Below are 57671 nucleotides of genomic sequence, written 5' to 3'. Positions count from 1 at the left end.
AAGGCGCCGCCCTCGCCTTCAGCAAGTACATGGTGCTGCTGGTGGAGGAGGGGGTGGACGACATCGGTGGGCTGCACGGCGACTGGCAACGGCACCAGTTCACCGCGCCGACGTTCACCACGGCGGCCCGCGCCGCCGTCCAGCAGTTGCGCAACCGCAGCGGTCGGTCGGACTGAGCCGGCCCGCGACGATTTCACACGCCGGTGACCGAGGTGGCCGTTCGGTCGGATAATGCAGTCTGATGGCCAGTGTTAGTGGGTCTTTATGTCTGCTAGTTCTGCCGGAAGAGGTGCTGTGCTTACAGATCGCGAAAGTACTCGACGGTAATAAAGCCATTGTTCTACGTCATTGCCCTACCATCAGGTCGACGGTAGCTCTGACTTCGTCGGAGGACGTTGTGACAGAGACGATCGGCGAGGCGGGCACGGGTGCCAACCTACGAGCGCAATCAGGTCCGACGGGTGACGCGACTCGCTGCCGGTCACCACACTTCGAGTGTGAGCGGCACCGCCGCGCCGCGCTGGCGGCCATCCACGCCGGCCGGCTGCCCCTCAAGTTCGCGTACGCCGGGAGCGCCGCACACACCCACGACGCCTACGCCCGCACCGACGACTACCTGAGCATGCTCGCCTCCGCCCGCCACGAAGCCGAAGCGCTGCTGGCCGCGCAGACGCTGACGGCCGGCGCGCTGGCCGTCGCCGAGATCGGCCCGGGCAACGGCAAGCGCAGCAGCGCCTTCCTCAACCGGCTGACAAGTCTCGGCCACCCCTGCCGGCGCTACCTCGCGTTGGACTTCAGCGCCACCCTGCTCGCCATCGCCTGTCACCGGTTGGCCCACTTCGCGGGTGGCCAGATGAGCGTTGACTCCCACGTGTGGGACATCGAGTCCGGCGCCTCCCAGGGTGTCGAGCGGTGGCGGCCGGGGCCTGAGCCGGTGGTCGCCTGCCTGCTCGGGCACACCCTCGGCAACCTGGAATGCCCCACCACGGCCCTGGCCAACATCCGTGCCTCCCTGCGCCCCCGCGACGTGCTGGTGCTGAGCGTGGTGGTGGGCCGGCCGGACGAGCCGGCGGAGACGGTGCTGGCGCCGTACCGCTGCCCGGAGTTCCGCAGCGCGGCCCTGGAGCCGCTGCTCGCCGCCGGCCTGCCCGAGGTCGACCTGGATTTCGTGCTGCGCTGGCGGGACGGGGCGGTGACCGGCGAGGCGGTGCTGCGACGGCCGGGTGTCCTGGACGGCACACGGCTGCCGGCGGGTCACCGCATCCGCTGCTTCCAGTCCCGCAGGTTCAGCTATCCCGACGTCATTGCCGCCGTTCGGGACGCAGGTTGGCGCATCCGGCACGCCGCGTTGGCGTCGGGGAGCCACCATTTGGTGATCACGGCGTCGCGAGGGTGAGGGAGTGGCGGACATGACCGAGCGAAAGGGGGCGCCTGACCGGGTTTCGCCCGTCGACCTGATCGACCGGGCGCGTCGGGCCAGCCTCTTCTATCGGGCCTCCTACGAGGGGACCGACCCGAACTGTGTCCGGCTGCCCGACGCGGCGATGGACGAGTTGGTGCAGGGGCTGGTCGCCGGGGTGCACGACGAGCTGTGTCAGATCGTCCCGTACACCACTGCTGGTCGTCCCGCCGATCCGTTCTCCCGGGCGCTGTTCCGTCAGTTGGCGCGGCGCGTGACGGTGCGCCGCATGTACCTCGTGCCGGGGGAGGACGTGGGCACGGGGGAGATCGACGAACAGTTGGCCGAGGACCGTGAGCACGATCTGGACGCGGTGATGGTGCCCATCTTCATCGCCGGCGACCTCCCGTTGGTGCCGATGACCGACATGTGGCTGATCGATGGCCAGGTGGTGGTCCGGCAGGAGGTGGGCGGGGACGGTCTGGCGTCCTGGGTGGTCAGTGGCCACTCCGAGGAGGTGACCCGGGCCCGCCTGCTCTGGGATCGTCTGATGAGCCGGTCCTGCCTCCCCGACCGGGGCCGGCCGCGCGAGCCCGGCCCCGAGCTCACCCGCTGGCTGCTCCAGTCGGCGAACATGGTGTACGCGATGGCGCCGATGTCCTGCGGGCCGTCCCACCTGGACAAGAGCAACTGCTCCTGGTACCACCAGTCGTGGCAGTACCTGCGCCTGTTCGACATGGTCAGCAGCCCGCAGTGGCACGCGGAGTTCTACGCCCGTCAACTGGCCGAGGCGGTCCGCCGGGGCGCGCGCCGGGTGCTGATCAGCGGCACCGCCGACTACACGATCCTCGCCTTCCTCCTGGAGGCGGTGCGGTCGGCGATCGGGGGCATTCCCCCCGACCTGGACGTGCACGTGCTCGACATGTGTCAGACACCGCTACTGGCCTGCGGCTGGTACGCCAAGCAGATCGGCGCCCGGGTCGAGGTGCACCAGGCCGACGTGACCTGCCCCGACGCGGTAGCCCGGATCGTCGAGGGCGGCCGGTTCGACCTGGTGTTGGCCGACGCGTTCCTGACCCGGTTCAACCGCGCCTCCGCGGACGCGGTGATCGGCAGTTGGTCCGCGTTGCTGAATCCGGGCGGCTCGGTGATCACCACCGTCCGGCTGCACCCGGGCAACGAGTGGCCGAAGGATGACGAGGAGCAGGACGGTCGCCACCGGGTGTCGGATCTCGTCGACGACTTCGAGCTGCGGTTCCGCGAGCGGGCCGCCGGTTGGCGTGGGCTGCTCTCCGTGGAGCTCGACGAGCTCGCCGGCGCCGCCCGCCGGTACGCGACGCGGATGGCCAGCCACGACCTCGGTGACGCCGACGAGGTGCGGGCCGCGTTCGACCGCGGCGGTTTCCGAGTGTCCGCTTCGGACGTAAAATCCGTCAACGGGGAGTTGGTCCGGACCCAGTACCTCCAACTGCGCGTGGACCTGCCCTGCGACAGCGGGAGGACTGGCGGTTAGCATCAACATGTCGTGGTGTCCTGGTTGACCCACGGTGATCGCCGAAGGGGGGGTCGGTGCCCGACTATTCGCCCTGGTTGGCCGTCAACGCTCTCGGTTCCGACCCGGGCGCGTACGAGTTGCTCACCGCGGCCCACAAGGACCTCACCACCCAGACGGCCCTGCTCGACGAGCGGCCCGCCGCGTTGCGGGTGCTCAGCGCGACGACGGAGTTCCGTGACGGCGTGGGGCACGAGCTTGTCGTGCGGGTGGAGGCGATGGGCCAACCCACCGAGGTGCGGATCGCCGAGAAGATCGTCCGGGCCACGACCACCGGCGACGGCGCGCACGGTGTCACGCCGTTGGTGCTTGTGGCGTACGCCCTGCAGAAGGATCCGTTCGGCTCCGGCTGGCGGCCCCGGCGGGTCGGGCACGCCGAGCCGCCCTCGGTCGAGGCGATGGAATACTACGCCCGACTGGACCGGCTGACCGACAGCTCCACACAGGTGGAACGGCAGCTCGAGGCCGGTCGGGACGTGGTGGTAATCGGCGAGCACGGCTGCGGCAAGTCCGCATTGGTGGCCAACATCGCCGACAAGCGGCGCGCCGACGACGGCGTCGTGTGGCTCAACCTCGCCGACCCGGCGGACGGTCCGGAGTCGATCGTGCTGGCCCTGCTGGAGCAGGAGCGTAGTCGTACCGGCCGTTACCTTGTCGTCCTGGAAAACCTGCACGCGAACCCGCTGGTGCTCAACGAGCTGTTCGACTGTGTGACCCGGCTGCGCTCGGACTTCGGGCTCGAGGTGCAGGTGCTCGCGACGAGCTACAAGGTGGCGGGCCCCAACCTCGCCGGTGGCGAACCCACCCGCGAGCTGCGTCAGGTCCTCGCCGAGGGCCGGCCGTTGGTCGGCCAACTGCTCGTCGACAGTGGCATCGACGAGGCGCACTGGCCGACGATCCGGCGCCTGGCGCAGGACGACGTGCACCTCGCGTTGACAGCCATCGACCTCTACGGACAGCGCGGCGCGGTGCCCACCGAGGCGGACCTGGAGGCGTACTACACCCGGCAGGTGACAAGCGACGACCAGCGCGAGGTGCTCTACCGCGTGGCCTGCCTGGGCGTGCTGGAGTTGCAGATGGCCGCCCGGGAGGCGGGCCCGTTGCGGCAGGCGCTCGAGCGGTTGCGCGACGACGGTCTCATCTACCAGGTCGACGGCGCCTACCTGATCGGCTCCCGCCGCCGGGCGCAACTGGTGATGAACCATGCCCGCCGGCACTGGAACGCCGACAGCCGGTGGAAGAGCCCCCAGCACAACGTGTGGCTGCACCTGCAGCGCGGCGGGGAGCGCCTGATGAAGGCGACGCTGAGCCGGCTCGACCAGTTGGTCTCACCGGACGCGGCGCGGACCGACACGCTGCACCTGCTGAGCACCTGGGAAACGCTGATCCGGCTCGGCCGTACGATGCGCAAACGCAGCACCGTGGACCCGTCCTGGGGCGACAACTCCGGCGCCGCCGTCTTCGCGGCGAGCGCGCTCAACCAGCTCAACCACGTCGACTCCTGGTGGACGATCGCCGGTGTGGTGCGGGCCCGCTGGAGCTACGACGCGCCTGACCACGGGTTGCCCGAGCCCACAGGCGACGTCACCGCCGACTACCAGGACTTCGTGAAGATCCAGCAGTCGATGGCGAAGGAGGACGCGATCCTCGGCGCGGCGCCGCACCTGGCCGGCATGCGCGCCGACGACCTGGACACCGGGCTGATGTACCGCAACTGGGTGCTCGGTCTCCTGCTGGGTTTCGAGGGCTCCGCTCCGGCCGTCCACCAGGATCAGGAACGCATCGACCGCCTGATCGAGGTGGCCCGCGAGGCCCAGGACGAGGACGGCTACTTCTACCCGGCACGGGTGCCGTGGGTGACCGCGCGGGTGATCCTCGGTCTGTGTCAGGCGAACCTGCGCATGGACCACCCGGTGGTCCGGGATGCCTGTAACTGGCTCCTGCGGCAGGTGTCCGAGGGCGGGTCGTTCGACAACTGGTGGCGCAGCGGCACCGGCACGTGGAACCGCGACGAGGCCACCACCGCCATGTGCCTCAGCGCCCTGCTGCGCGCCGGGGTGCCGATGCGACCGGAGATGGAGACCGCGCACGCCTGGCTGATGGGGCGGGAGGGGGAGTGGACCACCCGGGGGCGGGAGATCGACATGGCGCAGGCGTTGGAGTCGACACTGCTCTGCACCGGAGCCGCCAACGGCACCCGGGAACACCTCAAGACGCTCTTCCAGCGGATCGTCACCGAGCAGCGGAGCCCGACGCTGCTGTCCACCGCGCCCGAGGAGCGGTTGCGCATCCCGTTCGTGGCAGCCCAACTCGCCGACATCGTGTGGCGGATCGTGCAGTTGGAGAGCCTGAAACTGTTCGGCGACGTCATCAACCAGGGTCGGCTGGAGCCGTCCGAGCCAACGGAGGTTCCCGTGGTGCCGCACACTGTCGCGTCGTCCTCCGCCGGGGCGACGCTGTCCGGGCCTCAACTGCGTGCGTGGCAGCGCGGGTGCGAGCAGATCGAGGGGACCATCCGCGAACGGCTCGCCAAGCGCGACGGGCCGATGCGGACGCCGGCGGTGGAGAAGGTGCTCACGGAGCAGCGGGCCTACCGGGCTCAGGTCAATGAGCTGACCAGCCGGCTCGACGAGCACGCCGACCGAGAGCTGTTGGAGCAGATCGACGCGCTCGGTCGCCTGGTCTGCGGCGTCGCCTGGCCGGACCTGCCGTGGCCGGACGCGGGATCGGACCCGACCTCGTGAGCATCGCGGTGCCCGCGCCGTCCACGCTGAACTTCCTGGCCGGGCTCTTCGCCGGAGCCGGGATCAACATGCTCACGTCCGTCTCCACCGGCCCCGCGGGCACGGACGTCTCCACCGGCAAGATCGCGCTGGATTCGGCGCTCTGGGTGGTCGCCGCCGGCTTCCTGACCTGGGCGGCGCACCTGTTCCAGGCGGCCGAACGCGACGCCGACCTCTACATCGACCGTGACTTCAGCGAGCCCGAGAAGCAGGAGATCCGGCAGGAGTACCTGCGGCGGGCGTTGCGGCGGGCACGGCTGCCGTTGGCGATGACGGTTCTGGCGCTTGTGTGCGCCGTGCTCCTGTTGCCCGGTTTCATCCGCTGGAGCGGCGTACTGGGTGGTTGACGGTCGGGTCGCCGCCGCAGTTGTCGGTGAATTGCCTGACAATTGCCGCCCAGGCTGGCCGATTTCCGAATGTCGTGGCAATCCTGGGGAGCATGGCCGCCTCCCGCTCGCCGCTGTCGCGGCTGTTCACCGTGCTGCTCGCCGGCGTGTTGGCAGGGCTTGCCCTGGCCGTCGCCGCGCTCCCGGGCAACCTGCTGCTCGGGCTCGGCGCCCGCTCCGCGCTCGGCTCGTACGCCGCGTTGCCGGCCTCGCTGAAGACCCCGGCCACCCCGCAGCGCTCGTACCTGTACGCCAACGACGGTAAGACGCTGATCACCACGTTCTACGACGTGAACCGCACCGACGTCCCGTTGTCGGAGATCGCCCCGGTGATGCGGCAGGCGATCGTGGCGGCCGAGGACCGGCGTTTCTACGACCACGGTGGGGCGGACCTGCGTGGCCTCGCCCGCGCGCTCGTCGCGAACGTCAAGGGCGGCGGCACCGAGCAGGGCGGCTCGACGCTGACCATGCAGTACGTCCGCAACGTCCTGAAGACCGACCCCACCCGCACCGCCGAGGAGCGGGCCGCCGCCACCGACCCGACCGTCGGGCGCAAGATCCAGGAGATCCGGTACGCGAGCGCGCTGGACAAGAGCCTCGGCAAGGACGAGATCCTCGACCGGTACCTGAACATCGCCTACTTCGGCTCCGGCGCGTACGGAGTCGCGGCGGCCAGCCAGCGGTACTTCGGCAAGCCACCGGCGCAGCTGACCCTCGCCGAGTCGGCCCTGCTCGCCGGCCTGGTGCAGTCCCCGGACGCGTACAGCCCGATCAGCGGAGACAAGGACGAGGCGCTGACCCGCCGGTCGTACGTGCTGGACTCGATGGTCGCCACCAACGCGATCACCGCCGCGCAGGCCGCCCAGGCCAAGGCCGAGCCGCTGGCCCTGCACGCCACCGCCCAGCCCAACGGCTGCACCGCCGTGTCCCAGGGGCACGACGACTGGGGCTTCTTCTGCGACTACCTGCGCCAGTGGTGGCTGACCCAGCCGGCGTTCGGGGCAGGAGTCGCGGAGCGCGAGCAGGCCCTGCGCTCCGGGGGCTACACCGTGGTCACCTCGCTGGACCCGAAGATCCAGGCCACCGCGCAGAAGCAGGCCACAAAGGTCTACTCGTACGACAACAAGCGCGCACTGCCGATCGCGGCGGTCCAGCCGGGCACCGGGCAGGTGTTGGCGATGGCGGTCAACAGGCACTACAGCCTGGCCGACAACCCGGCCGGTCGGGCGAACTACCCGAACACCGTCAACCCGCTGATCTCCGGCGGGGCCAGCGTCGACGGGTACCAGGCGGGTTCGACGTTCAAGCTCTTCACCATGCTCGCTGCGCTGGAGTCGGGCCGTACCCTCTCCACCGGCTTCGACGCGCCCGCCAAGCTACCCACCCGGTACGCCGCCGAGGGGCCGGGTAGCTGCGACGGCCACTGGTGCCCGGCGAACGCCAACCCGGACTGGATGGACGGGTACCGGATGATGTGGGACGGCTTCGGCCGCTCGGTGAACACCTACTTCGTCTGGTTGGCCGAGCAGGTCGGCCAGGCCAAGGTGGTCGAGATGGCGCAGCGGCTCGGCATCACGTTCCGCGCCGACTCGGACGCCGCCTTCGCGAAGAGCAACGCCGCGAACTGGGGTTCGTTCACCCTCGGCGTGGCCGCCACCACCCCGCTTGACCTGGCCAACGCGTACGCCACGGTGGCCGCCGAGGGCACCTACTGCACGCCGGTGCCGGTGGTCTCGGTGACCGCGGCGAACGGCGAGAAGGTGCCGGTCGGGCAGCCGTCCTGCAAGCGCGTCCTCGACCCCGACGTCGCCCGTGCCGCGACCGACGCGGCTCGCTGTCCGGTGGGCCAGCAGTCGGCGTTCGGGCAGTGCAACGGCGGCACCGCCACCGGGGTGAACGACATCCTCGACGGCCGGCCGGTGGCCGGTAAGACGGGCAGCTCGGAGGAGAACTCCACGGAGACGTTCGTCGGTTTCACCCCGCAGGTCGCGGTGGCCGGCATCGCCGCCAACCCGGACGACCCGGCCGACTCGGTGGGCTCGGCCGTGCAGGGCAAGGTGATCGACGCGGTGGCCCGGGTCATCGCCACGGCCGTGCAGGGACAGCCGGAGAAGGCGTTCGTGGCGCCCAGCCACGAGCTGGCCGGTGACGCGCACCGCCCGGTGCAGCGCCCCGCGGTCCCGGACCGTCCACAGCCGCCCGCCACCGAGGAGCCCCGCTCGCCCCTGCAACGCTGGCTCGACCGCCGGGGCTGACCCCGCCCGCCCCCGCGATCTTGCACTTTCGGTTGCCGAATAGCGCACTAGTGCGGCATTTGTCGCAGCAGAAAGTGCAAGATCGCGGGAGGGGGCGCGGGCGCGGGGGCGGGGCGCGGGAGGGGGCGGGGGGCGGTTAGTGGTCTCGGCGGCGGGGGCGGTAGCTCGCGAGCGTCGACGGGATGCCGCGGCGAATGATGCCGGCCCAGTCGGTGTCGCCGCGCAGCACCGCCGCCGCGGTCTTGCGGGCCTGCTCGACGGTGAAGTGCGGCGGCAGCATCAGCTCGGCCGGGTCGACCAGGGCGTTGATGACCACCGGCCGGTCGGCGGCGAGTGCCCGCTCCCAGACCGCGGGCACCTGCTCCGGTGAGTCGACAAGCTCACCGTGCAGCCCGAGCACCTCTGCCCACTTGTGGTAGGCGATGTCCGGCAACTGCTGGCTGTCCGGGAACATCGGTGTCCCCTCCGTGGAACGCTGCTCCCAGCTCACGAACGCGAGGTCCCGGTTGTTGAGCACCAGCACCACGAATCGTGGGTCGGCCCAACCGCGCCAGTACTTCGCCACGGTGATCAGCTCGTTGACGCCGTTCATCTGCATGGCGCCGTCACCGATGAGCGCGACGAGCGGCCGGTCCGGGTGGGCGAACTTGGCGCTCAGCGCGTACGGCATGGCGCCGCCCATGGACAGCAGGGTGCCGGACAGGCTGGCCAGCATCCCGGGGCGGACCTGGAGGTGGCGGGCGTACCAGGCGGTGGTGGTGCCGCAGTCGACGGCGAGCAGCACGTCGTCGGGCAGCCGCTCGTTGAGGGTGTGGAAGAGCAGTTGCGGGTTGACCGGGTCGGCGCTCTGCTCGGCCAGGTCGCTCTGCACGCGACGCCACGCCGAGGTGGCCTCGGCGATCTCCGCCCGCCAGGCGGTCGGCCCGGGTCCGGGGCCCAGCTCGTCGAGCAGCGCCCGCAACGTGGGGCGGGCGTCACCGGTCAGGTTCACCTCGGTCGGGTACCGCAGCCCGAGTTGGGTGCCGTCCAGGTCGATCTGCACCGCGCGGGCCTGTCCGGGTGGCGGGTAGAACTCCGAGTACGGCATGTTGCTGCCCACGATCAGCAGCCGGTCGCAGCCGGTCATCAACTGCCAGCTCGGTCGGGTGCCGAGCAACCCGATCGCCCCGGTGACCCACGGCTCGCGGTGGTCGACGACTGTGAAACCGAGCAGGGCGGTGGCCACCCCGGCGCCGAGTCGATGGGCGATCTCGCGGACCTCCTCCTGCGCGCCCAGGGCGCCCTGCCCGACCAGCATGGCCACCCGCTGCCCGCCGGCGAGCACCTCGGCGGCCCGGCGCAGGTCGGCCTTCGGTGGCACGGTGGGAGTGCTGCTCGGCACGTTGCTGGTCTGGTAGTAGCCGTGCGCGTGGGGTGGGTCCGGGATGGCCGGCTCGTCCTGGATGTCCAGGGGGAGGATCAGGGCGGTGACGGTACGCCTGGCCAACGCGGTGCGGCACGCCCGGTCGACCAGGTGGCGTACCTGCGCCGGGTGGTCGAGTTGGGCGAGGAACGCCGCCGCCACGTCCTTGTAGAGGGCGAGCAGGTCGACCTCCTGGTAGTAGCCGCCGCCCTCGGCGGTGGTCGCGGTGTGCCCGACCAGGGCCACCACCGGTTGGTGGTCGAGCTTGGCGTCGTACAGGCCGTTGAGCAGGTGGATGGCACCCGGCCCGCTCGTCACCAGGGCGCAGCCCAGCGGCCCGCCGCCGTACTTGACGTGTGCCGACGCGGCGAAGCCCGCGGTCTCCTCGTGGCGGACCTGGATGAACTGGGTGCGACCCTGGGTGCGTTGCAGCGCGGACGTGAGGCCGTTGATGCCGTCGCCGGGGTAGCCGAAATAGCGGTGTACGCCCCAGCTCAACAGTCGCGACACGATGTGGTCCGCGACGGTGGGGTGCCGGGGCAGAGCGCCGGCTTCGCCCGGTCCGGTGTGCTCTGTGCTCACCTGGCTGGTCCTTCCCGTCGGGTCCGCTACTTCCCCGGTCGTTCCCCTTCTCCACCGGACAAAACACCCCACGGGTGGGCATCGGTGGGGGAGGTGTGCCGTCCGGCAGAATCGTCGGGTGCCCGTCCACCAGATCACCGACCCTGACGACGACCGCATCGCCGACTACCGTGCGCTCACCGACGTCGAACTGCGCACCCGCTGGGAGCCGCCGCACGGCCTGTTCATCGCCGAGGGGGAGCTGGTGCTGCGGCGGGCGTTGCGGGCCGGCTACCCGGCCCGGTCGTACCTGGTCGACGCCAAGCGCATCGACCAGCTCGCCGACCTGGACACCGGCGACGCGCCGGTCTACGCCGCGACGCCTGACGTGCTGGAACGGGCCACCGGTTTCCACGTACACCGGGGGGTGCTGGCGTCGTTCCACCGCCGGCCGCTGCCGACGGCGGCCGAGGTGCTCGCCACCGCACGCCGGGTGGTCATCCTGGAGGACATCAACAACCACACGAACCTGGGAGCGATCTTCCGGGGCGCCGCCGCGCTCGGCATCGACGGGGTGCTGTTGTCGCCGACCTGCGCCGATCCGCTCTACCGGCGCAGCGTCCGGGTCAGCATGGGCGAGGTCTTCGCGGTGCCGTACGCGAAGATCGAGCGCTGGCCCGACGGCCTGGACCAGGTGCGGGAGGCGGGCTTCTCGGTTCTCGCCATGACGTTGGCCCCGGACGCCGTACCCATCCAGCTGTTGGCGCAGGCGCAGCGCGAGCGGCCGGCGCTGCTGCTCGGCGCCGAGGGGCCCGGCCTCACCGCGGCGGCCCAGGCCGCCAGCGACGTCCGGGTGGTCGTTCCGATGCGCCGGGGCGTCGATTCGCTGAATGTCGCCGCGGCGGCGGCTGTCGCCTTCTGGGAGTTGAGCCGAGAGGACCCTGTCTGACGGCCCCTTCAACTTGCATGGCCATGCGTTCTATTGCATAATTTTCCCCGTGTCCAAGGTTCTCACCTCCCTGCCCTCCGGCGAACGTGTCGGCATCGCCTTCTCCGGCGGCCTCGACACCTCTGTCGCGGTCGCGTGGATGCGCGACAAGGGCGCCGTCCCCTGCGCCTACACCGCCGACATCGGCCAGTACGACGAGCCCGACATCGACTCGGTGCCCGGCCGCGCCCTCAGCTACGGCGCCGAGGTCGCCCGGCTCGTCGACTGCCGCGCAGCCCTCGTCGAGGAGGGCCTGGCGGCGTTGACCTGCGGGGCCTTCCACATCCGCTCGGGCGGACGGGCGTACTTCAACACCACCCCGCTCGGCCGGGCCGTGACCGGGACCCTGCTGGTGCGGGCGATGATCTCCGACGACGTCCAGATCTGGGGCGACGGCTCGACGTTCAAGGGCAACGACATCGAGCGCTTCTACAGGTACGGCCTGCTGGCCAACCCGATGCTGCGCATCTACAAGCCGTGGCTCGACACCGCCTTCGTCACCGAGCTGGGTGGGCGTAAGGAGATGTCCGAGTGGCTGCTCGAACGCGGCCTGCCCTACCGGGACAGCACCGAGAAGGCGTACTCGACCGACGCCAACATCTGGGGCGCCACGCACGAGGCGAAGACCCTGGAGCACCTCGACACCGGCATCGAGACGGTCAACCCGATCATGGGCGTCCGGTTCTGGGACCCGTCGGTGGAGATCCCGACCGAGGACGTCACCATCGGCTTCGACCAGGGCCGCCCGGTGACGATCAACGGCAAGGAGTTCGGCAACGCCGTCGACCTGGTGCTGGAGGCCAACGCCATCGGCGGCCGGCACGGCCTCGGCATGTCCGACCAGATCGAGAACCGGATCATCGAGGCCAAGAGCCGGGGCATCTACGAGGCGCCCGGCATGGCGCTGCTGCACGCCGCGTACGAGCGGCTGGTCAACGCCATCCACAACGAGGACACCCTGGCGAACTACCACAGCGAGGGTCGCCGCCTGGGCCGGCTGATGTACGAGGGCCGCTGGCTGGACCCGCAGGCGCTGATGCTGCGCGAGTCGCTGCAGCGTTGGGTGGGCACGGCCGTCACCGGCGAGGTGACGCTGCGGCTGCGCCGGGGCGAGGACTACTCGATCCTCGACACGACCGGCCCGGCCTTCAGTTACCACCCGGACAAGCTGTCGATGGAGCGTACCGAGGACTCGGCGTTCGGCCCGTCGGACCGGATCGGCCAGCTCACCATGCGCAACCTGGACATCGCCGACTCGCGGGCGAAGCTGGAGCAGTACGCGAACCTCGGCATGGTCGGCGGGGGGACCCCGCAGCGGATGGTCGGCGCCGCCCAGGCGGCCTCGACCGGGCTGATCGGCGCGATGCCGGAGGGCGGCGCGGAAGCCATCGCCTCCCGGGGTGTCGCCTCCGCCGCCGACGAGGCACTCGACCGGGCCGCCATGGAGTTCGGCGTCGACTGACCGAACCCGCGCCGCCCCTCCGTGACGCCGCCCGGCGAATGTCGAGATCCGGCGTCACGGAGGGTAGCGTGTCGGCCGTGTTCCCTACCGTGCGTGAGGTCCTCGCCCTGGACCCGGTCCGCCACGGCGCGCCGCGCATGGTCGCCGGGGACGTCGGGCTGGACCGGCCGGTCCGCTGGGTGCACGTCGCCGAGGTGCCCGACATCGCCACCCTGCTCGGCGGCGGCGAGTTGGTGCTCACCACCGGCATCGGCCTGCCCGGGGACGACGCCGGGCTCCGCGCGTTCATCGGGGACCTGGCCGACGTCGGCGTCTCCGGCCTTGTCGTCGAGTTGGGGCGCCGCTACGTCAGCGGGGTGCCCCGGGTGATGGTCGCCGCCGCCGAACGGCGCGGGCTGCCCCTGGTGGAGCTGCGCCGGGCCACCCCGTTCGTGCGGATCACCGAGGCCGTGCACGCGCTGATCGTCGACGCGCAGCTCACCGAGCTGCGCGCCACCGAGGAGATCCACCAGCGCTTCAACGACCTGTCCGTCGAGGGCGCCGACACCGCCGAGGTGATCCGGCAGGCCGCCGAGCTGTCCGGTTGCCCCGTGGTGTTGGAGAACCTGTCCCGTCAGGTGCTCGGGTACGACCCGGCCGGGGAGAGCGCCGAGCTGCTGCTGGACGGCTGGGAGCAGCACTCCCGGCGGATCCGACCGGCCGGCCGGACCGCGTACGACCCGGACAGCGGCTGGTTGGTGACAGTCGTCGGCGCCCGCGGGCAGGACTGGGGACGGCTGTTGCTGCGCTGGCCGGCCAGCGGTGACGTGCCCAGCGCCCAGTCCAGCGAGCCGACCGCCGGCCCGCCCACCCGGTTGACAATCCTGATCGAGCGGGCCGCGTCCACCCTCGCGCTGGGCCGGTTGATCCGCCGCGACGCCGAAGGGCTGGAACGGCAGATCCACCGCACCCTGCTCACCGCGCTCCTCGACCACTCCCGACCGGTGGACGAGGTCGCGCTGCGGGCCAAGGCGCTCGGCGTGGCGCTCGACCGCCGGCACCTGGTGGGCGTGATGGTCCGACACCGGGCCGAGGACCCGGCCGGGGAGAGCGGACCCGAGGCCGCCCAGGCCCGGCTGCGGGACCTGTCCGAGGCGGTCGGCCAGGCACTGCGCGAGGCGAAAATGACCGCGCTCACCAGCGCGGTCGACGACAATTCGGTGGGCGTGCTGGTGGCCCTGACCGACCCGGCCGCCGAGGACCGCGCGCTGTCCGCGTTCGCCGGCGCACTGCGTCGAGTACGCCACGACGCCGGCGCCGGTCGCGCATCCTCCGGCGGCGAAGCCCCCCGATCAACGGCCGGCATCGACACGTCCCCGGTGCCGTCAGGTGTCGATGGAGCCCGAGGCGCTGGTCCGGGTGCCGTCATCGTGGCCGCCGGATCGGGGGTGAGCACCCTGCGGGAGGCCCGCCGGTCGCTCGTCGAGGCGCGGCAGATCGCCGAGGCGGCCACCCGGGACCGGCGTGACCTGGCGGTCTTCCGACTGCCGCACGTCGGCCTCGCGGGGCTGCTGCACCTGCTGCGCGACGAGCCACGGTTGCAGACCTTCGTGGAGCGCGAACTCGGCGCGCTGCTCGAGTACGACGCCCGCCACCCCCGGGAACGGCTGCTCGACACCCTTCGCACGTATCTGGAACAGGGCCGCAACAAGTCCGCCGCCGCCGCCGCCGCCCACCTGTCCCGACCGGCCTTCTACGAACGCCTGGCCCGCATCGCCCGCATCCTCGACGTGGACCTCGACTCGGTAGAGGCCAGCCTCTCCCTACACGTAGCCCTACTAGCCCTACAAGCAGTCCGAACCCCCTAACCCCCAGCCCGACCTCCGCCCGGCGCTGCGCCCCCGCCCCCACCGCGGGGGTGTGCGGGGGGCGGGGGGTGGGAGGGTGGGGTGGGTGGGGGTTAGGTGAGGGCGTTGAGGGCTTTGGCGTAGGTGGGGGGGATGTGGTTGGGGCCGCCCGGGGTGAAGACGTCCGAGTGGGCCACCGCGGACCAGGCTGTTGCCGGGACGGCGTCGACCAGGGCTCGGATCACCGGGGCGTCGCGCCACTGGTCCTGTTCGGCGAGCAGGCCGAGGGCCACCACCGACTCCTCGACCTCGCCCACGCACTCGAACGGCTTGTGCCCGTCCACGCCCAGCAGCTCGCGGTAGCCGGGGATCTGCGACTCGTCGGCGAGCAGGTCCCCGCCGAAGATGTGGGTGATCCGCTCACGCGGCATGAAGGGCGCCATGGCCAGGAAGACGAACCGGCACTTGGGGCAGTCGCGACACCAGCGCTCACTCGCGTCGCGCAGTTTGAACGCGGCGTTGCAACTGGTCACCACGTCGTCGTAGCGGGTGAACTCGGCGAACAGTCGCGCGATGTGCAGCTCGGACAGCGAGCGCAGCAGCGAGAAGTACGGTTCGGTCAGGCCGGCGTGCTCGGCCAGCGACGCCCGCAGCAGCCCCTCCGCCTCGACACCCTTGGACCACTGGTGGTTGATCTCGTGACCGTCCCAGACCAGGTTCGGGTCGGACGCCGAGCGCTCGTTGGACATCACCACCGGGCCCAGCCCGTGCAGCACCGCGGTCGCCACCGCGATCAGCGAGTTGATCGCGGTCACCGGGATGTGCCCGTTCAGCGCGCCGGCCGCGTTCAGGTCGAACAGCACCGGGTCGATCCGCCGACGGGCGGCAAGCGGGACCAGCCCGGACGCCTCGTTCACCGAGACGATCACGTGGTTCGGGTTGACCGAGAAGGGCACCGGGTCCAACTCGGCCCGGCGCAGCGCCTCCAGGCTGACGATCGAGTCCTTGCCGCCACCGACCGCCGAGAGCGGACGACGATCGGAGTCGTCGTAGACGCGCGGCGCGTCCGGCGAGCCGGCCGGCACCTCCGGGCGCAGGTGGAGCACGTGCGGCAGTTGGTTGCGGTACGCGTACTCGGCGAGGCCCTTGGTGTAGACGGCCGTGACGTAGTCGACGGTGGCCGCGCCCAGCGGCGTCGGCAGCACCAGCCGGGGCGGCGCGGCGGTCTTGTAGTAGCTGACCCCGGCGACCAGGTGCAGCACCTCCAGCACCCGGCCGAGGGTCGCCACCGTCTCGTCCGACGGCGGCTCCGCCGGCAGCGGAAGGGTGATCACCTCGGTGAACCGCTGCTCACCTGTCGGACCGGTGAGGGCGTAGTCGAACAACACCTCGCCGGTGGCGAAGTCGATCGAGTAGGACGGAAAGGTGAAGGCGTCCATCCGCCGGAGCTGCTCGTTGGGCACACGCCATACTAGGCCCTGGTTCGTCCGGCCGTGTCCGGACCGGGCCCGCCCCGCTGCCGCCGCGACCCCCGAGGAGAGCCCAGTGCGCCTGTCTGACCTGCGCGGACGTACCGTCGCCGTCTGGGGCACCGGCCGGGAGGGGCGGGCCGCTGTGACCGCCATCGCCGCGCACGGCCCGGCCGGGCTGGTCGCCGTCGACGACAGCGCCAACTTCCTGTCGCTGCCCTGGGACGGCCCGCTGGCCGAGGCGGCGCCGCTTGTCACAGGTGAGGCGGGCTTCGAGCGGCTGGCCGCCGCCGACGTGGTGGTCCGGTCCCCGGGCGTGCCGCAGACCCACCCGTGGCTCGTCGAGCTGCGCCGACGGGGGGTCCCGGTCACCCAGGGCACCGCGCTGTGGATGGCCGACCACGCCGCGCGCACCGTCGGGGTCACCGGCAGCAAGGGCAAGAGCACCACCTCCAGCCTGATCAGCCACCTGCTCACCGCGACGGGCCGGCCGAACGTCTTCGGCGGCAACATCGGAGTGCCGACCCTGGACCTGCCCGAGGCGGAGCTGTACGTGCTGGAGCTGTCCAGCTACCAGTGCAGCGACCTCACCGACTCGCCCCGGGTGGCGGTCGTCACCGCGCTCTTCCCCGAGCACCTGGACGCGCACGGCGGGGAGCGGGAGTACTACCGGGACAAGCTCAACCTGCTCGCCCACGACCCGCAGACGATCGTGGTCAACGGCGGCGACCCCCGGCTCGCCGCCGAGCTGGGGGAGCTGCCGGCGGTCCGGGCGGGTCGCCCCGACACCACCCACGTGGCACCCGGCATCGACGGTACGCCGTGGTTCCACCTCGGTGACCAGCCGCTCTTCCCGCGCGCCGTACTGCCGCTCGTCGGCCGGCACAACGAGGGCAACCTGTGCGTCGCGCTCGCCGTGCTCGACGCGCTCGGCATCGACGTGGTGGCCGGCAAGGACCACCTCGCCGTCGCGGTCGCCGAGTTCCAGGGGCTGGCCCACCGGCTCACCGAGATCACCGACCCGTCCGGGTTGACCTTCGTCGACGACACCCTGGCCACCAGCCCGTACGCGGCCATGCACGCCATCGACGCGTACGACGGGAGGCCGTTGACGGTGATCGTCGGGGGCAACGACCGGGGTCTGGACTACACCCCGTTGGCCGAGCACCTGGCCGAGCGGGAGTTGACGGTCATCGGGATCCCGGACAGCGGGCCCCGCATCGTCGAGGTGCTCGCCGGCCTGCCGAAGGTGCGTACCGAACTTGTCGACGACCTGGTGGACGCGGTGCGACTGTCCCGGGAGGTGACCCCGGCCGGCGGGGTGGTGCTCCTGTCGCCGGCCGCGCCCAGCTACGGCCGGTTCCGCAACTTCGAGCACCGCTCCGAGGTCTTCGCCCAGGCCGTCGCCGACACCGTCGGCTGAGTCCGGCTCAGGGGACGCCGGCTGGCTGAGCCTGTCCCAGCGGACGCCGCTGGCTGTCAGGGTGCGGGCAGGCGGGCGTGCAGGGCGCGCATCGAGCGGATCGCCGAGCGGATCTCCTGGAGGTAGCGCCCCGGCGTGAGGGTCTGCTCGGGGAGGACCGCCAGGTCGCCCAGCGCCGGGTCCACGCCGACGGTGTCGATGCCGCACCCGTACGGCAGGGCCAGGGTGCGCAGCGCGTCGCAGTGCTGGAACGGCACGTAGATCGGCGCGGTGACCATCAGTATCTGGTCGCCCGGGGCGACCCGCGCGTGCCCGGCCCAGAAGCGCTGCGTGTCGGCGGTGTGAGCGCGCCGCCGCTGCGGTTCGCTGGACGGCGCGGCCAGCACCCGTACCGGTGGCAGGCCCGCCGGCCGGTAGGTCCGCGACGACCAGGAGTGGTGCGGGTGGCCCGCGTCGACGCCGGCCCGCTCGCTGGGGGCAGCCACCCCGAACAGCCGCCGGACCGCCGTGTCCAGCACGTCCACCTCGGTGTCGTCGGCGGGCAGGCCGGCATCGGCGAGCGTGCGCCGTTCCCAGTCCGACAGCGGCCGGAAACTACCCAGTACGGCGACCTCGCCGGTCACCCGCAGGCCGGCACGCAGCAGGTGCGCGGCGTAGGCGACCCGGCGCACACACGCGTGCGCCAGACCGCCGAGGACAACCAGGTGGGCGTACGTCTCTCGGGTGGGCGGCACCGGCCGGACCAGGCCGAGCCCCGCCGCCGCGGCGAGCACCAGCTCGGCGGTCTCGGGGTCGAGGTCCGGCTCCCGGGCCTCGGGCCGTTCCCGGCCACCCCGGAAGTCCCAGTGCGTCGCCGAGAACTCGTCGAGAAACCGCAGCACCTCGGCCAGGTCACCGTCGGGCCAGGTGCCGCCGAAACGGGCGACCAGGGCCCGGACCGGGTCCGCGCCCACCCAGCGGGCGACGCCGGCGGCCGGGTCGCCCGGCGCACCGACAGGCAGCGGTACGGGCAGCTCGGGCACCGCAGGATCGTACCGGGGCGGCGTTGTCGTCCCGTCGTACGCTGACCTCAGTCGGCGCCCGGGAGGTACCTCGATGTCCGATCTGCTGCGCCGCCCCCGTGCCGGCCGGATCGCCTCGGCGGGTGGATTCGTTCGACTGCTGGCACACACCGATCCGGTCGCGTTGGTCGGCATCCTGCTGTCCCTCTCGCTCTCCGTGACGCTGGACCTGACCAACGCGGCAACCGGGGTGGAGTCGCTGCTGGCGGGACTGATGGGCACCACCATCTCGCTGCTCGTCGACTCGCTGGCCCGCGCCGAACGCCGGTTCCACCTGCGGACCCTCCTGGAAGGGCCGCACTGGCTGGTCCACGCGGTGCCGGAGGTGGTCACCGGCAGCCGGGAGACCGTCGAGCGGTACCCGGGCACCCGGGTGGCCGACGAGGCCCGACGTCGCTTCGAGCGGTTGCGGGCCGAGACCGAACAGCTACGCGTCGGCCGGATCATCCGGCCCGGCGGCGACTGCCAGGACCTGCTCGGCGGCACCCGCGAGTGCGTACGGCGGTTGGACGCGGTGACGAACGTGATGCCGAGAGCCAGCGGCGAACTGAGCTGGTGGCGCGGCGAGATCGGTCGGCACTACTGGGCGGCGAACACCGAGGCGCTGGCCCGGGGCGTACGGATCACGCGCGTGTTCCTGCACGCCGGCCTCAGCGACGAGCTGACCGAGCTGGTGCGGGCCCAACGCCGGGCCGGGGTGCGGGTGGGTCTGTTGCCGTGGGGCGTGGTCGACGCCTCCCGGCACGTCAACCTGACCCTGTGGGACGGCACCGCGTGCTGGGAGGGGCGGATGAGCGCGCACGGCGAGATCACCGAGAACCAGTTCTCCCTGAACGCCGGGGACCTGGCCCGGCTGACCGACGTCTTCGAGGCCTGCGTCGAGGCGGCGACCTTCCTCGACTGATCGCGACGTCGGTTGACTGCTGATCGCGGCGCCGGCTGACCGCTGATCGCTGATTGCGACGTTGGCTGACGACGACGTTGGCTGACCGCGACGTCGCCTGTGACGACGACCGGAGGGTGGGCCGCCGATGACCGTCCAAGCCGTACTGCTGGTGACCGCGGTCGTCTGGGCGGTCAGTCTGATCCGGTCGGTGCGGATGCGCGCGCTGGTCTACAGTCTCCCGCTGCCGATGACGCTGGCCCTGGTCAGCACCGGGCACCAGGTGCAGGGCGCGCAACTGCTCGGGGTGCTCGGCCTCAACCTGTTCTTCGTCGTCGTGGCGGTCACGCACCACCGGCTGCGCTGGCCGATTCTGATCGCTGACGCGGCCGGGATCATCGGGTACGTGGCGCTCAGCGCGGGCCTGCTCGCCGTACCGGTGCCGTTCTGGCCAGCGCTGGCCGGCACGGTGGCGCTCTGGGTGGTGACGATGCTGTTGCTGCGCCGACAACACCCTGCGACGACAACGCCGCAGACGATCGTGCCGCCGCCGCCGCCGATCGTGCCGCCGCCGACCGTGCCGCCGCCGACCGTGCAGCCGCCGACCGTGCCGCCGCCGATCGTGCCGCCGCCGACCGTCCCCCAAGCGGGGGCTGTCGCATCGTCGGCCGTGCCGTGGATGGGGGCCGTGCCGCAGGTGGGGGCTGTGCCGCCGGTGGGGGCTGTGCTGCCGGCGGGGGCTGTGCCGTCGGCGGGGGCTGTGCTGCCGGCGAGGGCTGTGCCGTCGATGGGAGCTGGGGCCACGGTGGTGGCAGGCACGCGAACCCGGCTGCCGGCGGCGGTCAAGCTGCTGGTGATCCTGGTGGGTGCGACGCTCACCGGGCTGCTCGGCGAGCTGCTGCGCGCGATGGTGGTGACCTTTCCGTACTCCGGGGTGCTGGTGGCCATCGAAGGCCGCCGCGACCTGGTGGCGTTCACCCGGCACTTCGCCCGCAACAGCCTGGCGCTCGTCGGCTTCCTGGCGGCGTACCACGTCTGGCAGGACACCTCGACGGCCGCCGCGCTGGCGGCCGGCTGGGTGGCGTTCGCGGCGCTGGCGGTGGCGCTGCACGCTGTCGGTCGTGGGAGACGTTGGGGTTGAACCGGGGTGCCGAGGGCGGGCAGAACCTACTCGTCGTGCGGGAGGACGCCCGATGGAGGTGGTCGACGCCGGCACCCACTTCCAGCTCTTCCTCCGGGTAGCGCGTCCGAATTCGATCAGTGCCGCGATCGTGCTGCCGCGATTGCGGCGACTCCCGACGACTCCCGCCCACCCCGCCCGTGCGTCGCACGCACCCGCGAGCGTCCAAGATCCGCGCAACTACGGTGAAACTGCTGCCTCGCGCGGTGCTGAGGCAGCAGTTTCACCGAAAGTGCGCGGATCTTGCGCCTCGGTCGAGGGGTGGCCGAGGGGCGTGGAGCGGCGGGTGTGGGGCTTTGGGTGGGCGCGGGGCGACCGCAGGGGCCTTGATCGTGCTCGATCCAGGATGTTGTGGCCTCCTGGCGCGAGGTGGGGACTGTAACCATGATCGAGCGTGATCATGGGCGTGCGTCGCGGAGCGTGGCGCGGCGCGCGGTCGGGGCTTCAGGTGGTGGGGAACAGGCGGGCGTGCAGGGCTGCCGGGTCGGTGACCTCGGGCAGGTCGCGGGCGGCGAGCCAGGCCGCGGCGGCGGCACCGTCGCCGGCGGTACGCAGTGGCGCGTTCGGCCAGTGCCGGGCGACCTCGGTTCGGACGGCGGCGGCCAACGGGGTGTCCGCGGTGAGTAGTCCGCCGCCGAGCACGACGGGTGTCGTCGCGTCGGCGGGGCGGATTCGGCTCACGCTTTCGGCCAGGTGGGCTGCGGCCTCGGCGATCAGTGCGACGGCTACGGGTTCGCCGTGGCCGGCGGCGGTGACGACAAGTGGGGCGAGTTGGGCCAGTTCGATGGGGGCTCGGCGGGTGACGGTCTGGATGACGGCGTCCACGGTGGCCCGGGGGCGGGCGGCGATCTCGGCGCTGCCCAGCAGTTCGGTGAGCACCGCCGTGGCGAGCGGCCCGGGTGTGCGGCCGACGTCGAGGTCGGCGAGCAGCCGGCGTACCGACTCGCGGCCGAGCCAGTAGCCCGAGCCGGTGTCGCCGAGGAGCCAGCCGTGACCGTCGGCGATGCGGTCGAGCCGCAGGTCGTGGACCTGTGCGGTGATCGCGCCGGTGCCGGCGATGAGCACGGTTCCGTCGGGTGCGGCGCTGCCGGAGGCGTAGGCGACAAGTGCGTCGCTGTGCACCGCGTACGGGCAGCGTAGGCCGGCGTCGTGCCAGGCCTGGTCGAAGGCCGCCCGGCCGGCGGGGTCGGCGAGCAGCCGGCCCGCCCCGGCCAGCCCGATGGTGCCGGCGACCACACGTGTCGGATCGAGGTCGGCGAGCGCCCCGCGGAGCGCGGTCAACAGCTCGGCGGCGGCCCGTTCGGCGCCGTGACTTGTGGGGTTGCCACCGCCGGCGCGACCGGTGCCGACACGGTCCCCGGTGAGGGTCAGGGCGGTCGCCCGGGTGGACGTGCCGCCGACATCGAGACCGATCACGAGGGTGTCGGGCATCGGCACGGAGCCTCCTTGGTTGGTACGGCGACTGGGCCTGTTCATGCTGGTCGGCGACGTGTTGCGGGGCAAGTTTCGACGGGCGCAGCGGGCTGTGCGCCAGGTAACAGTTTGAAAACTTCGCCCACAGTCTTGACACGGAGGGGCGTTCAGTAAGAACTTTTACCACTAACAGTTAACAGTCTTTTCGGAAAGCTGAGGCGACTCATGGTTGATCACGAGGTGGACACCGCCGCGGGGACCGCGGTGGTCGACGCCGACGCGATCGATCGTAGGAACTCGCCCTCCGACGGAGTGTTGGCGCGGGTTCGCAACGGGCTCGCCGAGTTGACCGGCGCGCTGCGGCGCGTCGCCGAGCATGTGCTGAGCGACCCGGAGGCCGCCGCCCGATCCACTATCGTCGAGTTGGCCGAGCGCAGCGGCACCTCACCGGCCACCATCACCCGCTTCTGCCGGGCGATGGGCTTCGAGGGGTACGCCGACCTGCGGCTGGGCATCGCCTCCGAGACTGGTCGGGCCCGCTCCGCCGGCTGGACCGTCGACATCGGACGGGAGATCCAGCCGAGCGACCCGCTCGCCCGGGTGCTCGACCAGATCATGGCCGCCGACACCCGGGCCATGCACGACACCGCCACCCTGCTCGACCTGAGCGAGGTGGAACGGGCCGCCGTGGCGATCGCCGGGGCCAGCAGGGTGAACATCTTCGGCGCGAGCGGCAGCGCGCTCGTCGGCGAGGAGATGCAGTTCAGCCTGCACCGCATCGGCGTGGCCGCGTGGGCATGGAACGACATACACGAGGGGCTGGCCAGCGCCGCGTTGCTGCGCAGCGGGGACGTGGCGCTGGGCATCTCGCACACCGGGCAGACCCGGGAGACGATCGAGATGCTCGCCGAGGCGGGCAGCCGGGGCGCCACCACGCTCGCGCTCACCGGCTTTCCGCGCTCACCGTTGGCCGAACTGGCCGACATCGTGCTGCTCACGGCCAGCCAGGCCACCACCTTCCGGCCGGACGCCCTCTCCGCCCGGCACCCCCAACTGGTGGTGCTGGACCTGCTCTACATCGCCGTCGCCCAACGTACGCACGACCGCGCCCACGCGGCCTTCCGGCGGACCGCGCAGGCCGTCGACGGCCACAAGGCAGCGAAGGGAACCCTGTCATGATCAGCGCCCAGGGGTACGCGGACGCCGTCCGCCCGGTGCTCGACCGCCTGCTCGACTCGGAGGCGGACGGGATCAGCAGAGCAGCCGACCTCATCGCCGACAGCCTGCGCGACGGCGGGGTGCTCCAGGCGTTCGGCGCCGGGCACTCCGAGGCGTTCGCCGCCGAGCTGGTGGCCCGGGCCGGAGGGCTGGTCCCCACCAACCGGCTCTCGCTGCGGGACCTGGTGCTGCACGGTGACGCCCCGCGTGACGTGCTCGCCGACCCGAAGCTGGAACGCGACCCCTCGATCGCCCACCAGATCTACGCGCTCGCGGCGCCGCAGCCGCGTGACGTGTTCGTGGTGGCGTCCCAATCCGGCATCAACGGCTCGGTGGTAGAGCTGGCGGCGCTGGTCACCGAGCGCGGTCATCCGTTGATCGCGGTCACCTCGGTCGAGCACACGGCACGGGTCGCTCCACGGCATCCGTCCGGTCAGCGGCTCGCCGACCTCGCCGACGTCGTGCTGGACAACGGCGCGCCGTACGGCGATGCACTGCTGCCGCTCGAGGGCGGCGGCGCGGTCTGTGCGGTCTCCTCGGTCACCACGGCGCTGCTGGCGCAGCTGCTGACCGCGGAGGTCGTACGACGGTTCCACCAGGCCGGAGAGGTGCCCCCTATCTACCTCTCCGCCAACGTCCCCGGAGGGGACGAGCACAACATCGCCCTCGAGTCGCGGTACGCCGGGCGACTCCGGCGTACCGCCTGACCCGAATTCCACAAGGAGAGACGACGATGTCGATTACCCCCGAACACCCGGCCGCGCTCGACCGTCGCACGGTGCTGCGTCGCGCCGCCGCCGTGGGCATGCTCGCCACTCCGGCCATCGGCCTGCTCAGCGCCTGCGCGACGAGCAGCGGCGACAAGGAGACCGAGCAGGTCGGCGGTGGCACCAAGAGCGAGAAGAACCCGCTCGGCGTCAAGGAGGACGCCGCGATCGAGGTGATCATCTTCAACGGCGGTTACGGCGAGAAGTACGCCACCGACGTGCACGAGCCGCTCTACAAGACGGCGTTCCCCAAGGCGGAGGTGAAGCACCAGGCCACCCAGGCGGTGTCCACGGTGCTCCAGCCGCGGTTCGCGTCCGGCAACCCGCCGGAGTTCGTGAACAACTCGGGCGAGAAGCTGATGGACTTCGGCGCGCTGGTCAACGACGGCCAGCTCCAGGACCTCACCGAGCTGTGGGACGCCCCGTCGGTGGACGACCCGAGCAAGAAGGTCCGCGACACAGTGGTGCCGGGCACCGTCGAGGCGGGTTCGTTCAACGGCAAGCCGTTCGTCCTGTACTACGTCTCCACCGTCTTCGGCATCTGGTACTCGGGCAAGCTGTTCAAGGACAACGGCTGGGCGCCCGCGAAGACCTGGGACGACTTCATCGCCCTGCTCACCAAGATCAAGGCCAAGGGCATCACCCCGTACGGCTACGCCGGGTCGAACGCGGCCTACTACCAGTGGAACGTCATCCTCACCCAGGCTGCCAAGATCGGCGGCACCGATGTGCTGAAGAACATCGACAACCTGGAGGACGGCGCCTGGAAGCAGGACGCGATCAAGCAGGCCGCCACGGCGTGGGCCGAGGTCGGGGCGAAGTTCAGCGACAAGAGCTTCGAGGGTCTCAAGCACACCGACGTGCAGCTGCGGCAGAACCAGTACAAGGTCGCCCTGTACCCCAGCGGTGACTGGCTGGAGGGTGAGCAGAAGCAGGACACCCCGGCCGGCTTCGACTACCAGCTCATGCCGGTGCCGAGCCTGACCGCGTCGGACAAGCTGCCGGCCACGGCACTGCGGGCCACCGCGGGTGAGGGCTACTTCGTCTCGGCGAAGAGCAAGAACCCCAAGGGCGGCCTGGAGTACATGCGTCAGATGCTGTCCAAGGCGGGCGCGAAGGGCTTCACCGAGGTGGTCAAGGCCCCTACCGTGGTCACCGCCGGCTCGGACGGCTTCGCCTTCCCGCCCGGTGTGGCCAGCTCGCAGGCCGCGCTCAAGGCGGCCGGCCAGGACGTGTTCAACCTGTACTTCGACGGCTGGTACAAGGAGCTCGACACGGAGGCGCGGACCGCCACCAACGAGCTGATGTTCGGCCGGATCAACGCGGACGCCTTCGTGGAGCGGATCCAGAAGCGCGCCGACGCGATCAAGAAGGACACCTCGGTCGCCAAGTTCAAGCGCTGATCGATCGGAGCTAGGGTCATGCGGCACGGCAAATACCCATTCGTGATCGGGTTCCTGTTCGCCCCGGTCGCGCTGTACGTGACCTTCGTGATCTGGCCGTACGCGCAGGCGTTCCAGATCTCGATGACCAACTGGCGGGGGCTGTCGGCCCCGCGGTACGTGGGCTTCGACAACTTCCGGAGGTTGTTCGACGACGGCGCCTTCTGGAAGGCGGTCCAGCACCACGGCGTACTGCTCCTTGCCCTGCCGCTGATCACCATCGCCATCGCGTTGTTCTTCGCCTTCCTGCTCAACGTGGGCGGCAAGAGCAGCGGCGGTCAACGCCAGGGGGTCTGGGGGTCGAAGTTCTACCGGGTGGTGTTCTTCTTCCCCCAGGTCCTGGCGGTGGCCATCATCGCGGTGCTGTTCCAGACCGTGTACCGACCCAACGAGTCCGGCCTGATCAACGGCGTACTGATGAAGCTCGGGCTGGATCCGGTCCTGTTCCTCATCAAGCCGAACCTGGCGCTCTGGTCGATCATCGCGGTGCTGGTCTGGCAGGCCGTCGGCTTCTACGTGGTGCTCTTCTCGGCCGGAATGGCCTCCATCCCGGGTGAGATCTACGAGGCCGCGGAGATGGACGGGGCGAGCAAGGTGACCCTGTTCTTCCGGGTCACCCTGCCGCTGCTCTGGGACACCCTCCAGGTGGCCTGGGTCTACCTCGGCATCGCGGCGTTCGACTGCTTCGCCATCGTCTCGGTGCTCTCGATCGATGCCGGTGGACCGGACGGCGCGACGACCGTGCTGGCCGTGGAGATCTACCGCAACGCCTTCACGTACCAGAAGTACGGCTACGCCTCGGCCATGGGTGTGGCGCTGTTCTTCCTCACCATCACGTTCGCGGCGTTGACGCTGCGGCTCACCAAGCGGGAAAGCGTGGAGTACTGATGAACCCGCAGTCGACGCTGCCGCCGACACCGGCGGCGCTACCGCCGAAGACCGGCGACCCGAAGGCCTCCGGCGGACGGGGAGGCCGGAGCCCCCGCTCCGAGGTACGGCTCTTCGCCGGCCTGGGGCACATCGCGCTCGCCGTGTGGGCGGTGATCGTGATCGTGCCGATCCTCTGGACCTTCCTCGCCGCGTTCAAGAACACCAGCGAGATCTTCAGCAGCCCGTGGACGCTTCCGGCGGAGCTGCGCTGGGAGAACTTCGGACGGGCCTGGACCAAGGCGAGGGTCGGCCGGTACTTCCTGAACAGCGTGATCGTGGTCGGGGGCAGCACGGTCCTCACCATGCTGCTCGGCTCGATGGCGGCGTACGTGCTGGCCCGCTACCGGTTCTGGGGCAACCGGGCGATCTACTACCTGTTCGTCTCCGGCTTGGCGTTCCCGGTCTTCCTGGCGCTGGTGCCGCTCTTCTTCGTGGTGAAGCAGCTCCACCTGTTGGACACCCACCTCGGCGTGGTGCTTGTCTACTCCGCGTACTCGTTGCCGTTCACGGTGTTCTTCCTGGCCGCGTTCTTCAAGACGCTGCCGTCGTCGGTGGCCGAGGCGGGGTTGATCGACGGCTGCGGGCACACCCGGCTGTTCTTCCAGGTGATGATGCCGATGGCGAAGCCGGGCCTGATCAGCGTGGCGATCTTCAACATCATCGGTCAGTGGGCGCAGTACCAGCTCCCGCTGGTGCTGCTCTCCAGCGAGGACAAGTGGGTGCTCACCCAGGGCATCGCACAGATCTCGGTGAACGCCGGCTACGAGGCGGACTGGTCCGGGTTGTTCGCCGCGCTGACCCTCGCCATCCTCCCCATGATCGTCGTGTACGCGGTCTTCCAACGCCAAATCCAGGCCGGCCTCACCGCGGGCGCCGTCAAGTAGCAGGTCACCTCGGGCGCTCGTCGGCCCGACTGTGCCAGGAGCGCCAGAGTGCCGAGTACGCCCCACCGGCAGCCACGAGGTCGTCGTGGCTGCCGATCTCGGTGATCCGACCGTCGGCCAGTACGGCGACCCGGTCGGCGTCGTGCGCGGTGTTGAGCCGGTGCGCGATCGCGATGACGGTCCGCCCGACCAGCACGGCGGCCAGCGCCCGTTCGGTACGGCGGGCGGTGCTCGGGTCGAGCGCGGCGGTCGCCTCGTCGAGGATCAGCGTGTGCGGGTCGGCGAGCACCAACCGGGCCAGCGCGAGCTGCTGCGCCTCGGCGGCGCCGAGCTGCCGGGCTCCGTCGCCGAGCTGGGTGTCCAGGCCGTCGGGCAGCGCGGCACACCAGTCGGCGCCCACCGTGCCGAGCGCGGCGCGCATCTGCTCGTCCGACGCGTCCGGCGCGGCGAAGGCGAGGTTGTCGCGTACCGAGCCGATGAACACGTGGTGCTCCTGCGTGACCAGGGCGATTCGCCGTCGACGCTCGGCGGGGTCGAGGTCGGTGACCGGGCAACCGCCGATGCTGACCACGCCGTGGCGGGGCGCGTCGATCCCGGCCAGCAGCCGGGCCAGGGTGGACTTGCCGGCGCCCGACGGACCGACGACGGCCAGCCGCTCACCCGGCTGCACCTCCAGGTCGATGCCGTGCAGCACGTCCGGCCCACCGGAGTAGGAGAACCGCGCCCCCTGGACGACGACCCGTTCGCCACGTGACGTCGCCGCCCGACCGGGTGGCTCCGGCGGGACCATGCCGACGCCGAGCACCCGGGCGTACGACGCGAAACCCCGCTGCGCCTGCTCGGTCCACTGCAACATCCGGTCCATCGGGTCGATCGCCTGTTGCAGGTAGAGCGCGGCGGCGACCACCGCGCCGAGGGTGACCTGGCCCCGGGAGAGCAGGTAGCCGCCGACGAGCAGGACCAGGGCGATCGGCAGCGGGTAGCTGGCCTCGACGACGGAGAAGAACACCGTACGCAGCCGCAGGGTCGCCCGTCGGGCCTGCCACAACCGGGTGATCCGGTCGGTGCCGTGCCGGATCCGGTCGTCGGTCAGCCGCAGCGCCTCCACGGTGCGCGCGCCCGCGGCGGTGGTGGTCAGCGTCTCGGTCAACTCGGCCGCCGCCGCGCCCTCGGTGAGGTAGGCGGGACTGGCGCGGTGCAGGTACCAGCGGAGGGCCGCCACGATCGACGGGAGCCCGGCCAGCGCCGCCAGGCCGAGCAGCGGGTGCAGCAGGAAGATCGCCCCGAACAGCAAGGTCAACTGCACCGAGGAGATGACGATCGTGGGCACCACGTCCCGCACCGTGGTGCCGATCGTCGACACGTCCACCGAACTGCGGGTGGCCAGGTCGCCGGAGCCGGCGCGCTCGACGACCGAGACGGGCAGGCCGAGAGTCCGGGAGACGAACTCCTCCCGCAGCTCGGCGATGGCCCGTTCACCGAAGCGGTGGCCGGCGTACTGGGCGTAGCGGGAGAGCAACGCGCTGACCAGGACGCAGCCGGCGATGGCCAGCGCCAGCCGGTCCACTGTGGCCACTCCGGCGCCCGCGGTGACCCGGTCGACGATGGTGCCCAGCAGCCACGGCGGGGCGAGCCCGGCGACCGCGGCAGCGGCGTGCAGCGCCAGCACGACACCTACCGCGCGGCGATGCCGGCTGATCATCTCGCGCAGGGCACGACGGACGGTGCTCCGGTCGGCCACCGGCAGCCGGCTCACCGGTAGACCTCCTCGGTGTCGGTGGGCTGGTCGAGATCCGCGCTGCCCCGGGACACCAGGCGCCGGTAGTCGGCGTCGGAGTCGAGCAGGTCGGCGTGGCTGCCGGTGGCGGCGATCCGGCCGGCGCTCAGGTACGCGACCAGGTCGGCCCGGCCGAGCAGCAGCGGCGAGGTGGCGATCACCACAGTCGTCCGCCCGGCCCGCGCGGCACGCAGCCGTTCGGCGATCCGCGCCTCGGTGTGCGCGTCCACCGCCGAGGTCGGGTCGACGAGGATCAGCACCTCCGGCTCGGCGAGGAGCGCCCGGGCCAGGCGGACCCGTTGGCGCTGACCGCCGGAGAGGGTCCGGGCCCGGGCGTCCAGCGGGGTGTCCAGCCCGGCGGGCAGGGCGTCGACGATGTCGTCCGCCGAGGCGGTCCGCAGGGCCACCGGGATCCGTGTGTCGTCGGCCCCGGGGCGCAGCACGTCCCGCAGTGCACCGGCGAAGAGGTACGAGTCGTGGTCGGCGACCAGGATCCGGGAGCGGACCTCGTCCAGGGCGACGGCTGTCAACGGCACGCCACCCCAGGTGGCGTCGCTGACGGCGTACCTGCCGAGCCGGTCGGCCAGCGCCACGGCCGCCGCCGGGTCGTCGGCGGCCACCCCGGTCAGCCGGCCGGCGGGCACGGTCAGACCGGTCTCCGGGTCGTGCAGGTCGGCGGGGTCGGCCGGCGCGGGCCGGGCACCCGGCCGGCGTGCGTCGGGCACCGAGCCCGACCACCGGCGACCCGGGCCGCCGACCTCGTCCGGGAGCACGGTGAGCAGGTCGACGATCCGTCGGGCGGCGACCCGCCCTCGGATCAGCTGGTGGCTGCCCTCCAGCAGGAACCAGACCGGCACGATCAGGGTCGCCACGTAGCCGTAGACGGCGACCAGCTCGCCGATCGTGACGGCGCCGGTCACCGCCATCCGAGCCGTCAGCCACACCACCGCGGCCAGGAACAACCCGGGGATGGCGACGGTCGCCGCGTCGATCCAGCTGTTCACCGCGCCGACCCGGTAACCCTCGGCGCGCAGGTCCTGGGATCTGTCCACGTACCGCCGGGCGAACAGGTCCCGCCCACCCACCCCGGCGAGCACCCGCAGCCCCGCCACGATGTCCCCGGAGCGGGCGGTGAGCGCGCCCTGCTGCCGGCGGTAGACCGATTCGGCCCGCTCCAGGCGGCGCAGCAGGGGGCCGACGACCAGGCCGACCGCCGGCACTCCGAGCAGCACGCAGAGCGCCAGCAGCGGGGAGATCGACCAGAGCACCACGGCGATGATCCCGTAGGCGACGACCGCGCCGAAGCCCGGACCGGTAATCGTCAGCACCTGCGCGGACCAGTCGATGTCGGAGCCGCCGATGGTGGACACCTCGCCCGCGCCGATCCGGCGCGGCAGCACCGCGCCGATCCGGGACAGGTGGCGCAGCAGCACCTCCGCCGAGCGCGCCTTGGCGTCCTCCCGGATGAAGGTCATCGTGCGGTGCCGCATGATGCCGAGGTAGGACAGGGCCACCCCGGCGACGACGATCGACGCGACCCAGAACGCCAGGGCCCGCGTGTCACCCGTGCGCAGCCCGTCGTCGACGGCCCGGTAGATCAGATAGGGCCGGGCGGAGAGCCCGATCATCCAGGCCGTGCCGATCAGGCTGCCGCGCAGCACCCGCCAGGGTTGGCAGCGGACCAGCCACCACAGGTATCGCATCGGACCCCGGGTGTCGGGGGTGCCAGGGTCGGAGTGCGGGATCTGCGAGGGCACCTGACCACGCTACCGAGCGTCTCCGACACCCGGCCGACCCGACGCCGGTGAGGTGCGCCTCCGTTTCTGTCGCAAGGGGGAGGCAGAATCACGTTCGTGCTGGTGGCGGTGGTGTCCGACGAGCGAGGTGGGGGAGTGCTGTGCTCCCTGGGTGTCGACGGTCGTCCGGCGGGCCCGGCCGAGGCCGTCGTCGACCTGGCCGCCGCGGTCGCCGCCCGCGAGGCCGCCGAGCATCCGCGGTGGGTCTGGTCCACCGCCACCTCCGTCTACCCGCCGCTGCTGCGAGCCGGGGTCCGGGTCGACAGGTGTCACGACGTGGAGTTGACCGAGGCGTTGCTGCTCGGGCAGGCCGGCCGCTGGGGTGAGCCGCGCTCACTTGCCGCGGCCTGGGCCCGGCTGACCGGCGCGTCGGTGCCACCCGACCCACCACCGCGCGCCGCCGCGCCCCCCGGGCACGGCCAGGGCGCGCTCTTCGACACACTGCCCGGCCCGTCGGGGCCGGGCATCGACGCACTGATCCGGGTGTACGCCGATCAGCTCGCCCGCATCGCCGCGACCGAGCACCCGGGCCGGTTCCGGTTGCTGGTGGCCGCCGAGTCGGCTGGCGCGCTGATCGCGGTGGAGATGGGTGCCGCCGGGCTGCCGTGGCGTGCCGACGTGCACGACCAGATCCTGCACGAACTGCTCGGTGACGCGTCCCCGGTCGGTGGCCCGCCACGCCGGCTCGCCGAGCTGGCCGCCCGGATCGCCGACGCGTTCGGCGTACGCCGCCTGCACGCCGACTCCCCGGCGGAGCTGTTGAAGGCGTTCGCCCGGGCCGGGGTGGAGCTGCCCAACACCCGGGCCTGGGTGCTGCGCGGGGTCGACCATCCGGCGGTGCCGTTGCTGCTGGAATACAAGGAGCTCTACCGGATCTGGACGGCGCACGGCTGGTCCTGGCTCGAGCAGTGGGTGCGCGACGGGCGGTTCCAGCCGGAGTACGTGCCGAGCGGGGTCGTCTCCGGCCGCTGGGCGACCCGGGGCGGTGGCGCGTTGCAGATCCCGAAGGTGATCCGCCAGGCGGTGGTGGCCGATCCGGGCTGGCGGCTGGTGGTCGCCGACGCCGGCCAGTTGGAGCCGCGGGTGCTGGCGGCGGTGTCCGGCGACGCCCGGCTGGCGGCGGCGGGCGGGGCCGGCGACCTCTATGCCGCGCTGGCGCGTGACTCGTTCGGCGGTGACCGGGCCAAGGCCAAGGTGGCGCTGCTCGGCGCGATGTACGGGCAGACCGGTGGCGCGGCGGTGCCCGCGTTGGCGGTGCTCAAGCGCAGCTACCCGACGGCGTTCGGTCACGTCGAGGCGGCGGCGCGCACAGGTGAGGCGGGTGGGTTGGTGCGGTCGTGGCTGGGACGGACGTGTCCGCCCGGCTCGGTGGGGTTCGGCGATCCCGACGACGCGCCTTCCGATCCGGACGGTGCGGCCGACCCCCACGGTCCCCGGGCTCGTGCCGCGCGATCCCGGGGCCGCTTCACGCGCAACTTCGTCATCCAGGCGACCGCTGCCGAGTGGGCCTCCACCTTGCTGGCCACGCTGCGCACGGAGTTGGCCGGCACCGACGCGGAGTTGGTCTTCTTCCAGCACGACGAGGTGGTCGTGCACGCGCCCGCCGCGCAGGCGGAGGCGGTCGCCGAGGCCGTGACCCGGTGCGGCGAGCAGGCCTCCGCGTTGCTCTTCGGTGCGACGCCGGTCCGGTTCCCGCTTGATCTGTCCATCGTGGACTGCTACGCCGACGCGGCCTGACCCGCGCCTGTCGTCGGGTGGCCGCGCCACCGCCCTCGGACGATCGGTGTCACCGGCGGTGGGGGCCGCGCCGCGACACCGGCCCGGTTAGCCTCACCGCTAGCGTCGCGTTGCCGTCGGAACGAGGGAGGTGTGCCATGGTCGCCGGAATCGCCCGTCACCTGGCCGGGATGGTCGTCGCCTGGTTGGTGTTCGTCGCCGAGGCGATCGTGGGTTACCTCGGTCTGCTGGCGTACGCGGTGGCCACCGGGTCCGACCTGGGCGGCCCCCTGGCCGGGCTGTTGCTCGTGCTGATCGCCGCGGTGCTCGGCGTGGCGCTGGTTCCGCTGCTCTTCCTACCGGCGGTGGCGGTCGCGGAGGCTGCCGGCCGGCGACCGGGGACCGGCCGGGTGGTGGCGGTGGCCGCGCCCGTCGCGGTCGTGCTGGCCGCCGCGTACGCCGTGGTCGGGGCGATCGTCACGCGGGTGCCTGCCGAGTACGTGCCCCTGGTCGCGGTGATCGCCGCGCTGATCGTCCTCGCGCCGGTCGTGCTGTACGCGCTCACCGCGCGCGGCGTCGGTTGGGTGGCCCGGCGGGTGCCCCGGCAGTGGGGCGGCTCGGCGGTCGCGCTGTCTCCGGAGGCGGGCTGACCGCCGCTCGACGGCGAGTGGACTCCCGCTGGCCGACGACACGACGTCGGCCGGCGCTCGGCATCCTCCGGCTACGGCGGGAGATGCCGAGCGTGTAACGGTTGTGCTATTTCTCCTTTTCGCCCCGCTACTCTCGGCCGGCCGTCCTCGTTGCAGTGTCCGTAGGAGGGGGCGGATCGGTCGCGGTCGCTCCCACGCTTGAGGGGGCACAGCTGAACGGGATCGCAGGAATGATCATCGCCGCGGGCGGGGGCCGACGGATCGGTGGTCCCGAGGCGCTGCTGCACCAGGGCGAGAAGCCACTGGTCAACCAGATGATCGACACGATGACCGAGGCGGGCTGCGAGCAGATCGTGGTCGTGCTGGGCGCCGCCGCTGAGCAGGTCCGGGAGACCGCCGACCTGGGCGGGGTCACCGTCGTCATCAACAAGGCGTGGGGCACCGGGGTCGGCTCGTCCATCCGGGCCGGCCTGGCCGCCATGGACGACAAGGGGATCGAGGCGGTGGTGGTGGTTCCGGTGGACATGCCCGGACTGACCGCCGTCGCCGTCCGGCGGGTGGCCGCGCTGCCGTACCCCGATGTGTTGGTCTGCGCCACCTACGAGGGGCTGCGCGGCTATCCGATGCTCTTCGGCCGCCGGCACTGGTCCGGCATCGCCACGCTGGCCAGCGCCGACGTGGGCGCCCGACCGTACCTGCTGGCGCACAAGGACCAGATCGTCGACATCGCGTGCGACTCGGTGGCCGACGGCAGTCGGGTCGACACCCCGGCGTTGATGGAGTTCTACGGGCTCACCGTCCCGCCGCAGCGCGTCGAGGTGTAGACCGCCGACCGGCGGTGTCAGCGCGGCGGGCGCGTGGTGGCCCGTGCCACGACGTGCCACCGGTGCCGCGTCGAGTCGGCGGTGGGGAGCCCGAGCGCCACGCGTGCGCAGTGGGTGCCCTGGTCGCGCAGGGACTGGGCCAGGGTGGTCAGCCCGGCGTCCGCCGCCGCGTCCGCGTCGTCCCAGCCGGTCAGGGTCAGGTCGTCGGGTACGCGCAGGCCAGCTCGTACGGCGGCGCGCAGGGCGCCGAGGGCGAGTTCGTCACTCATCGCGGCGATGGCGTCCGGTGGCTCGGCGCCCCGGAGCAGCTCCAGAGCGAAGGTCTCCCCTTCGCCGCCGCGGTTGACCGGGCAGATGGCCAGTCGCAGGTGGCCGGCCGGATGACCCGCGTGCGTCCAGGCGTCGCGGAAACCCTCCCACCGGTGGCGGGTGACCGGGAACCGCACGTCGACCACGTCGTCGCCGGTGAGCAGTTGGCGGGTGCGGTCGCGGTCGAGCGGAAAGCCGAGCACGACTGGACGTAGGGCGTCGGCGAACGCGATCTGCCCGATCGCGGTGGCCGCCGCTCGGTCGTCGATGCCGATCACCGGCATGCCCCGCCCGTGCGGGCCGGCGTGGACCACTGCGGGCAGGCCGGTGTCGGCGACGGCGTCCAGGACGGGATCGTCGTCGCTCGTGGTCCAGACGACGAACCCGTCCACGGCTGCCTGCGCGACGCGCTGGGCGTCGGTGGGCGCTCCCGTGATCGGGACCAGGGTGAGTCCGACGCCCTCCGCGGCACACACGTCGGAGACCCCCGCGAGGAAGCGCGCCGCCTGCGGATCGTCGAAGGCGTAGCTCAACCGCTCGCCGAGCACGACACCGAGGGTGCCGACCCGCCCCCGACGCAGCCCACGGGCGGCCGGGTGCGGCCCGGGATAGCCCAGCTCCCGCGCCGCCGCGCGCACCTTCGCCGCGGCCTCGGCGGAAACCCTCCCGGGCTGGGAGTACGCGTAGGAAACCGTCATCGGCGAGACGCCGGCGGCGCTCGCCACCTGGCGCAGCGTCGGCCGTTTGGGGTTGTCCGCGGGGCGGTTCATGGCACAGACTCTATCTGTGTATCGATACACAACACGGCAGCGGCCGACCACGTCACGGCGGCCGACCGAGACGTTCGTCCGGGACGCGCCGACCAGACTCGCGTACGCCGCCCTGGCCTGCTGGACGTTCTGGCTCTACGCCTTCGGGCCGGCGCTGACCCTCCTGCGTGCCGAGCTGGGCTTCTCCTACACGCTGCTCGGCGTCTACGAACTGTTGTTGGCCGCGGGCGCGGCGCTGTCCGCGGTCGGGTTCGTGTGGGCGGCCCACCGCCTGGCCCGGGGTGCGCTGCTGTGGTGCTCGGCCCTCGCCACGGTGCTCGGCGCCGGTCTGTTCACCCTGGGCCGAAGCACGGTGGTCACCCTGCTCGGAGCCGTCGTGTTCGGCCTGGCCGGCACCACGATGCTCACCGTGGTCCAGGCGGTGCTGTCCGACCGACACGGCGACCGGCGGGACCGGGCGTTGACCGAGGCCAACGTGGGCGCTGGCGCGTCCGCCGTGTTCGCCCCGCTGCTCCTCGGCGCGCTGGCCGCCAGCGCGGTGGGCTGGCGCGCCACGTTCGTGTTGCCGGCCGCCGTCCTCGTGGTGCTGTACCTGCGCTACCGCCGCCAACCGCTCCCGGCGGCGCCGCGCCCCGCCACCGCGACCGGAGACCGGGGCTTGCCGCTGGCCTGCTGGCTGTTCGCCGTGCTGACCGCGGTCAGTTCGGCGATCGAGTTCTGTCTGGTGTACTTCGGCCCTCAGTTGCTCATCCACGCCGGCATGTCCGTCGCCGCCGCCAGCACCGCGCTGAGCAGCAACTACCTCGGCATCCTGGTCGGACGCCTGCTCGGGGCGCGGCTCACCCGCCGCCCCGGCCGCGCGGTCGCGCTGCTGTACGCCTCACTGGCGGTCACCGGTCCCAGCTTCGTGCTGTTCTGGCTGACCGACCAGCCGGCCCTCGCCGTCCTCGGGCTGTTCCTGTGCGGGGTGGGCATCGCCAACCTCTATCCGCTCGCGCTCGCGCTCACCCTCGGCGCGGCCCGCGGACAGGAGGACCGGGCCAATGCCCGCTCGCAACTGAGCCTCGGCGTGGTCGCCGGTGTGTCGCCCTTCCTGCTCGGCAGTCTGGCGGACCGGTACGGGCTGGTCTCCGCCTTCGCCCTCGAACCGGTGCTGATCGGGGGCTGCCTGGTGCTGCTGTGGGGCGGGCTCCGCGCTCGGCGCGGTGGCGATTTCGGCACTAAATAACCTTTTAGGGTGATTCTGCGCCTCGTGCAGCCCCCTGCTGCGAAGCGGCTCGTTACCGGTTCGTGATACTTGGTGAGACAGTGAAAATGAGAGCGCGCACCAGCGTGGGCGTTCGACGCCTCCTTCTGCCCCTGGTGGGAGGGTCGACCGCCGTCGTGCTGGCGCTGCTGGCGACCACCTCCGAGGCCCAGCCCCGGCTAGCCGTCGATCCGGTGGCCGGCACGCAGGGCTTCCTGGTCATGACCGCCGGAGACGCGCGGCTGATCGGTGCCGAGAACGAGGGGACCATCGCGGTCGGGGGCAACCTCAGCTTCGGCAACTATCAGGTCGCCGGGAGCAGCGCCGGCTCGTTTGTGGTGCCGCCGGACAGTAACCCGACGGCCCTGCTGGTGGGCGGCCAGGTCGACTTCGCCGCCAGCGTCCCCGGGTCGCGACTGCAGGTGTTGCAGAACGGCTACGTGAAGATCGGCGACCTGACCGGCACGTTCGTCCGCGACACCGACAACAACAGCGCCGCGGTCAACACCCGGGTCCTGCCGGCGAACGACTACGAGGCATCACCCCGGGTCGAGCTGGTGACCAGGCAACCGGTGGCGAGTGTCGGGCCCTCCTCGCCGCTGGATTTCGGCGGCGCGTTCGAGGGTTTCCGCGCGACCGCCACCAGCCTGGCCACCTGTCAGCAGAACGTCGTGCTGACCACCCCGGAGGGTGCGCCGTTGCCCCGGCCCGTTCCCCCGGGCAGCAACGCCGTGGTCACCCTCGCCCCGGGTGTCACGAACGTGCTCAATCTGTCGGCCAGCGATCTTGCCAACATTTCGGTGCTCACCTTTGCCGACCAGCCCACCCCCGACACGCCACTGCTTGTCAACGTGGACACCAGCGGCGTCGGTGACGCGTTCGTCTGGCGGGTGCCGAACTTCGCCGGGATCGGCGGAGACCAGGCCAGATACATCCTGTTCAACCTCCCGACCGCCACCTCGATCACGCTCACCGAGGACAGCGCGTCCCTGGAGGGCACGATCTACGCGCCCAACGCCGCCCTGAATGCCGCGACGAACGGCAACATCGAGGGCAGCGTCATCAGCCGGACTCTGACGCACGACGGCGGGGAGATCCACGACTTTCCGTTCTCCACGCTGCTGAACTGCTCCCAACCGACGCCGACGCCGACAGCGTCGACGCCGACACCGACACCGTCGACGCCGACACCCACACCGACGACGCCGACACCCACACCGACGACGCCGACGCCGACGCCCACACCGACGACGCCGACGCCCACACCTACCGGGCCGACGCCGACACCGACGGGGCCGACGCCCACACCTACCGGGCCGACCTCCGTACCGACGACCCAGCCGCCGGTGAGCCCGACGGGCTACCCGACCAAGCACCCGTTGCCGGTCACCGGCACCTCGTCCGGGCCGATGCTCGGGATAGGGACCGCCGGAGTCGGCCTCGGCGTGGCCCTGCTACTGCTGGCCCGACTGAGACTGCGACGTAACGAGAACTGACACTGGCGACGGTGGGCCCAGGACAACGGTCCTGGGCCCACCAACGCCGTGGGGCCGAGTCAGTCCTGTCCCTGGTCCAGCTCGCCGGTGGTGGCGAGCCGCTGGTACCAGTGGGCGCTGTCCTTCCAGGTGCGGAGCTGGGTGTCGTAGTCGACCCGGATGATCCCGAACCGACGGTCGTAGCCGTAGCCCCACTCGAAGTTGTCAAGCAGCGACCAGACGAAGTAACCGCGCACGTCCGCGCCCTGCGCGCGGGCGTCGGCCATCGCGCCGATGTGCCGACGCAGGTAGTCGATCCGCCGGTCGTCGTGGATCCGCCCGTCGGCCGACACCACGTCGTCGAACGCCGCACCGTTCTCGGTGATCATCATCGGCTGACTGGGGTATTCGCGGTGCAGGCGCAGCAGCAGCTCGGTCAGGGCCGGCGGGTCGATGTTCCACCCCATCGCCGTGTACGGGCCGGGCTGCGGCAGGAAGTCGACGGTGTCGGCGGCGACCCACGGCGTCGAGGTCGAGGCGCCGTGCCCGTCGGCGTCGGAGCGGGCCGACACCCCGTCCCACGCCCGGACCAGGGTGCTGGAGTAGTAGTTGACCCCGAGCACGTCCAGCGGCACCGCGATCAGCTTCTCGTCACCCGCGCGGACGAACGACCAGTCGGTGACGGACGCGGTGTCGGTCAGCAGGTCGGCCGGGTATTCCCCGTCCAGCATCGGGCCGAGGAACGCGCGGTTGGCCAACGCGTCGATCCGCCGCGCCGCGTCGCGGTCCGCCTCCGAGTCCGATGCCGCCCGGATGACGTGCAGGTTCAACGTCACCGACAGCTCGGCGGCCGGCACCAGCTCCCGGACCACCCGACCGGCCAGCCCGTGCGCGAGGTTGAGGTGGTGCACCGCGGCCAGCGCCGCCGCCGGCTCGGTGCGACCCGGAGCGTGCACACCGGAGGCGTAGCCCAGGTACGCCGAGCACCACGGCTCGTTGAGCGTCGTCCAGGTGTGCACCCGGTCGCCCAGCGCACCGACGATGCCCGCCGCGTACTCCTGGAAGCGCAGCGCGGTCTCCCGTGCCGCCCAGCCACCGGCGTCCTCCAACTCCTGCGGCAGGTCCCAGTGGTACATCGTCGCCACCGGACGGATGCCGCGCTCCAGCAGACCGTCCACCAGCCGGGCGTAGAAGTCGATGCCGGCCTGGTTGAAGCCGCCCGAGCCGCCCGGCTGCACCCGCGGCCAGGAGACCGAGAAACGGTACGCGCTGAGCCCCAGGTCGGCGATGTGCCCGAGGTCGTCGGCCCACCTGTGGTAGTGGTCGGCGGCCACGTCGCCGGTGTCGCCGTTGAGCGTCCGACCGGGCGTGTGGCTGTAGGTGTCCCAGATGGACGGTCCGCGCCCGTCCGCCGTGGCGGCGCCCTCGATCTGGTACGCCGCAGTCGCCGACCCCCAGACGAAGCTCTCCGGGAAGTGGTGTCGCGTCATCGTTCCGTCCCCTGGATCTCGCAGCTGTAGCCCGTCGAGGTGCCGGCGACCAGTTCGACACTGGCCGTTGCCGCCTCGTAGCGCACGTCGAACTCGGCGCCCGGCCCGTCCCCGGGTGACGGTACCCGTACCCGGGTCCGCTGCCCCTCGGCCGGTGCGTACAGCCGTAGCCGCACATCGTCGGCCCACTCGTAGTCCGGTCGGTCGGTGCGGGAGCCGAACGGAATCACCGCGCCGGGCCGGGCCAACACCGGCAGGCTGTCGATCGCGTGCTTCTCGGTGACCCACGCCGGGCCGGTGACCTGAGCGCCGCTGACCAGGTGCGTCCAGGTGCCGGCGGGCACGTAGTAGGTGACGGTGCCGTCGGCGCTGAACACCGGCGCGACGAGCACGTCCGGGCCGAGCATGTACTGCCGGTCCAGGTGCGCCGTGGCCGGATCGTCCGGGAACTCCAGGAACATCGGGCGCATCACCGGCGTACCGTCGCGGTGCGCCTCCTGCGCGGCGGCCGCCAGGTACGGCATCAGGCCGAGCTTGAGCCGGGTGAAGTGCCGCAGCACGTCGACGGCCTCGTCGTCGAACGCCCACGGCACCCGGTAGGACCCCGAGCCGTGCAGCCGGGAGTGCGAGGAGAGCAACCCGAAGGCGACCCAGCGCTTGAACACCGCCGGATCGGGGGTGCCCTCGAAGCCGCCGATGTCGTGGCTCCAGTAGCCGAAGCCGGACGCGGCCAGGGACAGCCCGCCGCGCAGCGACTCGGCCATCGCGACGAACGTCGACTCGCAGTCGCCGCCCCAGTGCACCGGGAACTGCTGCCCGCCGGTGGTGGCCGAGCGGGCGAACAACACCGCCTCGCCCTCGCCGCGCTCGGTCTCCAACAGCTCGAAGACCGCCTTGTTGTAGAGGTAGGAGTAGTAGTTGTGCATCCGCTGCGGGTCCGACCCGTCGTGCCACACCACGTCGGTCGGGATGCGCTCACCGAAGTCGGTCTTGAAGCAGTCGACGCCCATGTCGAGCAGCGCCTTGAGCTTGCCGGTGAACCAGCGCACCGCGTCCGGGTTGGTGAAGTCGACAAGCGCCATGCCGGCCTGCCACTTGTCCCACTGCCAGACCGAACCGTCCGGGTTGCGGACCAGGTAGCCGGCCTCGCGGCCCTCCTCGAAGAGGTACGACCGCTGCGCGATGTACGGGTTGATCCAGACGCACACCTTCAGGTCACGCTCGTGCAGCCGGCGCAGCATCCCCTCGGGGTCTCCGAAGGTCGCCGGGTCCCAGACGAAGTCGACCCAGTGGAACTGGCGCATCCAGAAGCAGTCGAAGTGGAACACCGACAGCGGCAGCCCGCGCTCGGCCATCCCGTCGACGAACTCGGTCACCGTCTTCTCGTCGTACGAGGTGGTGAACGAGGTGGACAGCCACAGCCCGTACGACCAGGCGGGGATCCGGGCCGGGCGGCCGGTGAGCGCGGTGTAGCGGCGCAGCACGTCCTTCGGGGTGGGCCCGTCGACGACGTAGTAGGTGAGCGACTGCCCCTCGACGCTGAACTGGGTCTGCGCGACCACCTCGGAGCCGACCTCGAACGACACGTGCTCCGGGTGGTCCACGAACACCCCGTAGCCGGCGCTGCTGAGATAGAACGGCACGTTCTTGTACGCCTGCTCGCTGGCGGTGCCCCCGTCGGCGTTCCAGATGTCGACGGTCTGCCCGTTCTTCACGAACGGGCCGAAGCGCTCACCCAACCCGTACACCGTCTCGCCGACGCCGAGGGCGAGCCGCTCGTGCACGTGCCGGCGGCCCTCGGCGTCGGTGACGACGCCGATGCTGCGCCCGGTGGACGCGGTGACCAGCCGGTCGCCGTGCAGGAACTCGACCCGCCACCCGTCGACGAGCGCGACCCGCGCGGTCAGCTCACCCGTGGTCAGCGTCGCGCTGATCCCGGTGACGTCGACGGTGACCGGGTGCGTCTCGTCGGTGCTCAGCCCGAAGTGCGGCTCGCGGGGCAGCCCACCGGTGTGGTGGGCGATGGTCACCCCGACGACGCCGGGGGCGGGGGAGAAGAACCGGACGGTGACCAGGGGCCGGTTCAGGGTGTCGCCGCGACCGGTGACCTGGCCGGCCGGCGCGAAGACGGTGAAGCCGCGCTCGTCCGGCTCGACCGACTCCACGACGCCGGGGCGGAGGACGCTGACACCGGGGCGCAGTTGCCAGTACCCGTCGGTGAACTTCACTTCTCGGCTCCTGCCGTGATGCCGCGCGCCAGGGTGCGCTGGAAGATGAGGAAGAAGAGGATGGCCGGCACCAGGCTGATCAGGGCGCCGGCGTTCGTGGTCGGAGCGTCCATCAGCCGGTCGCCCTGCAACGACGCGAGCGCCACCGGGATGGTCTGCGTCTGGTTGTCGATGAGCATGACAAGCGGGATGAGGAACTCGTTCCACGTCCAGATGAAGAAGAAGATGAGCAGCACCGAGAGGGTGGGGCGCAGGTTGGGGAAGACCACCCGCCACAGCACCGTCCACTTGCCGGCGCCGTCCAGCGCCGCCGCCTCCAGCAGCGAGCGGGGGAACGTGCCCAGCACCGAGGCGAGCAGGTACGTGCCGAACGCGCTCTGGATCACCGTGAAGATGATGATCACCACGAGTCGGGTGTTGTAGAGCCCGACCTCCTTGGCCGCGTAGTACAGCGGGTAGATCAACGCCTCCTGCGGCAGCATGTTGGCCAGCAGGAAGAGACCGACGATCCAGAGCCGGCCGCGGACCCGGCCGATGCCCAGGGCGTACGCGTTGAGCAGCGAAACGGTGACGCCGAGCACGGCCACGGAACCGGCGATGAGCGCCGAGTTCCAGAGCTTGAGCGGGAAGTCCACCTCGGTCCAGTAGGTGCGCAGACCCTTCGTGTAGAACTCCGTCGGCCAGCTCAACGGGCCACCCGACGAGTAGTCGCCCGGCGACTTGAACGCGTTGAGCAGCATGAACGCGAACGGCACGAGCATGACCAGCGCGCCGAGGACGACCAGGGCGAGCACCACCCACCGGCTGACGCCGCGGTGGTGTCGATCGGGTACGGGCCGGGTGTGCTTCACCGGCGTGGGGATTGGTGTGAGCGTGACGGCCATGTCAGATCCCCCGGTCCCGGCGCTCGCTGCGCGCCTGCATCCAGATGAAGACCACTGCCACCAGAACGATGATCAGCGTCAGCACCGTGGAGATCGCGGAGCCGTAGCCCACCTGCAACTTCTTGAAGAACGTGTAGTAAGCGAAGTACGACGGCACGTTCGTGGCGTTGTCCGGGCCGCCCCGGGTCAGGGCGAAGATCGGCCCGAACACCTTCAACGCGGCGATGGTGCAGGTCAGCGCCACCACGAATGTCTCCGGCCGGATCTGGGGGAGGGTGATCGCCCGGAACCGGTGCAGCCAGTTCGCGCCGTCGACCTCGGCCGCCTCGTACAGTTCGGGGTCGACCCGCTGGAGCGCCGCCATGAAGACGACCACCGGGTAGCCGATCTGCACCCAGATCATCACCGCCATCACGGCCGGCAGGGCGGTGCCCGGGTCGCCGAGCCAGTCGTGGCGCAGCGCGCCGAGACCGACCGCGTCGAGCAGGCTGTTGAACGCCCCGTCGGGGCGCAGGATCCAGCCCCAGACGATGCCGGCCACCACGACGGGCAGCACCTGCGGAAGATAGAACGCGGCCCGCAGCGCGGCGGCGGTGCGGGGCTTGAACCGTCGACCGATGACGTCGAAGAGCACCGCGGCGAGCAGCAGCCCGAGCAGTGTGGGCACCACCACCATCGCCACGATCATCCAGACGGTGTTGCGGAACGACGCCCAGAACACGTCGTCCTGCAGCAACTGCTGGTAGTTGTCCAGGCCGACCCACCGGGGGTCGCCGATGCCCGACCACTTGGTCAGCGACAGGTAGAGGGTGCCGATCAGCGGCGCACCGATGACCAGGAGGAAGAGCACCGCTCCGGGGAGCAGGTAGAGCCAGTACGCCGCGTTGCGGCCGCGGCGTCTGCGGCGGGGCGCGGGCGGGGTGGGCGTCGCGGCCGGCGGTGTGGCGGCGACGGTCTCGGAGACTGCCATGGAAGATCCTTCCCGGCGGGGCGGGCGGACGCGCCGGTCGTGCCGGTCGCGCCCGCCGCTCGCCGTGTCACTTGCCGGTGATCTCCTTGACGCCATCGGCGTACGGCTTGGCGATCGTGTCGAGGACCTGGTCGGGAGACTTGGACCCGTTGATCAGGCCCTGGAAGCCGGAGACCAGCACGTCGTAGTAGCCGGGGACCGGCCAGTCCGGGTAGAAGGCGAGCCCGTCGGACTTGCTGACCGTGTTGAAGTCCTCGATCAGCTTGCGGTCCTTCGGGTCGCTGATCTTCGACGCGTCGGCGGCGATCGGGACACCACCGTTGTTGCCGATCAGGTCCTGGATCTCCGGACGCAGGGTGATGTCGATGAAGTCGTACGCCAGGCTCTTGGCCTTGCTGTTCTCCGGGACCACCCACAGGTTGCCGGAGGAGCCGGCCTGCAGGGTGTTGCCGGGGAAGAGGAAGGTGTCCCAGTTGGCCTTCATCTCGGTCTTGAACCGGCCGTACCACCAGCTACCCGAGACGATCATCGGGACCTTGCCGCCGATGAAGGCGGTGCCCATGTCCTCGGCCTTGAGGCTTGCCGAGTTCTTCGCGACGTAGCCCTTCTGCACCCACTGGGCGAAGGTGTCCGCGCCGTACTTGAGCGGGTCGGCCTTGAAGTCGACAGGGTTCTTGTAGAGCTGGTAGTTGTCGACGAACTGCCGGTCGCCCTTGGACAGGGCGAGCTGGTAGAAGAGCTGCCCGGCCGGGTACTCGGCGCCGGCCATGCCCAGCGGGGTGATGCCCTTGCCGACGAAGGTGTCCATCGCGGCGGTCATCTCGGCCATGCTCGTCGGCACCTTGACGCCGTTGCGCTGGAACAGGTCCTTGTTGTAGTAGACCGTGACGTACTCGCCGTAGTTCGGCACGCCGAACCACTTGCCCGAGCCCATCACGCCCTTGTCGCTGTAGCGGGCGGTGGTCTGCAGGCTGGGGCTGAGCTTGCCGGCCCAGCCGCGCTTGTCGGCCTCGGCGCTGAGGTCGGAGAGCAGGCCCTGGCTGGAAAGCAGACCGGCGGTCGCGTTGCCCTTGTTGTACTCCATGATGTCCGGGCCTTCGGACGAGTTGATGATCATGCCGGCGTTCTGCTGGATCTGCTCGAACGCCTTACGCTCGAAGCGCACCTCGACGCCCGGGTGCTCGTTCTTGAAGATCTCGATGGCCCGGTTCCAGCCGACCCCCATGGCGCTGTTCTCGCTCTCGTAGTGCCAGAGCTTGAGAACCTTGGCGTCGCTGTCGTCCCCGTTGTCACCACCGCCGCAGGCGGCCACGGTTGTCGTCGCGGTCGCCGCCAGGGCGAGCGCGGCGACGATCCGGCGGAATCGCTGCATTACTATCCTCCTCGTTGAGTATCTAGCGGTACTGCATCGGGGCCCGTCGTCGCGTTGCCGCGCGGCGGCGGGCCGTTTCTACTGATCAGCCCCCATGAGGTGGCGGCTTCGTGGTGCGGCTGTCGAGCCCCGGATCTCCAGCGCGCACGGCAGCAGTTGTTGGTGGAGCCGACTGCCGGCGCCGTCCAGGTGGCGCACCAGCGCCTCGATCGCGATCCGACCCAGCGCCGAACCGGGCGACGTCATCGCGGTCAGCGCCGGGGTCGCCAGTTCGGCCACCTGCGGCGAGGTGACCATCGAGACGACGGAGACGTCGTCGGGCACCGACAACCCGCGGCCGGTCAGCTCGCCGAGAATCCCGAAGATCGCGGTCTCGTTCATGGCCAGCACGGCGGTCAGCTCCGGGGCCTGCGCGAACGCGTCGGCCAGGGCGGCACGACCGCCGGCGGCGCTGTCCTCGGCCGTGATCATCAGCGGGTCGAGGCCGTGTGCGGTCATCGCCGCGACGAAGGCGTCCCGGGTACGCAGCGCGGGCCCGTAACCGCTGGCGACCGTCGCGGCCGAGTGGTTGACGTAGACGATCCGCCGGTGCCCCAGGCCGACCAGGTGCGCGACTGCCTCCCGGACGGTCTGGTCGAAGTCGATGTCGACGTAGGAGAGCGCGCTGGTGTCGCCGGTCCGACCGATCAACACAAGCGGCACGCCGGCCTCCTGGACCACTGTGACCCGTTCGTCGGCGAGCTGGACCTCCATCAACACGACGCCGTCGAGCATCCGCTGGGTGGCCAGCCGCCGCAGGTCGTCGAGGTCGCCGCCGCCGACCGGCGAGAGCACCAGGTGGTAGCCGGCCGCGCTGGCCGCCGAGGCGGCGCCGGTGACGAAGGCGGTCTCGGTGGCGCCGAGGCCGCGCTCGTCCATTGGCATGAGCAGGCCGAGGATGCGGCTACGCCGGCTGGCCAGGCCACGGGCCATCGCGTTGGGCTGGTAGTCGAGCTCCGCCATCGCGGCGAGCACCTTGGCCCGGGTGGCCTGGGAGATCGGCCGAGCGCCGGTGAGCACGTACGAGACGGTGCTGACCGAGACCTGCGCGAGGCGGGCGACGTCGTGCATGGTGGCCACGCGTGCCTCCTTCGGCCGGGTCGGGACCGCCCCCGTCTGTGCGTCGAAACGTTTCGACGAAGCGGTTCGACAGGACGCTAGGCCACCTGTTACGGCGACGTCAATAGCCGATGTCGAAAACAATTCAGCGGTCCCGCGACACCCCGCGCCCGCCCCTCCACGGCGCCTCGCGCCCCACTGGTGCGTCCCCCGCTGCGTCCCGGAGGGGGCACCCATCAAGATCGTGCTCGATCCTGGTTGTAGTCCCCTCGGCTGGCAACGGAGGCCACTACAACAAGGATCGAGCACGATCTTGGGGGCGAGGGCGAGGGCGAGGGCGAGGGCGAGGGCGAGGGCGAGGGCGAGGGCGAGGGCGCGGGCGCGGGCGCGGGCGAGGGCGCGGGCAAGGGCGCGGGCAAGGGCAGGGGCGCGGGCGAGGGCGCGGGCAAGGGCGAGGGCGAGGGCGCGGGCAAGGGTGCGGCGGCATCGCCCTCAGGCACCCCGCACCCCACCGCACACCCCGCACCGCGGACCGCACACCCCGCGCCGCGCCGCGCGCCTTCCAAGATCCGCGCAACTTCACCGATGTTGCTGCCTCCGGCGCGCGGGAGGCAGCAACATCCCTGATCTTGAGCGGATCTTGCTCGCCGGGCTCGCCGGGCTCGCCGGGCTCGCCGGGCTCGCCGGGCTCGCCGCGCGGTGCGCGAGGGCGGTGCGGGGAGTGGTGCGGGGGCGGGTTGGTCAGAGGTCGATGTCGAACCGGCTCAGCACCGAGGGCGCGATCAGGCCGACGGTGGCGAGCGCCGAGACGACTGTCAGTGCGATGCGCATCCCGACCACCTCGGCCTTGCTACCGACCCGCAGGGCGATGCTGTTCGGTAGGCCGATCATCGTCCACATCCGCCGCTTGATCGGGATTGGCCAGAGGATCGGCACGCCCGCTCTGGTGATCATGTCGCCGAGGATGTGCACGAAGCAGCCCACGCCCAGGGCCGTGCCGATCAGCGGATAGCCGCGACCTCCCGGCAGGTTGGCGAAGGTGAACCAGGCGGCCCCGGCCGAGGCGAGCGTGATGATCACCCATCCGGCGCGTTCGGCCCACTCGTCGAACAGCCCCCGCATCGCCAGGCCGAACATGAAGAACAGGATGGTGATGACGGCCCACTTGCCGTACGCGGCGCAGAGCGCGGTGGTGCCCCAGCCAACCAGCAGGGTGAACGGCAGCGTGTGGGTGAGCGTCCGGTGCCCGTTGTTGCGGCGGGGGTCCCTGCTGAGCTTCGTGGCGTAGTAGACCCCGAGCGAGATCTTCTCCATCACCTCGGCGGCGAAGAGCGAGAAGACGCCGAAGGTACGAGCCACCGTGGCCCCACCCTGGTTCTTGGTCACCTTGCCCGACATGTCGAGGTCGGGAAAGAGCGCGCCACCGGCACACACCGCGGTGCCCACCGCCAACGCGAGCGGCGACTGGTGATAGTCGGCGAACTGGTCCAGTGCCCAGGACCCGGCCAACCACGCCGCCGCGCCGGACAGCGCGTGTTGCGGTCCCATCATCTCGGCTCACCCTCCCCAGGGATCTTGAGCGCCAAAACTACGCCACTGTAGTCAGCGTCGGCGCCGCAGGGGCATCACCCGGAAGGTCCACATCGGACACGGTCACATCGCGGGGGTGAAGCTCTGCCGGATCATCGGCAAGTATGCCGCGTTGACCTGCCAGTCGAACTCTTTTGTCAACCACGAGACGGTGTAGGAGCGTTCGGCCGAGGTGTTGGCCAGCAACCGGAAACTGTGCAGTTGTTCGCCGGCGGCGTTCTCCCAGCCGCACTCCCAGACCGCGCCGCCCTCGAAGATGTCCATCGCGGAGATGTCCACCCGGAGGTAGCCGTTCAGCAGCGCCTCGCCGGTGGTGAGCCGGGCCTCCTCGGCCTCCCAGTACGCCACCGGGTCGGCCCGCGCCGGCCCCGCCTCGACACTGAGCACCCGGGCGCCGTCGTGTTCCCGGAAGCAGGTCACGGCCCCCTCGGTCCAGCGTGTCCAGCCCACCGGCACGGCGATCCGAAACCCGGTCGGATCGTCGTGCCAGGTCCAGCCCTGGCGCAGTTGGTACGGCGCGTTCGCGGGGCGCGACACCGAAGCCACCGGAGTGGCAGTCGATGGCGGTGGCGCCGCGCAGGCGAACGCGGCCGGCCGGGGCGTCGGCGCGCCGCCTCCCGACCCCGACGGTGGTGTCCGCGCGCTGTCGTGGTCGACAAGTGCCAGCGTCACACCCGCGGCGACGAGCACGGCGGTGGCCGCTGCGACCAGGACGAGCAGACGCCGCCTGCCGGGCCGTTTCTCCGTCGGGCGAGCGGGTGTCGGCGAATCGCCGGGTGGGGTGTCCGGCTCGGCCCGGTCGGGCAGGACGGACCGGCTCGCGTCGCGCACCGCGGCCACCGCCGAGGACCGCGCCGGCCCGACCGGCTGGTCGTGGCTCGCCGCGGCACTGCGCAGCAGCGGCTCCACCTCGGTGGCGGTCAACCGCCGCCAGGGGTCGCGTTGCAGCAGGCCGTTGAGCGCGGGGCGCAACGGACCGGCGCGGCGCATCGGGTCCGGTGGGTCGGTGGCCAGCGCGCTGAGGGTCGCCATCGCGCTGGACCGGGCGTACGGTGACTGGCCCTCGACCGTCGCGTAGAGCGTCGCTCCCAACGACCACATGTCGGTACGCGGATCCGACACCCCCTCGCGGGCCCGCTCCGGCGCGACGAACTGCGGTGAGCCGAGCACCGTGCCCGGCCCGGTCATCGCACCCTCACCACCGTCGAAGGTGGCCAGCCCGAAGTCGGTGAGCACCACCCGCCCGTCGTCGGCGACGAGCACGTTGTGCGGCTTCACGTCGCGGTGCAGCACCCCGGCGGCGTGCGCGGCCCGCAGTGCGGCGAGCACCGCCAATCCGATCTGGGCGGTGCGCTGCGGGCTCAGGGGGCCCTCGGCGCCGATGATCTGCTGGACCGACCGGGACGGCACGTACTCCATCACGATCCACGGGCTCTCCCGGTCGTGCACCACGTCGTAGATCTGGACGACGTTCGGGTGGTTGAGCCGGGCCGCCGTGCGTGCCTCGCGCAACGTCCGCAGCCGCGACTCCTCGCGCTCGGCCTCGGCCAGCCAGGACGGCGGCACGACCTCCTTCACGGCGACGTCGCGGTGCAGCATCTCGTCACGAGCAAGCCACACCCGACCCATCCCGCCGGTGCCGACCAGGTCGAGCAGCCGGTACCGACCCGCGATCAGCAACTGATGCACGGTCGCTCCCCCTTGGTCACCCCGGGTTACACGATAGCCACAGGTGCCGGCATTCTCATCCGCTGAGCGGCCTCGATCCACGCCGGACGGTGGCCCGGATCATGGCCGTACGGTGCAGGTCAGCGGGGTGGTCGGAAACTCTTTCGCACCACCGCCCAGTCGGCGTCGGCCGCCGCCCAGTCCTCGTCGGCGGTGATCCAACCCAACGTCCAGGGGTCGGTGCCGACGACGAGTTGTCGGGCGTGCAGCAGTGGCCCGTTCGGCGCCCTCCAGCGGCACTCCCACTCCGCGCCCCCGTCGCTCGGGGCGAGCCGGATCTCGCCGTACTCCGGTAGCGCCCCGGCCCCGGCCGCCGCGTCGCGGACCGCCCGCAAGCCGGCCAGCGGATCGGCGGCGCCACCCGCGGCGACGCTGAACGCCCGCCCGGTCGCCGGGTCCTGGAAACAGGCCACCACGCCGTCCCGGGAGTAGTGCCAGGTCGCCGGCACGGAGACCCGGAAGCCGGCGGCGTCGGCGTGCCAGACCCAGCCGGACGGCGGCCGGAACCGTTCGCCGGAAGCCGGCGCGCGGGCCGGCACCGGCGCGCCGGCGATGTCCGGGCGGACGCAGGCGAACGGTGGTGGAGGCACGCCGGGCCCGCCGGGCGGTGGTCGGCGACGGTCCGGGCCGGGACCGTACGGGCCGTCCGGGCCCCCGCCGCCCGGCGGGGCGTACGGCGGTGGGTCGGAGGGCCGGGCGGCGGTGTCGGTGGGCTGGTCGGCGGTGACGGTCAGCGCGGTGCCGACACCGGCGGCCACGGCCACCAGGAGGGACACGGCGACCAGCGCGGCCCGCCGCGTCGTGCGCCGCCTCTTCGATCCGTCGAGCACCGCAACCGGGGTGCCCGGTCCGGCGGCCGGACCGGGCTGGGGCAGCGGAATCGTCAGCTCCTGATCGGCCAGCTCGACGGCCCCGGCGGGCGCTTCCTCCGTCGTCAGGTCGAGCCGGCCCGCCGACCCCGACCCCGACGAGGGCGTGGACCCCGACGTGGACCCCGATCCCGACCCCGTCCCCGACCTCGACCGTGGCCCCGACCCCGACGTGGGCGCCGACCCCGACGCCGAGGTGGACTCCGACGCTGACGTCGGGGTTGGGTCGGTGTGGCCGGTCGCGGCGTGGACCAGCAACCGGCGGGCCGCGTCGTGGTCGAGGCGGTCGCGCGGGTCGCGGCGCAGCAACCCCGCGAGTACCGGCGCGAGCGCCCCGGCGTGCGGTGCCGGGTCCGGCGGTCCGGCGGCCAGTGCGCTCAGGGTGGCCATCGCGGTGCTGCGGGCGTACGGGGAGCGGCCCTCCACGGCGGCGTGCAGGGTCGCCCCGAGCGACCACAGGTCGGCGGCGACAGTGGACGCACCCTCGGCGGCGCGCTCCGGGGCCACGTACTGCGGGGAGCCGAGGACCATGCCGGGGCGGGTCGTCACGCCGTCGCCGCCGTCGAAGGTGGCCAGCCCGAAGTCGGTGAGCATCACCCGCCCGTCGTGCGCCACCAGCACGTTCTGGGGCTTGACGTCGCGGTGCAGCACCCCGGCGGTGTGCGCGGCGTGCAGCGCGTCGAGGACGGCGAGGCCGATCCGGGCGGCGTGCGACGGCTCCAGTGGCCCCTCGGCGTCCACCAGGTCCTGAAGTGTGCGGGAGGGGACGTACTCCATCACGATCCACGGGCTGCCGTCGACCGGGATGACGTCGTAGAGCCGGACCACGGCGGGATGGTTGAGCCGGGCCGCGGCGCGCGCCTCCCGCAGGGTGCGCGAGCGCACCTCGGCCCGCTCGTGGTCGGTCAACCACGTCGGCGGCACGATCTCCTTGACCGCGACCTCGCGGTGCAGCATCTCGTCGCGGGCCAGCCACACCCGACCCATGCCCCCGCGCCCCACCAGGTCGAGCAGCCGGTACCGACCGGCGATCAGCACCTGCGCACGCTCCTCCTCAACCGCTGTCCGGGCTACACCCTAACCAGCGGATCGGAAGTCACCTATCGGTAGTCCGACCCGGCTCAGCAGGCGGCGTGGTCGACGCGCGCCAGCAGGTTGCCCTCCGGGATGGCGATCCGGGCATGTGCGCCGGCCAGTCGGGCGGAGGCACGCCGGGCCTGGAGGGGGCCGTGCTCCCGGCGGGCCGCGGCGTAGCTGGCGGCGGTGCGGGCGGCGATGGTGGCCCACCCGTACTGTTCGCCGACCATGGTGCGGGCTCGGCGGGCCACCCGGCGGGCGAAGATCTCGTCGTCGAGCAGTTGACCGACCGCGCCGGCGAGCGCGTCCGGGTCGCTGTGCGGGAACGTCACCCCGGTCACGCCGGACTCCACGATCTCGGCGAGGCCACCGGTGCGGGCCACCGCCAGTGGCGCCCCGGCGGCTGCCGCCTCCAGCGCCACCATGCCGAACGGCTCGTAGAGGCTGGGCACCACCGTCGCGTCGGTGGCACCGAGCATCGCCGGCAGTTGGGTGGAGTCGAGGAAACCGGTGAACCGGACGGTCGAGCCGAGCGCCAGCCGTCGGGCCTGGGCCTCCAACTCGGGCCGGTAGGGGCCGTCGCCGGCGATCACCACGCGCAGACCCGGGTGCCGCTCGCGCAGCCGGGGGACCGCGTGCACGAGATGCTGGACGCCCTTCTCGTAGACCAGCCGGCCGGCGTACCCGATCAACGGGCCGTCCCCGGCGAACCGTGCCCGGGCCGACGCGACCGCGCGCGGACGGGCCCGCCAGGCCCGGCCGTCGACTCCGTTGGGCACCACGTCGACCTGGGTGGCCGGGGTGTCGAACAGGGCCTTCACCTGCTCACGCATGTAACCGGAGCAGACGATCACCCGGCCGGACTCGCTGCTGAGCCACTGCTCGACGCCGTGGATGGTGCGGTTCATCTCCTCGGGCAGCCAGCCCTGGTGCCGCCCCGCCTCGGTGGCGTGCATGGTGGTGACCAGGGGCAGGTCCAGGTGCTCGGCCAGGGAGATGGCGGTGTGGGCGACGAGCCAGTCGTGGGCGTGGATGACGTCGTAGGCGCCGGCCTGGGTGGCGCGCAGTGCGGTGCGGGTGAGGGTGTGGTTGAAGGCCATGGTCCAGGCCAGCAGGGAGCTGGTGGCGAGGGGGAAGGCGACCGGGTCTTCGGGGGCGCGCAGGATGCGGACGCCGTCGGCGTACTCCTCCATGGGTGCGCCGTCGGTGTGGCGGGTGACGACGGTGACCTCGTGGCCGGCGGCGGCGAGGGCGACGGAGAGCGCGTGCACGTGGCGCCCGAGGCCGCCGACGAGCACCGGCGGGTATTCCCAGGACAGCATCAGCACCCGCAGTTGCCGGGCGGCGTGAATGTCGATCACGTGGGCGTCGGGTGACATGCGGCCCCCTTTGAGTTGTCCCCGGGCGCGCGCCGACCGACACCGGAAGTGATGTCGCCGTCGCGTCTGGATCGGGGCCAATCCTGCCGGGATCGAGATAACCGGCGGCGACACCACCGTTGCGGTCGTGTAAAGCGCTACTGGCCCTTTCGGCGCACCCGCAGCAGCTCGGCCACCGACCACGCCTGGAATGGGCAGCCGGTCGCGGCGTGCGGCGCGAGGCCGTCGGCCGTCTCGCTTACCGAGCCTAATCCATATTCGGTCAGATGAGACTCAATCCCAACGAACGTGTCATCGACCGACATCTTGCCCCGGCGGGCGGCGTCCACGTACGGGCCGAGCAGCCACGGCCACACCGTGCCCTGGTGATAGCCCCCGTCGCGCTCGGCGGGGCCACCCCGGTGCCGGCCCACGAACTCCGGCGAATCCGGGGCAAGGCTGCGCGGCCCGAGCGGGGTGAGCAGCCCGTCCGCCACCCGGCGCAACGTCGCCTCGTCCGGCTCCAGCGGCGCGAACGGCAGAGACCAGGCCAGCAACTGGTTGGGACGCAACGCGTCGTCGTCGTGCAGGGCCGCGCCACCCAGGGGGTACGCCGGCGCGGGCGCGTCCAGCACGTCGTGCAGCCAGCCGGTCGGCGCCGGGAAACGCTCCCGGAACGAGGCGGTCGCCTGCCCGTGCCGTCGCCACAGCTCGTCGGCGTCCTGCCCGGCCAACTCGGTCAGCTCGGCGAGCCCGGCCAGCCCATTGATCCACAACGCGTTGACCTCGACCGGCTTGCCGGTACGCGGGGTGACCGGCACCCCGTACACCCGGGCATCCATCCAGGTCAGCGCGGTGCCGGGGGCGCCCTGGCCGAGCAACCCGTCGGCCGGGTCGACGGCGATCCCGTACCGGGTGCCCGCCACGTGGGCGTCGATCACCGCACGCAGTGCGGGCAGCAACTCGTCGCCGAGATCGGTGTCACCGGTGACCGTCACGTGCCGGCTCACCGCGTGCAGGAACCACAACGTGCCGTCGACGGTGTTGTACTCCACCCGCCCGGTGTCGGCCGTGTTGGCCAGCATCCCCTCGGACAGCGTCGCCGCGTACGACCGCAGCAGCTCGCGCCCCTCGGCGGCCCGATTGGTGCAGAGGAACAACCCCTCGTACGAGATCATCGTGTCCCGGGACCAGGCCCCGAACCACGGGTAGCCGGCGACCACGTCCGCCGCCGCATCGTTCGTGCGCACCACGAACGCGTCGGCGGCCAGCACCAGGGTGGCCTCCACGTCGTCGACCGGCTTCGCCGTCGCCACCACCTGCCGGTTGCGCCGCCGGGCCGTCGCCACGATCTCCTCCGCCGACGGTGGCTCAGGGTCGAGGGCGAGTTGGCCGGCCCAGGCCCGCACCGACACCGTGTCGCCGGGGCGCGTCAGCTCGCCGACGAAACGTCCCGCGTACCAGAGGTCCTCGTCCGCGTTCAGGCCCCGGTTGGCCTCCTCGCGGTGGTGCACGCCCAGCCACCACTGCCCCTCGGGCGTCCAGCCCGGCCCGGCCAGCCGGTACGCGCCCTCGACGACCGCACCGTCGGCCACCGCCTCGACCTGCGGGATCGGGCCGTCGGCCCGCCGCTCGCCGTGCGCGTCGCGCCAGGTGCAGGCGGCGGACAGCTCCAGCCGGACGGGACCGCCGGCGATCAGCCGGTGCACCACCGCCACGCAGGAGCGGCCGGGCAACATGGCCAGCTCCCGCTCGATCACCACCGAGCCGATCCGCCACCGCCACCGGGGTAGCCCGTCGACCAGGTCGAAGCGTTCCAACAGCTCGAAGCCGCGCGGGTCCACGTCGCCGGAGGACCACTCGTGCGCGCCGAGCCGCACCCGCGCCCCGGACGGCAGGGTGACCGCCGGGTCCAGACTGACCAGTCCCACTTGACGGGACGCCGGGGTTTCGCCGGGGACCACGAGCAGACCGTGGTAGCGGCGGGTCCGCAGCCCGGCGACGGTGCCCATCGCGTAGCCGCCGAGACCGTCGGGAACCAGCCACTCCCGGCTGGCCGCGCTGGTCAGATCGCCGCAGAGCTGCGGGCCGAAGTGAATGTCAATCAACTTTCCTCCACCGGCGGCGGGGTGTAACACGCCACGACGAGAATGGCCGCTGTGGTCAAGTACCGCGGCGACGTCAAAGATGTGCACGTGATCACTGACCGATCGTCCTCCGACGCCTCGCCACCCGACGCCGAGCGGCTCCGGCTCGCCCAGGCTGACTCGGGGGAGCAGGACTGGCGCGCATGGGGTCCCTATCTGTCCGAACGGGCGTGGGGGACGGTACGGGAGGACTACAGCGAGCACGGTACGGCCTGGGACTACTTCCCGCATGACCACGCGCGGTCCAGAGCCTACCGTTGGAACGAAGACGGGATGGCCGGCGTCTGCGACGAACGACAGACGTTCGCCTTCGCCCTCGCGCTGTGGAACGGTAAGGACCCGATCCTCAAGGAGCGGATGTTCGGCCTCGGCGGCGACAGCGGCAACCACGGCGAGGACGTCAAGGAATACTGGTGGTACGAGGACTCCACGCCCACCCACTCCTGGATGCGCTGGCGCTACCACTACCCGCAGGCCGCCTTCCCGTACGACGAACTCGTCGCGGTGAACGCGTTACGCGGCCGCGACGACACCGAGTACGAGCTTGTCGACACCGGGATCTTCGACGACGACAGGTACTGGGCGGTGACCGTCGACTACGCCAAGGCGTCCCCGACCGACCTGTGCATGGTGATCACCGTGGCCAACCGGGGCGACCGGGCGGCGACCCTGCACGTGCTGCCCACCCTGTGGTTCCGCAACACGTGGGCCTGGGGCCTGCCCGGTGGTGACCGCATCCCGACGCTGACCGGCCAGGGCACCCGGCTCGTCGGCGAGCACCGCGTGCTCGGTCAACTGCTGCTGGAGGGTGACGGCGGCCCGGTGCCGCTGCTCTGCGACAACGACACGAACGCCGAGCGGCTCTGGGGCCTGCCCGGCCGCTCGCCGTACCCGAAGGACGGCATCAACGACCACGTCGTCAACGGCGCGGCCACCGTCAACCCCGCGCGGGAGGGCACCAAGGGCGCGCTGCACTACGTGCTCGACGTGCCGGCCGGCGGGCAGCGCCAGATCCGGTTGCGGCTGACCCGCACCGCGTCGCCGCCGGCCGCCGCGCCGCCTCCGCCGGCCGACCTCAGCGAGGGCTTCGAGGCCGTCGTGTGGGCGCGGCGGGCCGAGGCGAACCGGTTCTTCGCCGGGGTGATCCCGCCGGCCGCCACCGCCGACGAGGCGCTGGTGGCCCGGCAGGCCATCGCCGGGCTGATGTGGGGCAAGCAGTTCTACCACTTCGACGTCAAACGCTGGCTCGAAGGCGACCCGGGCTCCACGCCGCCGGCCGGGCGCCGACACGGGCGCAACAGCGCCTGGTGGCACATGACCAGCTTCGACGTCATCTCCATGCCTGACCCGTGGGAATATCCCTGGTACGCGGCCTGGGACCTGGCCTTCCACTGCGTGAGCATCGCCCGGGTCGACCCGGGCTTCGCCAAGGAGCAGATCCTGCTCCTGCTGCGCGAGTGGTACCTGCACCCCAACGGGCAGATCCCGGCGTACGAGTGGGCGTTCGGTGACGTGAACCCGCCCGTGCACGCGTGGGCGGCGCTGAAGGTGTTCGAGATCGACGGAGGGCAGGACTACGAGTTCCTGGCCCGGGTGATGCACAAACTGCTGCTCAACTTCACCTGGTGGGTCAACCGCAAGGACACCGGCGGCAACAACGTCTTCGAGGGCGGGTTCCTCGGGCTGGACAACGTCGGGCCGTTCGACAGGTCGGCGGCGCTGCCGGTGGCCGGCGTGCTGGAGCAGTCCGACGGCACCGGCTGGATGGCCATGTACGCCCTCAACCTGCTGGACATGGCGATCGTCCTCGCCGAGCACGACCGGACCTGGGTGGACACCGCCACCAAGTTCTTCGAACACTTCCTCTACATCGCCGCCGCCGCGTACGAGCAGGGGTTGTGGGACGACGAGGACGCCTTCTTCTACGACGTGTTGCGCCTCGCCGACGGCACGAAGGTGCCGCTGAAGGTCCGCTCGGTGGTCGGCCTGCTGCCGTTGGCCGCGACCACCCGGCTCACCGCGAAGACCCTGCACCGCCTACCGGAGCTGGGCGCGCGGTTGCGCTGGTTCCTCACCAACCGCCCGGAGTACGCGGAGGTGATCGGCACCCGCCGGCTGGGCCCCGACGGCCGGCAGCAGCGGCTGCTGTCCATGGTGGGCCAGGAGCAGGTGGTCCGGCTGCTCGCCCGGATGCTCGACCCCGACGAGTTCCTCTCCGACTTCGGTCTGCGGACGCTGTCCCGCGCGCACCTGGACAAGCCGTTCTCCGTCACCCTCGGTGGGCAGGAGTTCTCCGTCGGCTACGAGCCGGCCGAGTCGACGAGCGGGCTGTTCGGCGGCAACTCGAACTGGCGTGGACCGATCTGGATGCCGACGAACTTCCTGCTGATCAGCGCGCTGCGCGACTACGCGGCGTTCTTCGGCGACGACCTCCAGGTGGAATATCCGACCCGCTCCGGGGTGAAACGCTCGCTCGACGAGATCGCCGACGATCTCTCGGCCCGGCTGATCTCGCTGTTCACCCAGGACGACTGGGGTCGACGGCCGATCTACGGCGCCGCTCAGATGTTCCAGACCCACCCGGACTGGCGGGACCTGATCGCGTTCCCCGAGTACTTCCACGGTGACAACGGTGCGGGCCTGGGCGCCTGGCACCAGACCGGCTGGACGGCCCTGGTGGCCGACCTGATCCTCACCCTGCGTCGCTGACCGCAGGATCAGCAATCTGGCGGACGCCGGGCCCATTGGCGTACGGCTATGTTCGTGATCGAAAGATCCTTGCCGCCACACGGGGATGAGGTGAGGGTGTCGCTTCCTGGCCACCGATCGACGCGAAAGCCGCTCCGAGGACGAAGGCGATGACGAGCGCCGTCGCCCAGATGCCGCCGTCGAGGTCACCGTCGCGCAGGACGGCCAACAGGATCGGCAGGGTCAGGGCGAAGACCGCCAGAAACCGTAGGCCACGTCGACGCTTGATCATGGTGTCGACTCCGTTCTCGTGGGCAGACTTCTC

Annotated in this window: 43 protein-coding genes (1 of these 43 cut by a window edge); 24 read left to right on the top strand and 19 right to left on the bottom strand. The window is 71.6% G+C overall.

The annotated features are described in order from the left end of the window. From ACGFH8_RS03500 to ACGFH8_RS03475, 6 genes are all read left to right on the top strand, one after another. Positions 1 to 176, top strand: the 3' portion of a protein-coding gene (locus ACGFH8_RS03500; protein ID WP_393362772.1) for a hypothetical protein. It extends 820 nt beyond the left edge of the window; 176 of the gene's 996 nt are visible here — the last part of the coding sequence; its start codon lies off the left edge, out of view; it ends in the stop codon at positions 174 to 176. Positions 177 to 397: 221 nt separating this feature from the next. Continuing rightward, positions 398 to 1396: an L-histidine N(alpha)-methyltransferase gene (locus ACGFH8_RS03495; RefSeq protein WP_393362769.1), complete on the top strand. Its 999-nt coding sequence runs from the start codon at positions 398 to 400 to the stop codon at positions 1394 to 1396. Between the two features lie 13 nt (positions 1397 to 1409). Further along, a complete protein-coding gene (locus tag ACGFH8_RS03490) occupies positions 1410 to 2912 on the top strand; it encodes a class I SAM-dependent methyltransferase (protein ID WP_393362766.1) in 1503 nt (500 codons plus the stop codon). Positions 2913 to 2968: 56 nt separating this feature from the next. After that, positions 2969 to 5695 carry a prenyltransferase/squalene oxidase repeat-containing protein gene (locus ACGFH8_RS03485; protein ID WP_393362763.1) on the top strand — a complete coding sequence of 909 codons (2727 nt, stop codon included), beginning with the start codon at positions 2969 to 2971 and terminating at the stop codon, positions 5693 to 5695. After that, on the top strand, positions 5692 to 6081 hold the full coding sequence (locus ACGFH8_RS03480; protein WP_393362760.1) for a hypothetical protein: 390 nt from the start codon (positions 5692 to 5694) through the stop codon (positions 6079 to 6081). Before ACGFH8_RS03485 ends, ACGFH8_RS03480 begins: the two co-directional genes overlap by 4 nt. Positions 6082 to 6107: 26 nt before the next feature. Continuing rightward, the gene (locus ACGFH8_RS03475) at positions 6108 to 8375 is read left to right on the top strand and encodes a transglycosylase domain-containing protein (RefSeq protein ID WP_393364472.1); all 2268 of its coding nucleotides are present in this window, start codon (positions 6108 to 6110) and stop codon (positions 8373 to 8375) included. 136 nt (positions 8376 to 8511) lie between these two features. Here the strand turns inward: ACGFH8_RS03475 and ACGFH8_RS03470 are convergent, their stop codons facing one another. Then, a complete protein-coding gene (locus tag ACGFH8_RS03470; RefSeq protein ID WP_393362757.1) occupies positions 8512 to 10359 on the bottom strand; it encodes a thiamine pyrophosphate-requiring protein in 1848 nt (615 codons plus the stop codon). A gap of 118 nt (positions 10360 to 10477) precedes the next feature. Here ACGFH8_RS03470 and ACGFH8_RS03465 point away from each other — a divergent pair, with 118 nt between their 5' ends. From ACGFH8_RS03465 to ACGFH8_RS03455, 3 genes are all read left to right on the top strand, one after another. Further along, on the top strand, positions 10478 to 11287 hold the full coding sequence (locus ACGFH8_RS03465) for a TrmH family RNA methyltransferase (RefSeq protein WP_393362754.1): 810 nt from the start codon (positions 10478 to 10480) through the stop codon (positions 11285 to 11287). Between the two features lie 49 nt (positions 11288 to 11336). Then, positions 11337 to 12788: an argininosuccinate synthase gene (gene argG / locus ACGFH8_RS03460; protein ID WP_393362751.1), complete on the top strand. Its 1452-nt coding sequence runs from the start codon at positions 11337 to 11339 to the stop codon at positions 12786 to 12788. A gap of 68 nt (positions 12789 to 12856) precedes the next feature. Continuing rightward, the gene (locus tag ACGFH8_RS03455; protein WP_393362748.1) at positions 12857 to 14635 is read left to right on the top strand and encodes a PucR family transcriptional regulator; all 1779 of its coding nucleotides are present in this window, start codon (positions 12857 to 12859) and stop codon (positions 14633 to 14635) included. Between the two features lie 92 nt (positions 14636 to 14727). Here ACGFH8_RS03455 and ACGFH8_RS03450 read toward each other — a convergent pair whose 3' ends face one another. Then, complete coding sequence (locus ACGFH8_RS03450; RefSeq protein ID WP_393362746.1) at positions 14728 to 16077, bottom strand: hypothetical protein; 1350 nt, start codon at positions 16075 to 16077, stop codon at positions 14728 to 14730. Between the two features lie 82 nt (positions 16078 to 16159). Between ACGFH8_RS03450 and murD the strand changes: the two genes are divergently transcribed. Continuing rightward, positions 16160 to 17506, top strand: coding sequence for a UDP-N-acetylmuramoyl-L-alanine--D-glutamate ligase (gene murD / locus ACGFH8_RS03445; RefSeq protein ID WP_393362743.1), 1347 nt, complete (start codon positions 16160 to 16162; stop codon positions 17504 to 17506). A 56-nt stretch (positions 17507 to 17562) separates the two neighbouring features. Here the strand turns inward: murD and ACGFH8_RS03440 are convergent, their stop codons facing one another. Next, entirely contained in the window at positions 17563 to 18528 is a 966-nt protein-coding gene (locus ACGFH8_RS03440; RefSeq protein ID WP_393362741.1) for a hypothetical protein, read from the bottom strand. Positions 18529 to 18601: 73 nt separating this feature from the next. Between ACGFH8_RS03440 and ACGFH8_RS03435 the strand changes: the two genes are divergently transcribed. Next, the gene (locus ACGFH8_RS03435; protein ID WP_393362738.1) at positions 18602 to 19471 is read left to right on the top strand and encodes a hypothetical protein; all 870 of its coding nucleotides are present in this window, start codon (positions 18602 to 18604) and stop codon (positions 19469 to 19471) included. Between the two features lie 127 nt (positions 19472 to 19598). Then, positions 19599 to 20591 carry a hypothetical protein gene (locus ACGFH8_RS03430; protein ID WP_393362736.1) on the top strand — a complete coding sequence of 331 codons (993 nt, stop codon included), beginning with the start codon at positions 19599 to 19601 and terminating at the stop codon, positions 20589 to 20591. Between the two features lie 483 nt (positions 20592 to 21074). Here ACGFH8_RS03430 and ACGFH8_RS03425 read toward each other — a convergent pair whose 3' ends face one another. After that, positions 21075 to 22061: an N-acetylglucosamine kinase gene (locus ACGFH8_RS03425; RefSeq protein ID WP_393362733.1), complete on the bottom strand. Its 987-nt coding sequence runs from the start codon at positions 22059 to 22061 to the stop codon at positions 21075 to 21077. Positions 22062 to 22268: 207 nt separating this feature from the next. Here ACGFH8_RS03425 and ACGFH8_RS03420 point away from each other — a divergent pair, with 207 nt between their 5' ends. The 5 genes from ACGFH8_RS03420 to ACGFH8_RS03400 are packed head-to-tail and all read left to right on the top strand — an operon-like array spanning position 22269 to position 27284. After that, entirely contained in the window at positions 22269 to 23222 is a 954-nt protein-coding gene (locus tag ACGFH8_RS03420) for a MurR/RpiR family transcriptional regulator (RefSeq protein ID WP_393362730.1), read from the top strand. Continuing rightward, entirely contained in the window at positions 23219 to 23968 is a 750-nt protein-coding gene (locus ACGFH8_RS03415; RefSeq protein ID WP_393362727.1) for a sugar isomerase domain-containing protein, read from the top strand. Before ACGFH8_RS03420 ends, ACGFH8_RS03415 begins: the two co-directional genes overlap by 4 nt. Positions 23969 to 23994: 26 nt before the next feature. Further along, positions 23995 to 25431: an N-acetylglucosamine/diacetylchitobiose ABC transporter substrate-binding protein gene (gene ngcE / locus ACGFH8_RS03410; protein WP_393362724.1), complete on the top strand. Its 1437-nt coding sequence runs from the start codon at positions 23995 to 23997 to the stop codon at positions 25429 to 25431. A gap of 18 nt (positions 25432 to 25449) precedes the next feature. Beyond that, a complete protein-coding gene (locus tag ACGFH8_RS03405) occupies positions 25450 to 26358 on the top strand; it encodes a carbohydrate ABC transporter permease (RefSeq protein WP_393362721.1) in 909 nt (302 codons plus the stop codon). Then, entirely contained in the window at positions 26358 to 27284 is a 927-nt protein-coding gene (locus tag ACGFH8_RS03400; protein ID WP_393362718.1) for a carbohydrate ABC transporter permease, read from the top strand. Before ACGFH8_RS03405 ends, ACGFH8_RS03400 begins: the two co-directional genes overlap by 1 nt. Positions 27285 to 27288: 4 nt before the next feature. Here ACGFH8_RS03400 and ACGFH8_RS03395 read toward each other — a convergent pair whose 3' ends face one another. Next, positions 27289 to 28986, bottom strand: a complete 1698-nt coding sequence (locus tag ACGFH8_RS03395) for an ABC transporter ATP-binding protein (RefSeq protein WP_393364469.1) — start codon at positions 28984 to 28986, stop codon at positions 27289 to 27291. Between the two features lie 50 nt (positions 28987 to 29036). Next, positions 29037 to 30764, bottom strand: coding sequence for an ABC transporter ATP-binding protein (locus tag ACGFH8_RS03390; RefSeq protein WP_393364466.1), 1728 nt, complete (start codon positions 30762 to 30764; stop codon positions 29037 to 29039). 120 nt (positions 30765 to 30884) lie between these two features. Between ACGFH8_RS03390 and ACGFH8_RS03385 the strand changes: the two genes are divergently transcribed. The 3 genes from ACGFH8_RS03385 (at position 30885) to ACGFH8_RS03375 (ending at position 34047) form a co-directional block, all read left to right on the top strand. Next, positions 30885 to 32594: a bifunctional 3'-5' exonuclease/DNA polymerase gene (locus tag ACGFH8_RS03385; RefSeq protein WP_393364463.1), complete on the top strand. Its 1710-nt coding sequence runs from the start codon at positions 30885 to 30887 to the stop codon at positions 32592 to 32594. Between the two features lie 137 nt (positions 32595 to 32731). Further along, positions 32732 to 33223 carry a hypothetical protein gene (locus tag ACGFH8_RS03380; RefSeq protein ID WP_393362715.1) on the top strand — a complete coding sequence of 164 codons (492 nt, stop codon included), beginning with the start codon at positions 32732 to 32734 and terminating at the stop codon, positions 33221 to 33223. Positions 33224 to 33453: 230 nt separating this feature from the next. Next, positions 33454 to 34047 (top strand): NTP transferase domain-containing protein, encoded by a 594-nt coding sequence (locus tag ACGFH8_RS03375; RefSeq protein ID WP_393362713.1) that lies wholly within the window; start codon positions 33454 to 33456, stop codon positions 34045 to 34047. Between the two features lie 17 nt (positions 34048 to 34064). Here ACGFH8_RS03375 and ACGFH8_RS03370 read toward each other — a convergent pair whose 3' ends face one another. Then, the gene (locus tag ACGFH8_RS03370) at positions 34065 to 35126 is read right to left on the bottom strand and encodes a LacI family DNA-binding transcriptional regulator (RefSeq protein ID WP_393362710.1); all 1062 of its coding nucleotides are present in this window, start codon (positions 35124 to 35126) and stop codon (positions 34065 to 34067) included. A gap of 16 nt (positions 35127 to 35142) precedes the next feature. Here ACGFH8_RS03370 and ACGFH8_RS03365 point away from each other — a divergent pair, with 16 nt between their 5' ends. Both ACGFH8_RS03365 and ACGFH8_RS03360 read left to right on the top strand, forming a co-directional pair. Continuing rightward, on the top strand, positions 35143 to 36354 hold the full coding sequence (locus ACGFH8_RS03365; RefSeq protein ID WP_393362707.1) for an MFS transporter: 1212 nt from the start codon (positions 35143 to 35145) through the stop codon (positions 36352 to 36354). Between the two features lie 86 nt (positions 36355 to 36440). Then, positions 36441 to 37868 (top strand): collagen-binding domain-containing protein, encoded by a 1428-nt coding sequence (locus tag ACGFH8_RS03360; RefSeq protein ID WP_393362702.1) that lies wholly within the window; start codon positions 36441 to 36443, stop codon positions 37866 to 37868. A gap of 59 nt (positions 37869 to 37927) precedes the next feature. Here ACGFH8_RS03360 and ACGFH8_RS03355 read toward each other — a convergent pair whose 3' ends face one another. The 6 genes from ACGFH8_RS03355 to ACGFH8_RS03330 form a co-directional block, all read right to left on the bottom strand. Beyond that, positions 37928 to 39337, bottom strand: a complete 1410-nt coding sequence (locus ACGFH8_RS03355) for a GH1 family beta-glucosidase (RefSeq protein ID WP_393362699.1) — start codon at positions 39335 to 39337, stop codon at positions 37928 to 37930. Then, the gene (gene yicI, locus ACGFH8_RS03350) at positions 39334 to 41565 is read right to left on the bottom strand and encodes an alpha-xylosidase (RefSeq protein WP_393362696.1); all 2232 of its coding nucleotides are present in this window, start codon (positions 41563 to 41565) and stop codon (positions 39334 to 39336) included. Before yicI ends, ACGFH8_RS03355 begins: the two co-directional genes overlap by 4 nt. After that, positions 41562 to 42449, bottom strand: a complete 888-nt coding sequence (locus tag ACGFH8_RS03345; RefSeq protein ID WP_393362693.1) for a carbohydrate ABC transporter permease — start codon at positions 42447 to 42449, stop codon at positions 41562 to 41564. Before ACGFH8_RS03345 ends, yicI begins: the two co-directional genes overlap by 4 nt. Position 42450: 1 nt before the next feature. Then, positions 42451 to 43419, bottom strand: a complete 969-nt coding sequence (locus ACGFH8_RS03340; RefSeq protein ID WP_393362690.1) for a carbohydrate ABC transporter permease — start codon at positions 43417 to 43419, stop codon at positions 42451 to 42453. A 67-nt stretch (positions 43420 to 43486) separates the two neighbouring features. Further along, on the bottom strand, positions 43487 to 44791 hold the full coding sequence (locus ACGFH8_RS03335) for an ABC transporter substrate-binding protein (protein WP_393362687.1): 1305 nt from the start codon (positions 44789 to 44791) through the stop codon (positions 43487 to 43489). Positions 44792 to 44869: 78 nt separating this feature from the next. Then, positions 44870 to 45901, bottom strand: coding sequence for a LacI family DNA-binding transcriptional regulator (locus ACGFH8_RS03330; RefSeq protein ID WP_393364460.1), 1032 nt, complete (start codon positions 45899 to 45901; stop codon positions 44870 to 44872). Positions 45902 to 46162: 261 nt separating this feature from the next. Here ACGFH8_RS03330 and ACGFH8_RS03325 point away from each other — a divergent pair, with 261 nt between their 5' ends. Then, positions 46163 to 46516, top strand: a complete 354-nt coding sequence (locus ACGFH8_RS03325; protein ID WP_393364457.1) for a hypothetical protein — start codon at positions 46163 to 46165, stop codon at positions 46514 to 46516. Positions 46517 to 46630: 114 nt separating this feature from the next. Here ACGFH8_RS03325 and ACGFH8_RS03320 read toward each other — a convergent pair whose 3' ends face one another. The 5 genes from ACGFH8_RS03320 to ACGFH8_RS03300 form a co-directional block, all read right to left on the bottom strand. After that, positions 46631 to 47440 carry a metal-dependent hydrolase gene (locus ACGFH8_RS03320; RefSeq protein WP_393362684.1) on the bottom strand — a complete coding sequence of 270 codons (810 nt, stop codon included), beginning with the start codon at positions 47438 to 47440 and terminating at the stop codon, positions 46631 to 46633. Positions 47441 to 47542: 102 nt separating this feature from the next. Further along, positions 47543 to 49168 (bottom strand): protein kinase, encoded by a 1626-nt coding sequence (locus ACGFH8_RS03315; protein WP_393362681.1) that lies wholly within the window; start codon positions 49166 to 49168, stop codon positions 47543 to 47545. Between the two features lie 119 nt (positions 49169 to 49287). Continuing rightward, on the bottom strand, positions 49288 to 51114 hold the full coding sequence (locus ACGFH8_RS03310; protein ID WP_393362678.1) for a serine/threonine-protein kinase: 1827 nt from the start codon (positions 51112 to 51114) through the stop codon (positions 49288 to 49290). 83 nt (positions 51115 to 51197) lie between these two features. Next, positions 51198 to 52532 carry a glycosyltransferase family 4 protein gene (locus ACGFH8_RS03305; RefSeq protein WP_393362675.1) on the bottom strand — a complete coding sequence of 445 codons (1335 nt, stop codon included), beginning with the start codon at positions 52530 to 52532 and terminating at the stop codon, positions 51198 to 51200. Between the two features lie 137 nt (positions 52533 to 52669). Next, on the bottom strand, positions 52670 to 54619 hold the full coding sequence (locus ACGFH8_RS03300) for an amylo-alpha-1,6-glucosidase (protein ID WP_393362672.1): 1950 nt from the start codon (positions 54617 to 54619) through the stop codon (positions 52670 to 52672). 42 nt (positions 54620 to 54661) lie between these two features. Between ACGFH8_RS03300 and ACGFH8_RS03295 the strand changes: the two genes are divergently transcribed. Continuing rightward, positions 54662 to 57367, top strand: a complete 2706-nt coding sequence (locus ACGFH8_RS03295) for a glucosidase (RefSeq protein WP_393362669.1) — start codon at positions 54662 to 54664, stop codon at positions 57365 to 57367. A 46-nt stretch (positions 57368 to 57413) separates the two neighbouring features. On the opposite strand, the gene ACGFH8_RS03290 is transcribed toward ACGFH8_RS03295, so the two are convergent. Continuing rightward, positions 57414 to 57638, bottom strand: coding sequence for a hypothetical protein (locus ACGFH8_RS03290; protein WP_393362667.1), 225 nt, complete (start codon positions 57636 to 57638; stop codon positions 57414 to 57416). Between the last annotated feature and the right edge of the window lie 33 nt (positions 57639 to 57671).

The organism is Micromonospora sp. NPDC049175 (assembly GCF_043197345.1).
Classification (GTDB): Bacteria; Actinomycetota; Actinomycetes; order Mycobacteriales; family Micromonosporaceae; genus Micromonospora.
Note: the sequence above shows the minus strand (reverse complement) of the source record. Positions and strands in the feature narration are given on the sequence as shown.

Excerpts from the sequence above, each read along its gene's own strand:
- ACGFH8_RS03425 (WP_393362733.1), bottom strand. The coding sequence starts at position 22,061 with ATGCCCGACACCCTCGTGATCGGTCTCGATGTCGGCGGCACGTCCACC.
- ACGFH8_RS03435 (WP_393362738.1), top strand. The coding sequence starts at position 18,602 with ATGTCCGATCTGCTGCGCCGCCCCCGTGCCGGCCGGATCGCCTCGGCG.
- ACGFH8_RS03370 (WP_393362710.1), bottom strand. The coding sequence starts at position 35,126 with ATGAACCGCCCCGCGGACAACCCCAAACGGCCGACGCTGCGCCAGGTG.
- ACGFH8_RS03405 (WP_393362721.1), top strand. The coding sequence starts at position 25,450 with ATGCGGCACGGCAAATACCCATTCGTGATCGGGTTCCTGTTCGCCCCG.
- ACGFH8_RS03330 (WP_393364460.1), bottom strand. The coding sequence starts at position 45,901 with ATGCACGACGTCGCCCGCCTCGCGCAGGTCTCGGTCAGCACCGTCTCG.
- ACGFH8_RS03320 (WP_393362684.1), bottom strand. The coding sequence starts at position 47,440 with ATGATGGGACCGCAACACGCGCTGTCCGGCGCGGCGGCGTGGTTGGCC.
- ACGFH8_RS03355 (WP_393362699.1), bottom strand. The coding sequence starts at position 39,337 with ATGACGCGACACCACTTCCCGGAGAGCTTCGTCTGGGGGTCGGCGACT.
- ACGFH8_RS03395 (WP_393364469.1), bottom strand. The coding sequence starts at position 28,986 with ATGATCAGCCGGCATCGCCGCGCGGTAGGTGTCGTGCTGGCGCTGCAC.
- ACGFH8_RS03335 (WP_393362687.1), bottom strand. The coding sequence starts at position 44,791 with ATGCAGCGATTCCGCCGGATCGTCGCCGCGCTCGCCCTGGCGGCGACC.
- ACGFH8_RS03380 (WP_393362715.1), top strand. The coding sequence starts at position 32,732 with ATGGTCGCCGGAATCGCCCGTCACCTGGCCGGGATGGTCGTCGCCTGG.
- ACGFH8_RS03420 (WP_393362730.1), top strand. The coding sequence starts at position 22,269 with ATGGTTGATCACGAGGTGGACACCGCCGCGGGGACCGCGGTGGTCGAC.
- ACGFH8_RS03305 (WP_393362675.1), bottom strand. The coding sequence starts at position 52,532 with ATGTCACCCGACGCCCACGTGATCGACATTCACGCCGCCCGGCAACTG.
- ACGFH8_RS03295 (WP_393362669.1), top strand. The coding sequence starts at position 54,662 with ATGGCCGCTGTGGTCAAGTACCGCGGCGACGTCAAAGATGTGCACGTG.
- ACGFH8_RS03430 (WP_393362736.1), top strand. The coding sequence starts at position 19,599 with ATGACCGTCCAAGCCGTACTGCTGGTGACCGCGGTCGTCTGGGCGGTC.
- ACGFH8_RS03360 (WP_393362702.1), top strand. The coding sequence starts at position 36,441 with ATGAGAGCGCGCACCAGCGTGGGCGTTCGACGCCTCCTTCTGCCCCTG.
- ngcE (WP_393362724.1), top strand. The coding sequence starts at position 23,995 with ATGTCGATTACCCCCGAACACCCGGCCGCGCTCGACCGTCGCACGGTG.
- ACGFH8_RS03345 (WP_393362693.1), bottom strand. The coding sequence starts at position 42,449 with ATGGCCGTCACGCTCACACCAATCCCCACGCCGGTGAAGCACACCCGG.
- ACGFH8_RS03390 (WP_393364466.1), bottom strand. The coding sequence starts at position 30,764 with ATGCGATACCTGTGGTGGCTGGTCCGCTGCCAACCCTGGCGGGTGCTG.
- ACGFH8_RS03340 (WP_393362690.1), bottom strand. The coding sequence starts at position 43,419 with ATGGCAGTCTCCGAGACCGTCGCCGCCACACCGCCGGCCGCGACGCCC.
- ACGFH8_RS03415 (WP_393362727.1), top strand. The coding sequence starts at position 23,219 with ATGATCAGCGCCCAGGGGTACGCGGACGCCGTCCGCCCGGTGCTCGAC.
- ACGFH8_RS03290 (WP_393362667.1), bottom strand. The coding sequence starts at position 57,638 with ATGATCAAGCGTCGACGTGGCCTACGGTTTCTGGCGGTCTTCGCCCTG.
- ACGFH8_RS03400 (WP_393362718.1), top strand. The coding sequence starts at position 26,358 with ATGAACCCGCAGTCGACGCTGCCGCCGACACCGGCGGCGCTACCGCCG.
- ACGFH8_RS03375 (WP_393362713.1), top strand. The coding sequence starts at position 33,454 with ATGATCATCGCCGCGGGCGGGGGCCGACGGATCGGTGGTCCCGAGGCG.
- ACGFH8_RS03490 (WP_393362766.1), top strand. The coding sequence starts at position 1,410 with ATGACCGAGCGAAAGGGGGCGCCTGACCGGGTTTCGCCCGTCGACCTG.